This is a genomic window from Klebsiella ornithinolytica NBRC 105727 = ATCC 31898, from assembly GCF_001598295.1.
Taxonomy (GTDB): Bacteria; Pseudomonadota; Gammaproteobacteria; order Enterobacterales; family Enterobacteriaceae; genus Klebsiella; species Klebsiella ornithinolytica.
The window spans coordinates 57672-115342 of the sequence record NZ_BCYR01000006.1; the positions used below are offsets into that span (position 1 = coordinate 57672).

The 57671-nt window shown below is 56.0% G+C and carries 48 protein-coding genes (2 of these 48 cut by a window edge); 16 read left to right on the forward strand and 32 right to left on the reverse strand.

The window, feature by feature from the left end; genetic code table 11:
* Positions 1-2096, forward strand: the 3' portion of a protein-coding gene (locus ROR01S_RS13460; RefSeq protein ID WP_004857943.1) for a glucose/quinate/shikimate family membrane-bound PQQ-dependent dehydrogenase. 295 nt of this gene lie to the left of the window's left edge; only the last 2096 of its 2391 coding nucleotides appear in the window; the start codon falls outside the window, past its left edge; it ends in the stop codon at positions 2094-2096.
* Between the two features lie 90 nt (positions 2097-2186).
* Here ROR01S_RS13460 and cueO read toward each other — a convergent pair whose 3' ends face one another.
* Positions 2187-3812 (reverse strand): multicopper oxidase CueO, encoded by a 1626-nt coding sequence (gene cueO, locus ROR01S_RS13465; protein ID WP_064359576.1) that lies wholly within the window; start codon positions 3810-3812, stop codon positions 2187-2189.
* Between the two features lie 146 nt (positions 3813-3958).
* On the opposite strand from cueO, the gene ROR01S_RS13470 reads away from it, so the two are divergent.
* The 3 genes from ROR01S_RS13470 to speD all read left to right on the forward strand — a co-directional run bounded on the left by ROR01S_RS13470 (position 3959) and on the right by speD (position 6191).
* Positions 3959-4306, forward strand: coding sequence for a YacC family pilotin-like protein (locus ROR01S_RS13470; RefSeq protein WP_015585138.1), 348 nt, complete (start codon positions 3959-3961; stop codon positions 4304-4306).
* Between the two features lie 206 nt (positions 4307-4512).
* Positions 4513-5382 (forward strand): polyamine aminopropyltransferase, encoded by an 870-nt coding sequence (speE, locus tag ROR01S_RS13475; RefSeq protein ID WP_064359577.1) that lies wholly within the window; start codon positions 4513-4515, stop codon positions 5380-5382.
* A gap of 14 nt (positions 5383-5396) precedes the next feature.
* Positions 5397-6191 (forward strand): adenosylmethionine decarboxylase, encoded by a 795-nt coding sequence (gene speD, locus ROR01S_RS13480; protein ID WP_004857935.1) that lies wholly within the window; start codon positions 5397-5399, stop codon positions 6189-6191.
* 248 nt (positions 6192-6439) lie between these two features.
* Here the strand turns inward: speD and yacL are convergent, their stop codons facing one another.
* Positions 6440-6802 (reverse strand): protein YacL, encoded by a 363-nt coding sequence (gene yacL / locus ROR01S_RS13485; protein WP_004857933.1) that lies wholly within the window; start codon positions 6800-6802, stop codon positions 6440-6442.
* 301 nt (positions 6803-7103) lie between these two features.
* Positions 7104-9701 carry a bifunctional aconitate hydratase 2/2-methylisocitrate dehydratase gene (gene acnB / locus ROR01S_RS13490; RefSeq protein WP_004857931.1) on the reverse strand — a complete coding sequence of 866 codons (2598 nt, stop codon included), beginning with the start codon at positions 9699-9701 and terminating at the stop codon, positions 7104-7106.
* A gap of 355 nt (positions 9702-10056) precedes the next feature.
* Between acnB and ROR01S_RS13495 the strand changes: the two genes are divergently transcribed.
* Together ROR01S_RS13495 and ROR01S_RS13500 are read left to right on the forward strand one after the other, a co-directional pair.
* Positions 10057-11715 (forward strand): DUF3300 domain-containing protein, encoded by a 1659-nt coding sequence (locus ROR01S_RS13495; protein ID WP_064357514.1) that lies wholly within the window; start codon positions 10057-10059, stop codon positions 11713-11715.
* Positions 11716-11724: 9 nt separating this feature from the next.
* A complete protein-coding gene (locus tag ROR01S_RS13500) occupies positions 11725-12519 on the forward strand; it encodes a DUF2950 family protein (protein WP_064359578.1) in 795 nt (264 codons plus the stop codon).
* A 54-nt stretch (positions 12520-12573) separates the two neighbouring features.
* On the opposite strand, the gene ROR01S_RS13505 is transcribed toward ROR01S_RS13500, so the two are convergent.
* The 5 genes from ROR01S_RS13505 to pdhR form a co-directional block, all read right to left on the reverse strand.
* Positions 12574-12858, reverse strand: coding sequence for a hypothetical protein (locus ROR01S_RS13505; RefSeq protein ID WP_064359579.1), 285 nt, complete (start codon positions 12856-12858; stop codon positions 12574-12576).
* A 163-nt stretch (positions 12859-13021) separates the two neighbouring features.
* The gene (lpdA, locus tag ROR01S_RS13510; RefSeq protein WP_004857924.1) at positions 13022-14446 is read right to left on the reverse strand and encodes a dihydrolipoyl dehydrogenase; all 1425 of its coding nucleotides are present in this window, start codon (positions 14444-14446) and stop codon (positions 13022-13024) included.
* 332 nt (positions 14447-14778) lie between these two features.
* A complete protein-coding gene (gene aceF / locus ROR01S_RS13515; RefSeq protein WP_015585142.1) occupies positions 14779-16674 on the reverse strand; it encodes a pyruvate dehydrogenase complex dihydrolipoyllysine-residue acetyltransferase in 1896 nt (631 codons plus the stop codon).
* A gap of 14 nt (positions 16675-16688) precedes the next feature.
* Positions 16689-19352, reverse strand: a complete 2664-nt coding sequence (aceE, locus tag ROR01S_RS13520) for a pyruvate dehydrogenase (acetyl-transferring), homodimeric type (RefSeq protein ID WP_032689465.1) — start codon at positions 19350-19352, stop codon at positions 16689-16691.
* 241 nt (positions 19353-19593) lie between these two features.
* Positions 19594-20373, reverse strand: coding sequence for a pyruvate dehydrogenase complex transcriptional repressor PdhR (gene pdhR / locus ROR01S_RS13525; RefSeq protein WP_004857919.1), 780 nt, complete (start codon positions 20371-20373; stop codon positions 19594-19596).
* Positions 20374-21016: 643 nt separating this feature from the next.
* Here pdhR and aroP point away from each other — a divergent pair.
* The 3 genes from aroP to ROR01S_RS13540 all read left to right on the forward strand — a co-directional run bounded on the left by aroP (position 21017) and on the right by ROR01S_RS13540 (position 24919).
* Positions 21017-22390 carry an aromatic amino acid transporter AroP gene (gene aroP, locus ROR01S_RS13530; protein ID WP_162098158.1) on the forward strand — a complete coding sequence of 458 codons (1374 nt, stop codon included), beginning with the start codon at positions 21017-21019 and terminating at the stop codon, positions 22388-22390.
* 172 nt (positions 22391-22562) lie between these two features.
* Entirely contained in the window at positions 22563-23969 is a 1407-nt protein-coding gene (locus ROR01S_RS13535) for a glycoside-pentoside-hexuronide (GPH):cation symporter (RefSeq protein ID WP_004857915.1), read from the forward strand.
* Positions 23969-24919 carry a glycoside hydrolase family 43 protein gene (locus tag ROR01S_RS13540; RefSeq protein WP_064359580.1) on the forward strand — a complete coding sequence of 317 codons (951 nt, stop codon included), beginning with the start codon at positions 23969-23971 and terminating at the stop codon, positions 24917-24919. Before ROR01S_RS13535 ends, ROR01S_RS13540 begins: the two co-directional genes overlap by 1 nt.
* Positions 24920-24949: 30 nt before the next feature.
* Here ROR01S_RS13540 and ampE read toward each other — a convergent pair whose 3' ends face one another.
* The gene (gene ampE, locus ROR01S_RS13545; protein WP_015585144.1) at positions 24950-25804 is read right to left on the reverse strand and encodes a beta-lactamase regulator AmpE; all 855 of its coding nucleotides are present in this window, start codon (positions 25802-25804) and stop codon (positions 24950-24952) included.
* Entirely contained in the window at positions 25801-26364 is a 564-nt protein-coding gene (gene ampD, locus ROR01S_RS13550; protein WP_015585145.1) for a 1,6-anhydro-N-acetylmuramyl-L-alanine amidase AmpD, read from the reverse strand. Before ampD ends, ampE begins: the two co-directional genes overlap by 4 nt.
* A gap of 233 nt (positions 26365-26597) precedes the next feature.
* Here ampD and nadC point away from each other — a divergent pair, with 233 nt between their 5' ends.
* The 4 genes from nadC (at position 26598) to hofC (ending at position 30692) form a co-directional block, all read left to right on the forward strand.
* Complete coding sequence (gene nadC / locus ROR01S_RS13555; RefSeq protein ID WP_004857908.1) at positions 26598-27491, forward strand: carboxylating nicotinate-nucleotide diphosphorylase; 894 nt, start codon at positions 26598-26600, stop codon at positions 27489-27491.
* Positions 27492-27669: 178 nt separating this feature from the next.
* Positions 27670-28101, forward strand: a complete 432-nt coding sequence (ppdD, locus tag ROR01S_RS13560) for a prepilin peptidase-dependent pilin (RefSeq protein ID WP_032716568.1) — start codon at positions 27670-27672, stop codon at positions 28099-28101.
* A 10-nt stretch (positions 28102-28111) separates the two neighbouring features.
* Positions 28112-29497 (forward strand): type II secretion system protein GspE, encoded by a 1386-nt coding sequence (gene gspE / locus ROR01S_RS13565; RefSeq protein ID WP_004857904.1) that lies wholly within the window; start codon positions 28112-28114, stop codon positions 29495-29497.
* Positions 29487-30692, forward strand: a complete 1206-nt coding sequence (hofC, locus tag ROR01S_RS13570) for a protein transport protein HofC (protein ID WP_032716567.1) — start codon at positions 29487-29489, stop codon at positions 30690-30692. The genes gspE and hofC overlap by 11 nt, the downstream gene beginning before the upstream one ends.
* Before the next feature lie 31 nt (positions 30693-30723).
* Here the strand turns inward: hofC and ROR01S_RS13575 are convergent, their stop codons facing one another.
* Positions 30724-31767: a GMP reductase gene (locus tag ROR01S_RS13575; RefSeq protein ID WP_015585159.1), complete on the reverse strand. Its 1044-nt coding sequence runs from the start codon at positions 31765-31767 to the stop codon at positions 30724-30726.
* A 347-nt stretch (positions 31768-32114) separates the two neighbouring features.
* Here ROR01S_RS13575 and coaE point away from each other — a divergent pair, with 347 nt between their 5' ends.
* Genes coaE through yacG form a run of 3 tightly spaced genes read left to right on the forward strand, consistent with a single transcriptional unit; the run spans position 32115 to position 33685 of the window.
* Positions 32115-32735: a dephospho-CoA kinase gene (gene coaE / locus ROR01S_RS13580; RefSeq protein ID WP_064359581.1), complete on the forward strand. Its 621-nt coding sequence runs from the start codon at positions 32115-32117 to the stop codon at positions 32733-32735.
* Complete coding sequence (gene zapD / locus ROR01S_RS13585) at positions 32735-33478, forward strand: cell division protein ZapD (RefSeq protein WP_004857894.1); 744 nt, start codon at positions 32735-32737, stop codon at positions 33476-33478. The genes coaE and zapD overlap by 1 nt, the downstream gene beginning before the upstream one ends.
* A 9-nt stretch (positions 33479-33487) precedes the next feature.
* A complete protein-coding gene (gene yacG, locus ROR01S_RS13590; protein WP_004857893.1) occupies positions 33488-33685 on the forward strand; it encodes a DNA gyrase inhibitor YacG in 198 nt (65 codons plus the stop codon).
* A 48-nt stretch (positions 33686-33733) separates the two neighbouring features.
* Here yacG and mutT read toward each other — a convergent pair whose 3' ends face one another.
* The 21 genes from mutT to ilvN all read right to left on the reverse strand — a co-directional run.
* A complete protein-coding gene (gene mutT, locus ROR01S_RS13595; RefSeq protein ID WP_004857891.1) occupies positions 33734-34129 on the reverse strand; it encodes an 8-oxo-dGTP diphosphatase MutT in 396 nt (131 codons plus the stop codon).
* A gap of 59 nt (positions 34130-34188) precedes the next feature.
* Positions 34189-36894 (reverse strand): preprotein translocase subunit SecA, encoded by a 2706-nt coding sequence (gene secA / locus ROR01S_RS13600; protein ID WP_004857889.1) that lies wholly within the window; start codon positions 36892-36894, stop codon positions 34189-34191.
* 59 nt (positions 36895-36953) lie between these two features.
* The gene (gene secM / locus ROR01S_RS13605; RefSeq protein ID WP_015585160.1) at positions 36954-37448 is read right to left on the reverse strand and encodes a secA translation cis-regulator SecM; all 495 of its coding nucleotides are present in this window, start codon (positions 37446-37448) and stop codon (positions 36954-36956) included.
* 252 nt (positions 37449-37700) lie between these two features.
* The gene (gene lpxC / locus ROR01S_RS13610) at positions 37701-38618 is read right to left on the reverse strand and encodes a UDP-3-O-acyl-N-acetylglucosamine deacetylase (protein WP_004857886.1); all 918 of its coding nucleotides are present in this window, start codon (positions 38616-38618) and stop codon (positions 37701-37703) included.
* A gap of 100 nt (positions 38619-38718) precedes the next feature.
* Complete coding sequence (gene ftsZ, locus ROR01S_RS13615; RefSeq protein ID WP_004857884.1) at positions 38719-39870, reverse strand: cell division protein FtsZ; 1152 nt, start codon at positions 39868-39870, stop codon at positions 38719-38721.
* A 62-nt stretch (positions 39871-39932) separates the two neighbouring features.
* Entirely contained in the window at positions 39933-41195 is a 1263-nt protein-coding gene (ftsA, locus tag ROR01S_RS13620; protein ID WP_004857881.1) for a cell division protein FtsA, read from the reverse strand.
* Complete coding sequence (gene ftsQ, locus ROR01S_RS13625; protein ID WP_004857878.1) at positions 41192-42025, reverse strand: cell division protein FtsQ; 834 nt, start codon at positions 42023-42025, stop codon at positions 41192-41194. Before ftsQ ends, ftsA begins: the two co-directional genes overlap by 4 nt.
* A gap of 1 nt (position 42026) precedes the next feature.
* Positions 42027-42947 (reverse strand): D-alanine--D-alanine ligase, encoded by a 921-nt coding sequence (locus tag ROR01S_RS13630; protein WP_004857876.1) that lies wholly within the window; start codon positions 42945-42947, stop codon positions 42027-42029.
* Positions 42940-44415 carry a UDP-N-acetylmuramate--L-alanine ligase gene (gene murC / locus ROR01S_RS13635; protein WP_004857874.1) on the reverse strand — a complete coding sequence of 492 codons (1476 nt, stop codon included), beginning with the start codon at positions 44413-44415 and terminating at the stop codon, positions 42940-42942. The genes ROR01S_RS13630 and murC overlap by 8 nt, the downstream gene beginning before the upstream one ends.
* A 47-nt stretch (positions 44416-44462) precedes the next feature.
* Positions 44463-45533: an undecaprenyldiphospho-muramoylpentapeptide beta-N-acetylglucosaminyltransferase gene (murG, locus tag ROR01S_RS13640; protein ID WP_015585162.1), complete on the reverse strand. Its 1071-nt coding sequence runs from the start codon at positions 45531-45533 to the stop codon at positions 44463-44465.
* Complete coding sequence (ftsW, locus tag ROR01S_RS13645; RefSeq protein WP_004857870.1) at positions 45530-46789, reverse strand: cell division protein FtsW; 1260 nt, start codon at positions 46787-46789, stop codon at positions 45530-45532. The genes murG and ftsW overlap by 4 nt, the downstream gene beginning before the upstream one ends.
* Positions 46789-48105: a UDP-N-acetylmuramoyl-L-alanine--D-glutamate ligase gene (gene murD, locus ROR01S_RS13650; protein ID WP_004857868.1), complete on the reverse strand. Its 1317-nt coding sequence runs from the start codon at positions 48103-48105 to the stop codon at positions 46789-46791. Before murD ends, ftsW begins: the two co-directional genes overlap by 1 nt.
* A gap of 2 nt (positions 48106-48107) precedes the next feature.
* A complete protein-coding gene (mraY, locus tag ROR01S_RS13655; protein ID WP_004857865.1) occupies positions 48108-49190 on the reverse strand; it encodes a phospho-N-acetylmuramoyl-pentapeptide-transferase in 1083 nt (360 codons plus the stop codon).
* A complete protein-coding gene (gene murF, locus ROR01S_RS13660; RefSeq protein ID WP_064359582.1) occupies positions 49184-50542 on the reverse strand; it encodes a UDP-N-acetylmuramoyl-tripeptide--D-alanyl-D-alanine ligase in 1359 nt (452 codons plus the stop codon). The genes mraY and murF overlap by 7 nt, the downstream gene beginning before the upstream one ends.
* Positions 50539-52026, reverse strand: a complete 1488-nt coding sequence (murE, locus tag ROR01S_RS13665; RefSeq protein WP_073972304.1) for a UDP-N-acetylmuramoyl-L-alanyl-D-glutamate--2,6-diaminopimelate ligase — start codon at positions 52024-52026, stop codon at positions 50539-50541. The genes murF and murE overlap by 4 nt, the downstream gene beginning before the upstream one ends.
* Positions 52013-53779 carry a peptidoglycan glycosyltransferase FtsI gene (locus tag ROR01S_RS13670; protein WP_004857856.1) on the reverse strand — a complete coding sequence of 589 codons (1767 nt, stop codon included), beginning with the start codon at positions 53777-53779 and terminating at the stop codon, positions 52013-52015. The genes murE and ROR01S_RS13670 overlap by 14 nt, the downstream gene beginning before the upstream one ends.
* 15 nt (positions 53780-53794) lie before the next feature.
* Complete coding sequence (ftsL, locus tag ROR01S_RS13675; RefSeq protein ID WP_004857854.1) at positions 53795-54160, reverse strand: cell division protein FtsL; 366 nt, start codon at positions 54158-54160, stop codon at positions 53795-53797.
* Complete coding sequence (gene rsmH, locus ROR01S_RS13680) at positions 54157-55098, reverse strand: 16S rRNA (cytosine(1402)-N(4))-methyltransferase RsmH (protein ID WP_004857852.1); 942 nt, start codon at positions 55096-55098, stop codon at positions 54157-54159. Before rsmH ends, ftsL begins: the two co-directional genes overlap by 4 nt.
* Position 55099: 1 nt before the next feature.
* The gene (mraZ, locus tag ROR01S_RS13685; RefSeq protein ID WP_004857850.1) at positions 55100-55558 is read right to left on the reverse strand and encodes a division/cell wall cluster transcriptional repressor MraZ; all 459 of its coding nucleotides are present in this window, start codon (positions 55556-55558) and stop codon (positions 55100-55102) included.
* A gap of 662 nt (positions 55559-56220) precedes the next feature.
* Positions 56221-57225: a catabolite repressor/activator gene (gene cra / locus ROR01S_RS13690; protein ID WP_004857845.1), complete on the reverse strand. Its 1005-nt coding sequence runs from the start codon at positions 57223-57225 to the stop codon at positions 56221-56223.
* A gap of 180 nt (positions 57226-57405) precedes the next feature.
* Positions 57406-57671, reverse strand: partial view of an acetolactate synthase small subunit gene (gene ilvN, locus ROR01S_RS13695; RefSeq protein WP_004857843.1) — the 3' portion only. It continues 226 nt past the right edge of the window; 266 of the gene's 492 nt are visible here — the last part of the coding sequence; its start codon lies beyond the right edge, outside the window; it ends in the stop codon at positions 57406-57408.

Genomic DNA, 57671 nt, shown 5'->3' on the forward strand with positions numbered 1-57671 from the left:
TCTTCGGCATCTGGCTCATTTTACCTTTTGTCTGGCGTCGTCTGCCGATCCCATCGGCCGGCGCGGTCGCCGGTCTGGTTGTGGCCCTGCTGATCAGCGGCGGTATCCTGACCTGGGCCGGTTTTAACGATCCGCAGGAAGTGAACGGTACCCTGAATGCCGATGCGACGCCTGCGGCGCCGATCTCCGCGGTTGCCGATGGCGACTGGCCGGCGTACGGCCGTAACCAGGAAGGCCAACGTTATTCACCGCTGAAGCAAATCAACGCCGATAACGTGAAAAACCTGAAGGAAGCCTGGGTATTCCGCACCGGCGACCTGAAGCAGCCCAACGATCCGGGTGAAATCACCAACGAAGTGACGCCGATTAAAGTGGGGAACATGCTGTACCTGTGTACCGCCCATCAGCGTCTGTTTGCCCTTGATGCGGCTACCGGGAAAGAAAAATGGCACTTTGACCCGCAGCTGAACGCGGATCCGTCCTTCCAGCACGTCACCTGCCGCGGCGTCTCTTATCACGAAGCGAAAGCAGACAACGCGCCGGCAGATGTCGTCGCCAACTGTCCGCGCCGGATTATCCTGCCGGTCAACGATGGTCGCCTGTTCGCCATTAACGCCGACAACGGCCAGCTGTGCGAATCCTTTGCCAACAAAGGGATTCTCAACCTGCAGACCAACATGCCGGTCACCACGCCGGGGATGTACGAACCGACGTCGCCACCGATCGTGACCGATACCACCATTATCATTGCCGGTGCCGTGACCGATAACTTCTCGACGCGCGAACCATCGGGCGTCATTCGCGGCTTTGATGTCAACACCGGTAAACTGCTGTGGGTCTTCGATCCGGGCGCGAAAGATCCGAACGCCATTCCGGATGATGAACATCACTTCACGCTGAACTCCCCTAACTCCTGGGCGCCTGCGGCCTATGATGCGAAGCTGGACCTCGTGTACCTGCCGATGGGCGTGACCACTCCGGATATCTGGGGCGGTAACCGTACGCCGGAGCAGGAACGCTACGCCAGCTCTATCGTGGCGCTGAACGCGACCACCGGTAAACTGGTATGGAGCTATCAGACCGTTCACCACGATCTGTGGGACATGGATATGCCGTCTCAGCCTACGCTGGCGGATATCGACGTTAACGGTAAAACCGTTCCGGTCATCTACGCACCGGCCAAAACCGGTAATATCTTCGTCCTTGACCGTCGTAACGGCGAACTGGTCGTCCCGGCACCGGAAAAACCGGTTCCTCAGGGGGCAGCGAAAGGCGATTATGTCTCTAAAACTCAGCCATTCTCCGACCTGAGCTTCCGTCCGAAGAAAGATTTGACCGGCGCGGATATGTGGGGCGCCACCATGTTCGATCAGCTGGTGTGCCGCGTGATCTTCCACCAGCTGCGTTATGAAGGCATCTTCACCCCGCCGTCAGAACAAGGCACGCTGGTCTTCCCGGGTAACCTGGGGATGTTTGAATGGGGCGGGATTTCCGTTGACCCGAACCGCCAGGTGGCCATCGCCAACCCAATGGCGCTGCCGTTTGTATCGAAACTGATCCCACGCGGCCCGGGCAATCCGATGGAGCCGCCGAAAGACGCGAAAGGTTCCGGTACCGAATCCGGTATCCAGCCGCAGTATGGCGTACCGTTCGGCGTGACCCTCAACGCCTTCCTGTCGCCGTTTGGCCTGCCGTGCAAACAGCCGGCCTGGGGTTACATCTCCGCGTTGGATCTGAAGACCAACGAAGTGGTATGGAAAAAACGTATCGGTACGCCGCAGGATAGCCTGCCGTTCCCGATGCCGGTCCAGCTGCCGTTTAACCTTGGTATGCCGATGCTTGGCGGCCCGATCTCCACCGCCGGCAACGTGCTGTTTATTGGCGCTACCGCCGATAACTACCTGCGCGCATACAACATGAGCAACGGTGAAAAACTGTGGCAGGCCCGTCTGCCGGCAGGCGGCCAGGCGACGCCAATGACCTATGAAGTGAATGGCAAACAGTATGTGGTCATCGCCGCAGGCGGCCACGGCTCGTTTGGCACGAAGATGGGGGACTATATCGTCGCCTATGCACTGCCTGATGAGGCGAAATAAGCCCCAGGCAAAAACGCAGTAACAAAACAGAAGGCCCGGTGAACACCGGGCCTTTTTTTACGCGTGCATAATATCCCCTGCGAAGGGGAACTAGACCGTAAAGCCGAGCATCATGCCGGTATCTTCATGTTCCAGCAGATGGCAGTGCGCCATATAGGCATGCTCTTTCGACGCCTCGTGATCGAACTTCACCAGCACTTCACTGACGCCCCCCTCAACCCGTACGGTATCTTTCCAGCCTGAACGATGCGCGGCAGGCGCAGCGCCATTCTCCGACAGAATACGGAACTGGGTACCGTGAATATGGAACGGGTGCAGCATCATGTCGCCTTTGCCGGAAATCACCCAACGCTCATATTGCCCTTTTGCCGCGGCAAACATCGGGAGATTCATATCAAAGGCTTTGCCATTGATCCGGTTAGCATTATGGAAATCGAAACCGTCGGCACCGTGGTTCATCTGTCCCATGCCGCCGTGGTTCATGTTCCCCATATCGCCATGATTCATCTGCCCCTTGTCGCTCATATTGCCCATCATGCCGTGCCCCATATTGCCGTGATCCATCATGCTACCGTGGTTCATGCCGGACATCGCCTGATCGCCATATTTTTGCATCAGCGCCTGCATTCCCATCATGTCCAGCATCGGATCCATCGACAGCTGGAGCGTGCGCTGTGTCAGCCCCTCCAGCGACGGCAGCGCCGGCATGCTGACCAAAGAATCCGGCAGTGTGCCGGATGCCTGGATCGTCAGCGGCTGGATGCACAAGACCGGCTGCGGCTTGTCGAACGGCGCGATCGCCATCCCCATCTGGCTCACCGGCAAGGTGATCAGGTCGAAGGCTTTACCATCGCGGGTATCCACCAGAACTTCAAAGCGCTCACCCATTAATACCGGCAGCCCGGTGACCTTCACCGGCTCGGCAAGCAGTCCACCGTCGCTGGCGATAACGTACATCGGCCGGTTATCGCTGGTGGAGAAATTCAGCGAGCGGGCGTTACAACCGTTCAGTAAACGCAAGCGAAGCCAGCCGCGCGGCGCGGCGTGTTCAGGATAGAGTGCCCCGTTCGCCAGTAAGGTATCGCCAAACCAGCCGACCGCCGCGCTCATCATGTCGAGCTGATAATCAATCTCCCCGGCAGCGGTAAAACGCTTATCCTGCACAATCACCGGTACGTCATCGATCCCCCACTGCTTCGGCAGCAGCAGCTGCTCGCTTTCTTCATCAGAAATCAGTACCAGCCCCGCCAGCCCCATCGCCACCTGGCGACCGGTTTTTCCATGCTGGTGCGGGTGGAACCAGCAGGTGGCGGCCCGCTGGCTGGGAGTAAAATTCACGCTGCGGGAGGCGCCTGGCGCAATGATCCCCTGTGGACCGCCGTCGACCTCACCCGGCACCTCCAGCCCATGCCAGTGAACGGTCGTCTCTTCGGCCAGGCGGTTGTGAATATCCACGGTCACCGCCTCCCCTTTTTTGAGCTTCAGCGCCGGCCCCAGCAGATTGCCGTTATAACCCCAGGTGGTCGCCTGATGCGGACCAAACTGCGTTTTTCCGGCCTGGATCGTTAATGTGATGCGATTACGTGCGTCGGCGGTCAGCAGATTAGGCACCGGCAGAGCCGGGCGGCTGGCGGCGAAAACCGAACGGCTCCAGAGCGGCAGCGCGCTGAATACGCCGGCCGCTGCGGTTAATTTGATAAATTCACGACGTTGCATTTTCACATCCTTTTTATTCTGCTGGTGAACTTTTGAGCTTAAACCTTCCACCAACAGGAAGGTCAAGCAGAAGAGTAAGAATAAAGCTCTACGTAGTGTAAAGAAGTATGCTAACTTTGAGCGTCCGTGATTCAATGGTAGAGAAAATGAAGACGCTTTTCAGAACAATAGTGCTCGGCAGCCTGCTTGCTCTATCCGCCAATAGCTATGCGTTAAGCGAGTCCGAAGCGGAAGATATGGCTGATTTAACGGCGGTATTTGTCTTCCTGAAAAACGACTGCGGTTACCAGAATCTGCCGAATACCCAAATTCGTCGCGCGCTGGTCTTTTTTGCTCAACAGAACCAATGGGATCTGAGCAACTATGACAGCTTCAATATGAAGGCGCTCGGTGAAGACAGCTACCGCGATCTCAGCGGTATCAAAATCCCCACCACGAAAAAATGCAAGGCGCTGGCCCGCGATTCGCTGAGCCTGCTCGCTTACGTTAAATAGGCCACCCGTCGGGCCCAGTCGCAATCCCGCCGCCTGTACAAGGTGGCCTGCTCCCCCCATCCCGCAGCCCGGCAATATTCCTGCTATTCAGCCCTGCGCCATGCGAACGGCTGAAATATCCGCCGTGCATCATCATCTATAGTTGGCTATGATGTTGCGCTCGTTTTTTCGAGTGTACCGGATGTTCACAATGGAGGAATCCGCCCGTGGCTGATAACAATCTGTGGCATGAAACACTGCACGACCATTTCGGTCAGTATTTTGCGGTTGATAATGTGCTGTATCACGAAAAGACCGATCACCAGGATTTGATCATTTTTGAGAACGCAGCCTTTGGCCGCGTGATGGCGCTGGACGGCGTGGTACAAACCACCGAACGCGATGAGTTTATCTATCATGAGATGATGACCCATGTCCCGCTGATGGCCCACGGCCAGGCAAAACACGTGCTGATCATCGGCGGCGGTGACGGCGCAATGCTGCGAGAAGTCTCTCGTCACAGCACCATCGAAACCATCACCATGGTCGAAATCGACGCTGGCGTGGTCTCGTTCTGCCGCCAGTATCTGCCAAATCACAATGCGGGCGCCTATGACGATCCGCGCTTTACGCTGGTGATTGACGATGGCGTCAATTTTGTTAACCAGACGACGCAAACGTTTGATGTGATCATCTCCGACTGCACCGACCCTATCGGTCCCGGCGAGAGCCTGTTCACCTCGGCCTTTTACGAAGGCTGCAAACGCTGCCTGAATCCCGGCGGTATTTTTGTTGCCCAAAACGGCGTCTGCTTCCTGCAGCAGGATGAAGCGATCGACAGCCACCGCAAGCTCGGCCACTATTTCAGCGATGTCAGCTTCTATCAGGCCGCGATTCCGACCTACTATGGCGGCATTATGACCTTCGCATGGGCGACCGATAATGATGCCCTGCGCGACCTGTCCAATGAAATTATCCAGGCGCGTTTTCACAAAGCGAACCTGAAGTGCCGTTACTATAATCCGGCTATTCACAAGGCGGCATTTGCCCTACCGCAATATTTACAGGATGCGCTGTCCGCCAGCGATTCTCAGTAAGGGGGTGAACTAAATTGAAAAAACTGAAGCTGCATGGCTTTAACAACCTGACCAAGAGCCTGAGTTTTTGTATTTACGATATCTGCTATGTCAAAACGGCAGAGGAGCGCGATGGCTACATCGCCTATATCGATGAACTCTATAACGCCAACCGTCTGACCGAGATTTTGTCAGAGACCTGCTCGATCATCGGCGCCAATATTCTGAACATTGCTCGCCAGGATTATGAACCTCAGGGCGCCAGCGTGACGATCCTGGTCAGTGAAGAACCCGTTGACCCACAGCTTATCGACCAGAGCGAACACCCGGGCCCGCTCCCGGAAGCCGTAGTCGCCCACCTCGACAAAAGCCATATCTGCGTGCATACCTACCCGGAAAGCCATCCGGAGGGCGGACTGTGCACCTTCCGTGCCGACATCGAAGTCTCCACCTGCGGGGTTATCTCACCGCTTAACGCGCTGAATTATCTTATCCACCAGCTGGAATCTGACATTGTCACTATTGATTATCGCGTCCGCGGTTTTACCCGTGATATCAATGGTATGAAGCACTTCATTGACCATGAAATCAATTCCATTCAGAACTTTATGTCCGAGGACATGAAAGCGCTGTATGACATGGTGGACGTCAATGTCTACCAGGAAAATATCTTCCACACCAAGATGCTGCTGAAAGAGTTCGATCTGAAGCACTACATGTTCCACACCAGACCCGAAGATCTCAGCGCAGAAGAGCGCAAGTCCATCACCGATCTCCTGTGGAAAGAGATGCGGGAAATTTACTACGCCAGAAATATCCCTGCCATCTGAACATCCGACGGCGCCTGCGGGCGCCGTGACTCGGGCTGAACCCGTCTGAGGGTAACGTTCTGCTCTTTGAGCGCGTTCTGTACCGCCTGCGAGCGATCGACGTCGGTTGCCACTACACTAACACCGGCAAGCGGCGCCCGGTCAATAGCGGCCGCATAGCGCGCGATCGCAGTGGCAAAATGATTATAATCAGTCAGGGCAAAAAAAAAGCCGGGAGTTCGGCTCCCGGCGTGAATGCATGAAGGGGGTCAGGCTTTGCTGACAAACTCGCGGTACGCGGCCACCACCTGTAAAAAATCCTCAACGCCGCACAGAGAGAGGCTTTCTTCGTCGTAGTAGCTCATTCCCTCTTCGATTTCATCACCTGAAATCTCCAGCTGATTGGCGCGAATCATCACCTCTTCGCCATCCAGCCATAGCGTGTATTCATGTCCGGCACGCTGCCAGGAACGCTCGCTGCCTTTTACAGTGCGCGCGGCCTGTTCCACTTCATCCAGCAGGGCGAGGTTATCTTTCACCTCTTCGTTAAACCAGTGCCCCACCACCTCGTGGCCCATCGACATTCGCACCTTTACCACTCCGGTAATATCGCGCAGAAATTCGTAATCCATAGTGTCTTCCTCTGCAAGGGCAATGCGTCACCGCTACATTGTACCCATAGGGTAATTATCGCAGCACCCGGGCAGAAAAAAAGTGGACCAGATAGAGCAACAGCAAATAAAAGCGCCTCGGTCAGTTAACCGGTCATCTTACCGCCAACCGGCGGGCATTATTCCCCCCTTTCTTTACCCGATGCAGCTCTGCCGGCGTCAAATCCCTGCGCCTTTGCCCGATGCCGACGGCAATCGGCGTACCTTTAGCGCAGCAATAAAAAAGCCACTCCGAAGAGTGGCTTTGAGCAGCAAGATTCGCTTATACCGCGGTCTGGAAAATCACACCATCCGCTTTATCAGTGTACTGTTCCAGTTGGTTGAAGTTCAGATAGCGATAGGTATCCGCCGCGGTCTTATCGACCTGAGCGACGAAGGTCTGGTACTCTTCCGGCGTCGGCAGTTTGCCGAGCAGGGAAGCGACCGCAGCCAGCTCCGCAGAGGCCAGATAGACGTTAGCGCCGGTGCCTAAACGGTTCGGGAAGTTACGGGTTGAAGTGGAAACCACCGTCGCACCGTCCGCCACGCGCGCCTGGTTACCCATACACAGGGAACAGCCAGGGATTTCGATACGCGCACCGCTCTTACCAAACACGCTGTAGTAGCCTTCTTCAGTCAGCTGTGCCGCATCCATACGGGTTGGCGGAGCCACCCACAGGCGAGTTGGCAGCTGGCCTTTGTGACTGTCCAGCAGCTTACCGGCGGCACGGAAGTGGCCGATGTTGGTCATGCAGGAACCGATGAAGACTTCGTCAATCTTCTCACCCTGCACGTCGGACAGCAGACGCGCATCGTCCGGATCGTTCGGCGCACACAGGATAGGCTCTTTGATATCCGCCAGATCGATATCGATCACCGCGGCATACTCGGCATCGGCATCCGCTTCCAGCAGCTGCGGATCCGCCAGCCATTTTTCCATCCCCTGGATGCGACGCTCCAGCGTACGGCGATCGCCGTAGCCTTCTGCGATCATCCACTTCAGCAGGACGATGTTGGAGTTCAGATACTCAACGATCGGTTCCTGATTCAGCTTAATGGTACAGCCGGCAGCAGAACGTTCTGCGGAAGCATCGGTCAGCTCAAACGCCTGCTCAACTTTCAGATCCGGCAGACCTTCAATTTCCAGAATGCGTCCGGAGAAGATGTTTTTCTTCCCTTTCTTCTCAACGGTCAGCAGCCCCTGCTTAATCGCGTACAGCGGGATCGCATGGACCAGATCGCGCAGGGTGATCCCCGGCTGCATCTTGCCTTTGAAGCGAACCAGCACCGATTCCGGCATATCCAGCGGCATGACGCCGGTCGCGGCGGCAAAGGCCACCAGACCAGAGCCCGCCGGGAAGGAGATACCAATCGGGAAACGGGTATGAGAGTCACCACCGGTACCGACGGTATCCGGCAGCAGCATACGGTTCAGCCAGGAGTGGATAACGCCATCGCCCGGGCGCAGAGAAACACCGCCACGGTTCATAATGAAGTCTGGCAGCGTATGGTGCGTGGTGACGTCAACCGGCTTCGGATAGGCCGCCGTGTGGCAGAAGGACTGCATCACCAGGTCGGCAGAGAAACCAAGGCACGCCAGGTCTTTCAGTTCATCACGGGTCATCGGACCGGTGGTATCCTGGGAACCAACGGAGGTCATCTTCGGTTCACAGTAAGCGCCCGGACGAATACCGGCAACGCCGCAGGCGCGGCCAACCATTTTCTGCGCCAGCGAGTAGCCGCGGCTGCTTTCCGCCACGTCTTTTGCCTGACGGAATACGTCGCTGTGCGGCAGACCCAGCGCTTCACGCGCTTTCGTGGTCAGGCCGCGACCGATGATCAGCGGAATACGGCCGCCGGCGCGGACTTCATCAACCAGCACATCGGTTTTCAGCTCGAAGCTTGCCAGCAGTTCGTTGGTTTCGTGGTTACGCACTTCGCCTTTGAACGGGTAAACGTCAATCACGTCGCCCATATTCAGGTTGTTCACGTCCACTTCAATTGGCAGCGCGCCCGCATCTTCCATGGTATTGAAGAAGATAGGTGCAATTTTGCCGCCGAGGCAGAGACCGCCGCCGCGCTTGTTCGGCACGTTCGGGATATCGTCGCCCATAAACCACAGCACCGAGTTGGTGGCGGATTTACGCGAAGAGCCTGTACCCACCACGTCACCGACGTAGGCCAGCGGGAAGCCTTTTTGCTGAAGCGCTTCAATTTGCTTAATCGGGCCAACGGAACCCGGCTGGTCCGGCTCGATACCTTCACGGGCGTTTTTCAGCATCGCCAGCGCGTGCAGCGGGATATCCGGGCGGGACCAGGCATCTGGTGCCGGAGACAGGTCATCGGTGTTGGTTTCGCCGGTAACCTTGAATACGGTAACGGTGATTTTCTCAGCCAGCTGCGGACGGTTCAGGAACCACTCGGCGTCAGCCCAGGATTTCATAACCTGTTTAGCGTACTCGTTACCCGCTTTGGCTTTCTCTTCTACGTCGTAGAAGTTATCGAACATCAGCAGGGTATGGGACAGCGCTTTGGCGGCGATCGGCGCCAGTTTAGCATCGTCCAGTGCATCAATCAGCGGGTGAATATTGTAACCGCCCTGCATGGTGCCCAGCAGTTCAACGGCTTTTTCAGGGGTAACCAGTGGGGAGGTCGCTTCGCCTTTGGCGATAGCGGCAAGGAATCCGGCTTTAACATAGGCGGCTTCGTCGACGCCCGGCGGTACACGGTTGATTAACAGGTCTAACAGGAATTCTTCTTCACCCGCAGGCGGGCTCTTCAGCAGTTCTACCAGCGCGGCCATTTGGGTTGCATCTAAGGGTTTGGCAACAATCCCAACGGCTGCACGCTCAGCTACGTGCTTACGGTATTCTTCTAGCACGACGGTTCTCCTCGCTCTCATTGTAAAATGCGGTAGGCGATTCTCTTCACGCTCCTGTGAGACAGCAGTTTGTAGGGTAAATGCCCGATACCGCGTCGGCAGCATAGCAGGATTTTGGCGAGGTGTTAATCTGTTTACAAAAAAGCAACATTAAAATTTAGCTGAATCGTTAAGGGCAGGATTTTACAGGCTTTACGTACATTTCCCGGGATATAAATTTAATTCTGTTACAGAAAACTGAGCAAAATCCCAACAATCATCAAAAATCAAAAATAGACCTGCTTATACTCCGTCGCGAGCGCTATTTTCGGCGATACTCAGTGGAAACGGGCCCACTATAGCGCCGGGAGCTAACATGATACGACCTTTGAAACCCCACGTGATTGCCCTGGTGTGCAGTGCAGGGCTATTAGCCGCCTCTGGCGCTCTGTACGTCACAAGCCGCGCCGCAGAAACGCCGCCCGCGCCCGCTCCTGCCGCCCAACCCGCCCAACCCGCCGCTCCCGCTGCCGTTGAGCCCGCCGCTCCGACGGCGCAACCGGTCGCTGCCACCTACACGGCGGCGCAAATCGATCGGTGGGTCGCCCCCGTCGCCCTTTACCCGGATAACCTGCTGTCGCAGGTGTTAATGGCGTCGACCTATCCGAGCAACGTCCTGCAGGCCGTCCAGTGGTCGCAGGATAACCCAACGATGCAGGGGGACGCCGCCGTGCAGGCCGTGGCGAACCAGCCGTGGGATCCCAGCGTGAAATCGCTGGTCGCCTTCCCGGCGCTGCTGTCGCTGATGGGTGAAAATCCGCAGTGGGTGCAGGACCTGGGTAACGCGTTTCTCGCGCAGCCACAGGACGTAATGAATTCGGTGCAGAAACTGCGTGCCATCGCCCAGCAAACCGGGACGCTGAAATCGTCGCCGCAGCAGAAGGTGACCACGAGCAAAGTGACGCCGCCACCGACGACTTCCGCCGCCACGACAACGGTGAAAACCACCACGGTAGTCGAGCCTGCGCCCACCACCGAAATCATCAAGATTGAATCTACCGATCCGAACGTGGTGTATGTGCCAACCTACAACCCCAATACGGTTTATGGCACCTGGCCGAACACGACTTACCCGCCGGTCTATCTGCCGCCAACACCGGGCGAACAGTTTACCGATAGCTTCGTCAACGGTCTTGGTTTCAGCCTGGGGGTAGCCACCACCTATGCGCTGTTCAGCAGCATCGACTGGGATGATGACTATCATCACGACGATGACTGGGATCACGGCGGCTACCATGGCGGCGGGAACAACAATATCAATATCGACGTCGATAACTACAACCATTTCAACAAGCAGCGCTTTGACGGCAACAACGCCGGCTGGCAGCACAACCCGGCGTTCCGCAACAACGTGCCGTACCCGAACAATAACGTGGCGCAGCGTTTCCACCAGACCAACGTTCCCGGCGGCCTGAGCGCCACGCAACGCACTCCGGCGAACCTGACCAACCAACGTCAGGCGGCGCTCGACCAGTTCCAGCACAGCACTCACAACGGCGCGGCCAAAGGTCTGACCGCGGGTGGAGTGGCGACGGCAGGCAACAGGGATTCCCAGCGCCAGGCGGCCTCACAGCAGCTCAACAAAATTACCCAGCGCAGCAACTACCGGGGCTACGACACCCCGGAAAACCGCGCAGCGGCGAAGCAGAAGCAACAAAATTCGGCGGCCCAACAGCAGCGGCGGGAAAAGGCAAAATCGCACGTCCAGAACCCGACGGCGCAGCAGCAACAGCATCGCGATACGGCAAAGTCGCAGGTTCAACAGCGCCGCACCAACGCAACGCCGCCGCAGCGCCAGCAGAGAGTGCAGAATGTTCGTTCGAATGCGTTCAGCGGCAACGACAGCCGGTCGCCATCGTGGGAGGCCCAGCGCCAGCGGGGCACCCAGAGCCGGAATACGGCGCACCTCAACACTAACCAGCGTGCGGCGGCGCAACAGCGCACCGGTCAACATCGCGAACTGCGTCATCGCTAAGGAGCGGTCATGAAAAAAGTCCTGATTTCTGGCTGGCTGGCGCTTTTTGCCCTGCCCGTTTTTGGCCAACAGTATTTTGCCACCCCGGAGAAGGCCGCCACCGCGCTGGCGGACGCCGTTTCGACACAAAACGAGACGGCGCTCAACGACCTGCTGGGGGAGGACTGGCGTCAGTACCTGCCGCAGCGAGAGGCAGACCCGGAAGCCGTCGCCCGTTTTCTTCGCGACTGGAAAGTCGGCCATAAGATTGTCGAGCAGGGGGACATGGCTCACCTCAACGTAGGCCGGGAAGCGTGGCAGCTGCCGATACCGATGCTGAAAACAGCCGAGGGTTGGCACTTCGATATGGCGCAGGCGGCGGATGAGATCCAGACGCGGGAAATCGGCCGTAACGAGCTGTCGGCAATTCAGGCGATGCACGCCTACGTTGACGCGCAAAATGAGTATTACCAGCACTTCCAGCGCTACGCCAAAAAGCTGTTCAGTACTCCGGGGAAAAAAGACGGTCTGTACTGGCCAACTGAACCCGGCGAAGAGCCGAGCCCGTTGGGGCCAGCCTTTAGCCCCGTCGAACCGGGCGAAGGCTATCACGGCTACCGTTTCCGCCTTATCCACGACGGTGACAAGCAGACGGTCGCCCTGTTGGCGTGGCCCGTTGCATGGGGTGAAACCGGCGTGATGAGCTTTATGATCGATCGACGCGATCGCGTTTATCAGGCAAATCTGGGTCAGGATACGGCGACGTTAGTGCAGGCGATTACCCGCTTTACGCCAGACGAAAAGTGGCAGGCTATTGAGCAATAACCCCCTGCCCGGCGCATCCGTATGCCGCCGGGCGGGTTCCTCATCTGACGACGTTTAGCCCTGATGCGGCATCAGCTGTGGATAGCCGCTGAAGGCTGGTTTACTGCTGCTTAAGGCCGCCTCATCACTGTGAATACTGCCCGAGTTCGCCGCCCATACGCCTTCCGTGGTTTTGCTGATCGCCTGATGCTGTGCATTCAGGTTCTGACCCATGGCTGCGATATGGGTGTTTTCCGTACCACCGCTATTGTCGGCCCAGGGAATGGCAGGATCTGCGGCGCAAGCCGCAGCAGAAGCCAGGGTGGCGGCAAACAGGGCTGTTGTTAAAACGAGTTTCATAATACACCTCACCAGATAGTTAACTACCTATAAGTTTATGGCGTAATTATTTTCAATGTATCTATAAGATGTGCCGATTTATTAACGCAGACACAGTTCTAAACATCGGGCATAAAAAAAGCGGCTCTCAGAGCCGCTTTTGCATTTTGCCGGAAAGAAAAACTTACTTTTTCTTCGCTTTCGCGTTCGGCAGGTCGGTGATGCTACCTTCGAACACTTCTGCCGCCAGGCCAACGGACTCGTGCAGAGTCGGGTGCGCGTGGATGGTCAGCGCGATGTCTTCTGCGTCACAACCCATTTCGATAGCCAGACCGATTTCACCCAGCAGCTCGCCGCCGTTGGTGCCGACAATCGCGCCGCCGATAACACGGTGGGTCTCTTTGTCGAAGATCAGTTTGGTCATACCGTCTGCGCAATCAGAAGCGATCGCACGGCCAGACGCTGCCCACGGGAAGGTGGCAGTTTCGTAGCTGATGCCTTTCTCTTTCGCTTCTTTCTCGGTCAGGCCAACCCAGGCAACTTCTGGCTCGGTGTAGGCGATTGACGGGATCACTTTCGGGTCGAAGTAGTGCTTCAGACCGGAGATAACTTCGGCGGCAACGTGACCTTCGTGAACGCCTTTGTGCGCCAGCATCGGCTGACCGACGATATCGCCGATAGCGAAGATGTGCGGCACGTTGGTACGCAGCTGCTTGTCAACGCGGATAAAGCCGCGTTCGTCAACTTCAACGCCCGCTTTGCCTGCGTCAAGGTTTTTACCGTTCGGTACGCGACCGATAGCGACCAGCACCGCGTCATAACGCTGTGCTTCAGCCGGGGCTTTTTTGCCTTCCATGGAAACATAGATACCGTCTTCTTTTGCTTCAACGGCAGTCACTTTGGTTTCCAGCATCAGGTTGAATTTCTTGCTGATGCGTTTGGTGAAGACTTTAACCACGTCTTTGTCGGCAGCCGGGATCACCTGGTCGAACATTTCAACCACGTCGATCTCTGAACCCAGCGCATGGTACACGGTACCCATTTCCAGACCGATGATACCGCCACCCATAACCAGCATACGCTTCGGTACGGATTTCAGCTCCAGCGCATCGGTGGAGTCCCATACGCGCGGATCTTCGTGCGGAATGAACGGCAGCTGAATCGGACGGGAGCCCGCTGCGATGATCGCATTGTCGAAGTTAATCACGGTTTTACCGTTTTCACCTTCCACTTCCAGGGTGTTAGCGCCGGTGAATTTACCCAGACCGTTAACCACCTTCACTTTACGACCTTTGGCCATGCCAGCCAGACCACCGGTCAGCTGAGTGATGACTTTTTCTTTCCAGGTGCGGATCTTGTCAATGTCGGTTTTCGGTTCGCCGAAAACGATGCCGTGCTCGGCCAGCGCTTTCGCTTCTTCGATAACTTTAGCAACGTGCAGCAGTGCTTTAGAAGGGATACAGCCGACGTTCAGGCAAACACCGCCGAGGGTGCTGTAACGTTCTACGATGACGGTCTCCAGACCTAAATCAGCGCAACGGAAGGCAGCAGAATAGCCTGCAGGACCTGCCCCAAGTACCACGACCTGAGTTTTAATTTCAGTACTCATCATGACCTCTGTAGTTTGTATCCGGCGGGTCTGACGCTATTGTTATACACTTCATCCTTCAAGCCGCCTCTGCGTTGGCTGCGCTCGCTCACCCCGGTCACGTACCGCTTGTACGCTCCAGGGATTCACTCCCTTGCCGCCTTGACGCAACTCGAATTTTTTTGTGTAAATTACGCCCATGTCCACCGGGACGTTCTATCCGCCTGCATTTTACAAAATTGTTAACAATTTTGAAACAACAAACGGCAAACGATTTTGTCCTTTGTTGCTGATAACCCCGAAACGAAGACAAGATTACCAGAAAAAAGCCGGCCGTCAGGCCGGCTTTTCGCTTACATCACCAGGCGGCGAATATCGCTCAGCATGTTGTTGATGATGGTGATAAAGCGCGCACCATCAGCACCATCGATCACGCGGTGGTCGAAGGACAGAGAGATAGGCATCATCAGACGCGGTACAAACTCTTTACCATTCCACACCGGTTCCATCGCGGATTTGGACACCCCGAGGATAGCCACTTCCGGCGCGTTAACAATCGGCGCGAAGTGGGTTGTCCCCAGGCCACCGATGCTGGAGATGGTGAAGCAACCGCCCTGCATTTCGCCAGCCGTCAGCTTACCATCACGCGCTTTCTTAGAGATAACCGTCAGTTCACGAGACAGCTCGGTAATGCTCTTCTTGTTCACATCTTTAAAGACCGGAACAACCAGACCATTCGGCGTATCAACCGCCACCCCGATGTTGATGTATTTCTTCAGCGTCAGACGCTGTGCATCTTCGGACAGCGAGCTGTTGAAGCGTGGCATCTGCTCAAGCGCAGCGGCAACCGCTTTCATGATGAAGACAACCGGGGTGAATTTCACGTCCAGTTTGCGCTTCTCAGCTTCAGCATTCTGCTGCTTACGGAAGGCTTCCAGATCGGTGATATCGGTTTTGTCGAAGTGCGTAACGTGCGGGATCATGACCCAGTTACGGCTCAGGTTAGCACCAGAGATTTTCTGGATACGGCCCAGCTCAACTTCTTCCACTTCACCAAACTTGCTGAAGTCCACTTTCGGCCACGGCAGCATGCCCGGCAGACCACCACCGGCGGCAGCGGCAGGCGCAGCTTCAGCGCGTTTCACCGCGTCTTTCACGTAAGCCTGAACGTCTTCGCGCAGGATACGGCCTTTACGACCGGAGCCTTTCACTTTCGCCAGGTTGACGCCGAATTCGCGCGCCAGGCGACGAATCAGCGGTGTCGCATGAACGTAAGCGTCGTTTTCAGCAAACTCAGATTTGCCTTCCGCTTTCGCCGCAGGAGCAGCAGCCGGTTTAGCCGCCGGAGCCGGGGCAGCAGCTGCCGGAGCAGCAGCCTGAGCCGGAGCTGCGGCAGGCGCAGCGCCCTCCACTTCGAAGACCATAATCAGCGAACCGGTAGAGACTTTGTCGCCGGTGCTGATTTTGATTTCTTTGACGGTGCCGGCAAACGGTGCCGGCACTTCCATAGAAGCCTTGTCGCCTTCTACGGTGATCAGAGACTGTTCAGCGGCAACTTTGTCGCCCACTTTCACCATCACTTCGGTGACTTCGACTTCATCACCGCCGATGTCCGGTACGTGAACGTCTTTCGCGCCAGCAGCGGCTGCTGGTGCCGCGGCAGCGGCCGGAGCGGCTGCCTGTGCCGGAGCTGCAGCAGGTGCCGCGCCAGCAACTTCGAAGACCATGATCAGCGAGCCGGTAGACACTTTGTCGCCGGTGTTGATTTTGATCTCTTTCACGGTACCCGCGAACGGCGCCGGAACTTCCATAGAGGCTTTATCGCCTTCTACGGTGATCAGGGACTGCTCAGCCGCAACGGTATCGCCCACTTTAACCATGATCTCGGTGACTTCAACTTCGTCGCCGCCGATGTCCGGCACGTGAACGTCTTTTGCCGCTGCTGCAGCAGGTGCTGCTGCCGGGGCCGCTTCTTTCTTCTCTTCTGCCTTGGCAGGTGCAGCATCAGCTGCACCGTCGGCGGAATCGAAAATCATGATCAGTTTACCGGTCTCAGTTTTGTCGCCGACAGAGACTTTGATCTCTTTTACGACGCCAGCCTGCGGAGACGGGACTTCCATAGAGGCTTTATCGCCTTCTACAGTGATCAGCGACTGTTCAGCTTCAACTTTGTCGCCTACTTTGACCAGGATCTCGGTGATTTCAACTTCATCAGCCCCGATGTCCGGTACATTGATTTCGATAGCCATTATTCTTTTACCTCTTACGCCAGACGCGGGTTAACTTTTTCTGCATCGATGTTGAATTTGATGATGGCATCCGCCACCACTTTCTTATCGATTTCGCCACGTTTAGCCAGTTCGCCCAGTGCTGCTACAACCACATAAGAAGCATCTACTTCGAAGTGGTGACGCAGGTTCTCACGGCTGTCGGAACGTCCGAAGCCATCAGTACCCAGCACGCGGTAGTCGTCAGCCGGTACATAAGTACGGACCTGCTCGGCGAACAGTTTCATATAGTCGGTTGATGCTACAGCCGGAGCGTCGTTCATCACCTGAGCGATGTACGGAACGCGCGGAGTTTCCAGCGGGTGCAGCATGTTCCAGCGCTCACAGTCCTGACCGTCACGGGCCAGTTCGGTGAAGGAGGTGACGGAGTACACGTCAGAGCCCACGCCGTAGTCTTTCGCCAGGATCTGCGCTGCTTCACGAACGTGACGCAGGATAGAACCGGAGCCCAACAGCTGAACTTTACCTTTGCTACCTTCAACGGTTTCGAGTTTATAGATACCTTTACGGATACCTTCCTCGGCACCTGCTGGCATGGCCGGCATGTGGTAGTTTTCGTTCAGCGTGGTGATGTAGTAGTAAACGTTCTCTTGTTTCTCACCGTACATACGCTCCAGACCATCGTGCATGATGACCGCAACTTCGTACGCGTAAGACGGATCGTAAGAGATACAGTTCGGGATAGTCAGAGACTGAATATGGCTGTGACCATCTTCGTGCTGCAGACCTTCGCCGTTCAGCGTGGTACGACCGGAAGTCCCGCCGACCAGGAAGCCGCGAGCCTGCTGGTCGCCTGCTTGCCAGCACAGGTCGCCGATACGCTGGAACCCGAACATGGAGTAGTAGATGTAGAACGGGATCATCGGCAGGTTGTTGGTGCTGTAAGACGTTGCCGCCGCCAGCCAGGATGCGCCTGCGCCCAGTTCGTTGATCCCTTCCTGCAGGATCTGACCTTTTTCGTCTTCTTTGTAGTAAGCAACCTGCTCACGGTCCTGCGGGGTGTACTGCTGGCCGTTCGGGCTGTAGATACCAATCTGACGGAACAGGCCTTCCATACCAAAGGTACGCGCTTCATCGGCGATGATCGGCACGAGGCGGTCTTTGATGGACTTGTTCTTCAGCATCACGTTCAGGGCACGAACGAACGCGATAGTGGTAGAAATTTCTTTGTTCTGCTCTTCCAGCAGCGGCGCGAAATCTTCCAGGGTCGGCAGCTCCAGCTTCTCATCGAAGTTCGGCTGACGGCTCGGCAGATAGCCGTGCAGTTTCTGACGCTGAGCGTGCAGATAGGTATGCTCTTCGGAGCCTTCCGGGAAGGTCACGTACGGCAGTTTTTCGATATCCGCATCGGCAACCGGCACATTGAAACGATCGCGGACATAGCGAACGCCGTCCATGTTCATTTTCTTCACCTGGTGAGCGATGTTTTTACCTTCAGCGGTATCGCCCATGCCATACCCTTTAATGGTATGAGCCAGGATAACGGTCGCTTTGCCTTTGGTCTCCTGCGCTTTTTTCAGGGCAGCAAAGACTTTCTTCGGATCGTGACCACCGCGGTTCAGAGCCCAGATCTGCTCGTCAGTCCAGTCGGCAACCAGCGCTGCGGTTTCCGGATATTTACCGAAGAAGTGCTCACGAACGTACGCGCCATCTTTGGATTTGAAGGTCTGGTAGTCACCGTCAACGGTTTCGTTCATCAGCTGAATCAGCTTACCGCTGGTGTCTTTACGCAGCAGCTCATCCCAACGACCGCCCCAGATAACCTTGATAACGTTCCAGCCGGCACCGGCGAAGATACCTTCCAGCTCGTTAATGATTTTACCGTTACCGGTGACCGGGCCGTCCAGACGCTGCAGGTTGCAGTTAATGACGAAGACCAGGTTATCCAGTTTTTCACGGGTGGCGATGGTGATAGCGCCTTTAGATTCCGGCTCGTCCATCTCGCCGTCGCCCAGGAAGGCATAAACGGTTTGTTTGGAGGTATCTTTCAGACCACGGTGTTCCAGATACTTGAGGAATTTCGCCTGATAGATAGCACCGATTGGGCCCAGACCCATGGAGACGGTCGGGAACTGCCAGAATTCCGGCATCAGTTTCGGGTGCGGATAAGAAGACAGACCGTTACCGTGAACTTCCTGACGGAAGTTATTCATCTGCTCTTCGGTCAGACGGCCTTCGAGGAACGCACGTGCGTATACGCCCGGAGAAATGTGGCCCTGGAAGTAAACCAGGTCGCCGCCATCCTGCTCGTTGCGCGCACGGAAGAAGTGGTTAAAGCACACTTCATAGAACGTTGCGGAGGACTGGAAGGAAGCCATGTGGCCACCCAGTTCCAGATCTTTTTTCGATGCGCGCAGAACGGTCATGATGGCGTTCCAACGAATCGCAGAACGAATTCGGCGTTCCAGATCCAGATTCCCCGGATATTCCGGTTCATCTTCAACGGCAATAGTGTTGACGTAACTGCCTGTAGATGTGCCAGCAGCAACCTTCACCCCGCCTTTGCGGGCTTCAGAAAGGAGTTGGTCAATCAGATACTGAGCACGCTCAACACCTTCTTCACGGATGACCGATTCGATCGCCTGTAGCCAGTCGCGAGTTTCGATCGGATCCACGTCATTTGGTAAACGTTCTGACATGGGGGGTATTCCTTATCTATCTAATCGTTGATTAATCTGGAACCTGTCCCATTGCACTCTTTGCTCTTCATATTTCAGGTTATCTCTTTGTTGGCTGCGCTTCCTCACCCTGGCCACATAGTTAGCTATGCTCCCGGGGATTCACGCGCTTGCCGCCGCGATATAACCCGAACTATTTGAACAACCAAAAGCACAATAAGACAGGTTCTGCGTTTAGTTGCCGCGCTCTAAAAAATGGCGCTTAAGAACCGGAGTTCTCATCTTTCCGTTGCTGTAAACGACGCAGTGAGCGTTCTCGACGACTCTCCTCACGGCTACGATCCAGCAAAATTTCTTCAATGAACGCCAGGTGTCGATGCGACGCTTCACGCGCCTGCTCCGGCTCTCCGGCGATTATCGCCTCGAAAATACGAGTGCGATGGTTGCTGACCTGCGGAAGCATCTCCCGACGGGCATACAGCAATTCAAAGTTCTGACGAACGTTTTGCGCGAGCATCGGCTCCATGCAGCGTAGCAGATGGAGAAGCACGACATTGTGCGCCGCTTCGGTGACGGCAATTTGATACTGGACGACGGCGTCAGATTCGGCGTCAAGATCGCCGGACTGCTGAGCCCGTTCGATAGCCTGATGCAGCTCGCGAATACGTTCGCGGTCAGCATCATTGCTGCGCAGCGCCGCGTAATAAGCCGCGATGCCTTCCAGCGCGTGGCGGGTTTCCAGCAGATCAAATTGGGATTCAGGGTGATCGGACAGTAGCTCGACCAGCGGGTCGCTGAAGCTCTGCCACAGGCTGCTCTGTACAAAAGTTCCACCGCCCTGGCGACGAAGCAACAAGCCCTTGGCTTCGAGGCGTTGAATCGCCTCACGCAGCGAGGGGCGGGAAACGTCGAACTGTTTGGCCAGTTCGCGTTCAGGCGGGAGTTTTTCACCGGGGCGTAAGGTCCCCTCAAGGATTAAAAACTCAAGCTGCTGCTCTATCACATCAGATAGTTTTGGTTGGCGGATTTTGCTGTAGGCCATATTCCCTGTCTCTGCCATTAGCCCGTAGTCAATTGGTCTTACCAATTCGCAGTTCGTAGCGGTAAAGTAACAAAGTATTCACCTTCTGTCCATACAGGTTTTGATTGAAATCAGGAAACCACGCACATTTTAACAACCTTACAGAAATAACATTTCAGAATTGTAACTTCACACAAATGATGTGTTTACCCCATAAGAGGTAGCGTTAACGTTTATGAAACGAAAAATTAGGCTATCTGAACCGATTCAACTCCGTAAAACTCAATTATTTATTCATAAGGAGTGAATATTCAGCCACCTCAAGCGGATCGCGTTCACCGGCCTGCTATTTACAAATGGTTTCTTTTTGCTCGCTTCGTCATCATCCCTTCATAAAGCAGGTGCATTCACTCGCGCTTATCACTATTCTCGGTGAGACGAAAGGCCTTTTGGTGTTTTTATGTTTCGCCTTCCGTAAAGAAATCAATACGAAAACGGAATTTCGGAATTACACCACACAACAATATGTAAGCTGAATCAATCAGGACCGAGCTGACTAAAACGCCCTTGAATTTAGATAGCTATGCTATCTGGCAGGGACAGACAACGAAGCAGTAGCCTGAAGGACGACGCGTATAAACATAATAACCACACACGAGGTTTCATGATGGAAGGTCAACAGCATGGCGATCGGCTCAAGCGCGGCCTGAAAAACCGCCATATTCAGCTTATTGCTCTGGGCGGCGCTATCGGCACCGGCCTGTTTCTGGGCAGTGCATCCGTTATTCAGTCCGCCGGCCCCGGGATTATTCTGGGCTATGCGATCGCCGGTTTTATCGCCTTCCTGATCATGCGTCAGCTGGGTGAGATGGTCGTAGAAGAGCCGGTAGCAGGTTCATTCAGTCATTTTGCGTATAAATACTGGGGCGGTTTTGCCGGCTTTGCTTCCGGTTGGAACTACTGGGTACTGTACGTTCTGGTGGCCATGGCCGAGCTGACTGCGGTCGGGAAATATATTCAGTTCTGGTGGCCCGAGATCCCAACCTGGGTGTCCGCTGCGGTGTTCTTTATCGCCATCAATGCCATTAACCTGACCAACGTGAAAGTGTTTGGTGAAATGGAATTCTGGTTCGCCATTATTAAAGTAGTGGCCGTTGTGGCGATGATTCTGTTTGGCGGCTGGCTGCTGTTCAGCGGCAACGGCGGCCCACAGGCAACCGTACGCAACCTGTGGGACCAGGGCGGGTTCCTGCCGCATGGCTTTACCGGACTGGTGATGATGATGGCGATTATCATGTTCTCGTTTGGTGGTCTGGAGCTGGTCGGGATCACGGCAGCTGAAGCGGACAATCCGGAACAGAGCATCCCGAAAGCCACCAACCAGGTTATCTACCGTATCCTGATTTTCTATGTGGGCTCGCTGGCCGTTCTGCTTTCACTGCTGCCGTGGACGCGCGTCACCGCAGATACCAGCCCGTTCGTGCTGATCTTCCACGAGCTGGGCGATACCTTTGTGGCCAACGCCCTCAACGTCGTGGTGCTGACCGCTGCGCTGTCCGTGTATAACAGCTGCGTATACTGCAACAGCCGCATGTTGTTCGGTCTGGCCCAGCAAGGGAACGCCCCGAAAGCGCTGATGAGCGTCGATAAGCGCGGCGTGCCGGTCAATACCATTCTGGTCTCTGCCGTGGTCACCGCGCTGTGCGTCCTGATTAACTACTTCGCACCGGAGTCGGCCTTTGGCCTGCTGATGGCGCTGGTGGTCTCCGCGCTGGTCATTAACTGGGCGATGATTAGCCTGGCGCATATGAAGTTCCGTCGCGCCAAGCAGCAGCAGGGCGTAGTTTCGCGTTTCCCGGCGCTGTTCTACCCGGTCGGCAACTGGGTCTGCCTGCTGTTCATGGTGGCGGTACTGGTGATTATGCTGATGACACCGGGCATGGCGATTTCCGTTTACCTGATCCCGGTATGGATTGCGATTCTGGGCGTCGGCTATCTGTTTAAACAGAAAAGCGCCAGCGCACTAAAAGCACAATAATACATCTCTGGATTCTGTGCCCGTCCCGTCATGGCGGGCACAGAGCATTGTTATCTGCTTCACACTTTCCCTCCAACAGTCGTTTTATCCATATCGTTGACCTGATACTGCAACGCATTTATCGGCAATTCCGCAAATAATTCTCTCCATACCGCAACGGGGAGATCTCCAGATGGCAGGCAATAAACTTTCAGTGAGAGAAAAGATTGGCTATGGGATGGGCGATGCCGGATGCAACATCATATTTGGCGCCATCATGCTGTTTGTTAACTACTTTTACACCGATATTTTTGGCCTCGCGCCCGCGTTAGTGGGCGTTTTGTTGCTCTCCGTACGCGTCATCGATGCCGTGACAGACCCGATCATGGGCGCCATGGCCGACCGTACTCGCAGTCAATATGGCCGCTTCCGTCCGTGGCTGCTGTGGATGGCCTTCCCCTACGCGCTGTTCAGCGTCCTGATGTTCACCACGCCGGAATGGACCTATCACAGCAAAGTTATCTATGCCTTCGTCACCTACTTCCTGCTCTCGCTGACCTATACCGCGATTAACATACCCTACTGCTCATTAGGCAGCGTGATTACTAACGATCCGCAGGAGCGCGTAGCCTGCCAGTCGTATCGTTTTGTGCTGGTCGGTATTGCCACGCTGCTGCTGTCGCTGACGCTGCTGCCGATGGCCGACTGGTTCGGTGGCGCCGATAAAGCCAAAGGTTATCAGATGGCGATGACCGTGCTGGCAGCAATTGGTATGTGTATGTTTTTATTCTGCTTCGCCACCGTTCGTGAACGCGTGCGTCCGGCGGTACAGACCCACGATGAACTGAAGCAAGACTTTAAGGACGTCTGGAAAAACGATCAGTGGGTTCGCATCCTGCTGTTAACGCTGTGCAACGTCTGTCCCGGGTTTATCCGCATGGCCGCCACCATGTACTACGTGACCTGGGTCATGCAGCAAAGCACCCACTTTGCGACGCTGTTTATCAGCCTCGGCGTGGTCGGGATGATGATCGGCAGTATGCTGGCAAAAGTGCTGACCGATCGCTGGTGCAAGCTGCAGGTTTTCTTCTGGACCAATATCGCCCTGGCGATTTTCTCCTGCGCGTTCTACTTCTTCGACCCACATGCCACCATGATGATTATGGTGCTCTACTTCCTGCTCAACATCCTGCATCAGATCCCGTCGCCGCTGCACTGGTCCCTGATGGCTGACGTCGATGATTACGGCGAGTGGAAAACCGGCAAACGCATCACCGGGATCAGCTTCTCCGGTAATCTTTTCTTCCTGAAAGTCGGGCTGGCGGTAGCCGGCGCGATGGTCGGTTTCCTGCTCTCATGGTACGGATACGATGCCGGCGCCAAAGAGCAGAGCGCCTCGGCGGTAAACGGTATCGTGCTGCTGTTCAGCGTCATTCCGGGTGTTGGCTACCTGATTACCGCAGGCGTCGTGCGGATGCTGAAGGTCAACCGCGAGTTTATGTGCCAAATCCAGTCGGACCTGGAAAAGCGTCGCGCTAACTACGAGGAACTCAATACCTGGCAGGATCTCAAAACCAGTGAACACATAAGGAAAGCTTGATGAGCAACTGGCCTAATCCGTTTATTGAACAACGCGCGGACCCCTATATTCTGCGCCATCAGGATCACTACTATTTTATCGCCTCGGTTCCGGAATATGACCGGCTGGAGATTCGTCGCGCGGCGACGCTGGAAGGTCTACGCGAAGCGCCGCCGGTGGTGGTCTGGCGTAAAGCGGAGAGCGGCCCAATGAGCCAGCTCATCTGGGCACCGGAACTGCATGAAATTGACGGGAAATGGTATATCTATTTTGCCGCTGCTCACACGCAAGACCTGGACCAACTCGGGATGTTCCAGCACCGGATGTTTGTCCTCGAATGTGCCGACAGCGACCCGCTCAGCGGTCAGTGGGTTGAAAAAGGCCAGGTAAAAACGCCCTTCGATACCTTTGCGCTGGATGCCACCACCTTTCAACATCAGGGCAGGCAGTGGTATCTGTGGGCGCAGAAAGCCCCACATATTGCAGGCAACTCCAACCTCTACCTGGCGGAGCTGGCAAACCCGTGGACGCTAAAAGGTGATCCCGTGATGTTGAGTAAACCGGAGTTTGACTGGGAATGTCGCGGTTTTCGGGTCAATGAAGGCCCGGCGGTTCTGATCCACGGCGAGCGGCTGTTTGTCAGCTATTCCGCCAGCGCAACCGATGAAAACTACTGCATGGGACTCTTGTGGATAGACCTGCTGGCCGACCCGCTGCGCCCGGAGAACTGGCATAAATCACCGGAGCCCGTATTTCGCACCAGCGATGAGAACCGTCAGTATGGCCCCGGTCACAACGGTTTTACGCAAACGCCGGAAGGGGAAGATGTGCTGGTCTACCATGCGCGGAACTATACCGAAATTGAAGGCGATCCGCTGTACGATCCGAATCGCCATACGCGGCTCAAGCGGGTTCGCTGGCAAGAAAACGGGATGCCTGACTTCGGCATCCCGCCCGCCGATACGTATTGATCGCCTCCCCTGCCCGGCAGCGGGCGGGGCTTAAATCAAGGTACCGTAAATGGTGAGTAGCGCCATGATAACGACCACCACCAGCGACGTTTTTTTGGCCATTGAGACCGCCGCTTTAGGTGTCTCGACCTTATCCACATGCGGTTCGCGCGCCAGCGAAAACTGAGCCAGTCGGGTCAGAACCTGGTACTGCGACGAGTGACGGTCGCCCAAAGAAGCAAACCAGGCCGGCAAGGCTCTTTCCCCGTGTCCCACCAACGCATAGACCACGCCGACCAGACGTACCGGCAGCCAGTCCACCACGTGCAGAATGGCATCAATCCCCGACTGTAAGCGATGGCGCGGCGTCTGATAACGCGCCAGCCACGTCTGCCAGGCGCGCAGCACGCAGTAGCCAATCAGCGTAATAGGTCCCCATGGCCCGCCAACCACAAACCAGAACAGCGGAGCCAGGTAGTAGCGGTAGTTAATCCACAGCAGCGCATTTTGCAGTTCGCTCAGAAACTCGCGATCGTCACAGCCTGGCGGCACGCCGTGAATCAGCGTCAGCTCGCTGGCCATCGCGTCACAAGCATGACGATCGTTGCGTGATGCGGCTTTCAGATACGCATGATAGTGCAGCCGTACCCTGCCCGCGCCAATACACAGCAGGCCGAGCAAGATCCAGAAGACCAGAAGAGGGACGTTAAACAGCACCCCGTGCAGCAGGCGCTGAATAAGATAAACCACCGCCATGGCCAGCGCCGTCATCAGCAGAGTCGCAGGGAGTGAAAAGTGTTTTACCCGGCGAAACAGCACTTCCAGGCGGTGATCGAGCTGCCAGTGCTCACCCAGCTTAAACAGCCGCTCAGCGATGAGAACCAGCAGCGTAGTAAACAACGTCATGGCATCTCCTTTTCTGACGAAGCGGCCAGCAGGCCGCGAAATTTTGCCCAGTCAAAAGCCGGACCGGGATCCGTTTTTCGGACTGGCGCAATATCGCTGTGGCCAGTCATATGGCGTGCGATGGCCGGGTACAACGCGATCAGCTGTCGCGTCACCGCCACCAGCTGCTGGTACTGCGCATCGGTATAAGCCAGCGTGTCGGTTCCTTCCAGCTCAATGCCGATAGAAAAGTCATTGCAGCGTTCACGCCCGTGATAGCTGGATACGCCCGCGTGCCACGCTCGCTTATCAAAAGGAACATACTGCACAATTTCACCATCGCGACGAATAAGACAATGCGCTGAAACGCGCAGGTGCGCGATTTCCGCAAAGAAAGGATGAGCGCTGGGATCGAGCGTTCCGGTGAATAAAGCATCGATCCACGGGCCGCCAAACTCCCCCGGCGGCAGACTAATATTATGCACCACCAGTAAGGAAGGGGCTTCATCATCCGGGCGGCAATCATGGTGCGGCGAAGGAACCCGACGCGCATCCACCAGCCATCCCCCATTCAACTGCATGCGGAATCTCCTTTCGCTAACTCATGCTCCCGGGCCGCCCGTGGCCCAAAGGATGCTGATTATCATACACAAAATCGTTCAGCCTGCGGTCCAGCAACCCACAAATCATCGCTGAAAAGCAGAGACATAGCCGATACAGAGGCGCCCCGAAGCGCGAAGTCTGTATGGTGTAGAAACGCTGTTCAGGTTAGCATGTTTCCCACTGCTGAATCTTATCTATCTGGAGCTTTATCATGTCGCCTCGTCGCTACAATCCCGACCGCCGCCGTGACGCGCTGCTGGAACGCATTAACCTGGATATCACCGATGCCGTCGCCCAATCCCTGCGGGAAGATCTGGGTGGCGAGGTCAATGCCAACAACGATATTAGCGCCCAATTATTGCCGGAAGACGCACGCTCACATGCGGTCATTATTACGCGCGAAGACGGCGTATTTTGCGGTAAGCGCTGGGTGGAAGAGGTCTTCATTCAACTGGCTGGCGACGATGTCAGCATCACCTGGCATGTCGAAGATGGCGATCTCATCAAAGCGGACCAGCCGCTGTTCGAGCTGGAGGGGCCTTCCCGGCTGCTGCTGACAGGTGAACGCACCGCGCTGAATTTCGTGCAGACCCTGTCCGGCGTCTCCAGCGAAGTACATCGTTACGTGGAGCTGCTGGCCGGAACCAAAACCCAGCTGCTCGACACGCGTAAAACGCTGCCAGGCCTGCGCACCGCACTGAAGTATGCCGTGCTGTGCGGCGGCGGCGCCAACCACCGTCTGGGTTTATTCGACGCCTTCCTGATTAAAGAAAACCACATTATTGCCTCAGGCTCAGTGCGTCAGGCGGTGGAAAAAGCTTTCTGGCTGCATCCGGACGTTCCGGTTGAAGTGGAAGTGGAATCGCTTGATGAACTGGATGAAGCGCTTAAAGCCGGCGCGGATATCATTATGCTCGATAATTTCACCACCGACCTGATGCGTGAAGCGGTGAAGCGGACCAACGGCAAGGCGGCGCTGGAAGTATCCGGCAACGTGACGTTTAAAACCATCCGCGAATTTGCCGAAACCGGCGTTGATTACATCTCCGTGGGCGCCCTGACCAAGCACGTACACGCCCTGGACCTCTCCATGCGTTTTCGCTAATCGCCCGCCCCGGAGCGACAACGCGCCGGGGCTTTTTTTGCGAGACAGCGAGCATCTCTGACTCCCCCACCTGCAAGAACACCAGAAAACCTGGAAAGTCGTTTCCCACCCCATCATTTGTCATTCGCCGCGGCGCCGCCAGCGCGTCACAGTGCTTCCTTCACCACAAGGAGCATATATGGACAGACAACGCGGATTTACCCTGATCGAACTGATGGTGGTCATCGGCATTATCGCCATTCTGAGCGCTATCGGCATTCCGGCTTATCAGAACTACCTGCGCAAGGCGGCCCTGACCGACATGCTGCAAACCTTTGTCCCCTACCGCACGGCCGTTGAACTATGCGCGCTCGAACACGGCGGACTGACAAGCTGTGACGCCGGCGCCAACGGCATCCCTTCTCCAGCGACCACGCGCTACGTCGCCACCATGAGCGTCGCGAAAGGTATTGTCACGCTGAACGGACAAGAAAGCCTGAACGGACTGAGCGTCACCCTGACGCCGTCCTGGGACAATGCAAGCGGTATCACCGGCTGGGGGCGCGTCTGCAACATAGCCAGCAACAGCGCACTCCAGCAGGCCTGCGAAGATGTGTTCCGCATAAACTGAGGCCGCCACGATGAAAACCGATCGGTTAATCTCCCTTTGTCAGCGCCATCAGGCGCTGCTGTTGAACAGCGATGAGCAAACCATCGCTATCGCGGTTGTCGATGCTCCGACGCCTGAACTGATGGAGGCGCTGCGTTTCGCTACTCAGAAGCGAATCGATATCGAATGCTGGAGCCAGGCGCAGATGGATAAGCGTCAGCAGACGGCAACCCACCCCTCGCCCCCTGCCCACAGCGATACCGCGGCCGATGTAATCGGCCAGGTCCAGCAGATCCTCGAGCAAGCGCTACGCCAGCGGGCTTCCGACATTCATTTTGAGCCCGAAGAAAATCACCTGCGCATTCGCCTGCGTGTCGATGGCGTGCTCCATGCACTTTCGCCCCTTCCCCCCGAACGCGCAGCCCCGGTCGCCGCGCGGCTTAAAGTGCTCGGCAACCTGGACATCGCCGAGCATCGCCTGCCGCAGGATGGCCAGTTTACCCTGCCCCTTGCCGGTCGCCCGGTCTCTTTCCGTATAGCCACACTGCCCTGTCGCCACGGGGAGAAAATCGTGCTGCGTTTACTGCATCAGGTCGAGCAGGCACTCGAGCTGGGGGCGCTGGGACTTTCGTCAGACCAGCTTAATGCGTTTCGCTCGGCCCTCGAACAGCCGCAGGGACTGCTGCTGGTTACCGGCCCAACCGGTAGCGGTAAAACCGTTACCCTTTATAGCGCGCTGCAAACCAGAAACCACGATGCGGTCAATATTTGTAGCGTGGAAGATCCGCTGGAGATGCCGATAGCCGGAATGAACCAGACACAAATTAACCCCCGCGCCGGACTGACTTTTCAAAACGTTCTGCGCGCGCTGTTACGCCAGGATCCTGACATTGTGATGGTCGGGGAAATTCGCGATGCGGAGACCGCAGAGATTGCGATTAAAGCGGCGCAAACCGGGCATCTGGTCCTTTCGACGCTGCACACCAACTCCACCAGTGAAACCCTCACTCGCCTACAGCAAATGGGCGTTGCCGGCTGGATGCTCTCTTCTGCACTGTCGCTGGTTATCGCTCAACGCCTGGTGCGTAAACTGTGCGTACACTGCCGCCGTGAAACCGGGAAGACGATGGATATACCGCGCCGCCTGTGGCCCCGACCTCTCCCGCGCTGGCAGGCCGTAGGCTGTCAGCACTGCTATCACGGCTACTATGGTCGCCAGGCATTATTTGAGCTATTGCCGGTGAATGCCCCGCTACGTCAAGCGATCGCCCGTGGCCCGAGCGCGCTGGAAATCGAATCTCTGGCACGGGAAGCGGGAATGATGACGCTGTTTGAAAGCGGCTGTCTGGCGGTCGAGCAAGGGCTGACCAACCTTGAAGAAATCGTCCGCGTACTGGGGATCCCTCATGACCGCTAACCGTCTCTGGCGCTGGCAAGGCGTGGATATGCAGGGCCAATTTTGTCAGGGAACACAGTGGAACCCTGGCCGACTGGAAGTATTCCAGGCGCTTCAGCATGAACGCATTATTCCACTGGCCATTCGCCGCTGTGCGGTCAAAAACACGCTCTGGCATCCGCGCTATGGCAGTCAGGTTGTTCGCCAACTGGCGGTGCTCCTTCAGGCCGGACTTTCTTTAGCTGAAGGACTCGAGCTGCTGGCGCAACAGCAACCGAGCGCGCAGTGGCAGGCGCTGCTGCGCACACTGGCTCAGGATCTGGCGCAAGGCATCTCGCTTTCTGCCGCGCTGGAAAAGTGGCCTCAGGCCTTTGCACCGCTTAGCCTGGCGATGATCCGTACCGGCGAGCTCACCGGTAAACTGGATTTTTGTTGTCTTCAGCTGGCGCGTCAACAGCAGGAACAGCAGCAGCTGGCAGAAAAAGTGAAGAAAGCGGTGCGCTACCCGGCCGTTATTCTGGGTCTGGCCCTGATGGTGGTGGTGGCGATGCTGTGCTTCGTTCTGCCGGAGTTTGCGGCGATCTACCAAACCTTCAACACACCGCTACCGCTGCTGACGCGCCTGGTTATTCACGCCAGCGAGAGCCTTAGCTATGGCTGGCCACTGCTGATTGTGCCGATTGTGCTGCCCGCCGTCCTTAATCTGATAGCCAGTCGCCGCCCGCACTGGCTGCTGCAGCGACAAAAAATGCTCCACGCGCTCCCGGTTGTGGGAAAACTCAAACGCGGGCAGCGGCTTAGCCAGATCTTTACCGTACTCGCACTGACCCAAAGTGCAGGTATTAGCTTTCTACAAGGTCTGGAAAGCGTCGAGGATACGCTGAACTGCCCGCTATGGCGCCAGCGGATCCAGCAGGTGCATCTGCACATTAGCCACGGAGCTCCCATCTGGCAGGCTCTTGAGCGAAGCGGCGGTTTTACCACGCTATGCCTGCAGCTGATCCGTACCGGTGAAGCATCCGGATCGCTGGATACAATGCTGGAAAACCTCGCCCGTCATCATAGTGAGCAGACGCATTATCAGGCAGAAAATCTGGCAACGTTACTGGAGCCGGCCCTGCTGTTGATAACCGGAACGATTGTCGGTGTGCTGGTGGTGGCGATGTATTTACCCATCTTTCATCTGGGTGACGCCATTAGCGGAATGGGCGGATAAGTGCTGGCGCAAAACGCGCCAGCATCAGGCATTACAGGCTGTTGAACACGCGGTTCTCTTGTTCCTGCACGCGAATGAAGGTCGTACGCTTGGTCAGCTCTTTCAGGCGAGAGGCGCCCACATAGGTACAGGCAGAACGCAGGCCACCGAGGATATCGCGAGCCGTGTTCTCTACCGGTCCACGCAGAGGCAGCTTAACGGTTTTGCCTTCCGCGGCGCGATACTGCGCAACGCCGCCAACGTGGCGCGTCATGGCGGATTCGGAGCTCATGCCGTAGAACAGCATGAATTTCTCGCCGTTTTCTTCAACGACGGTACCGCCGCTCTCTTCATGGCCGGCCAGCATTCCCCCCAGCATGACAAAATCTGCACCGCCGCCGAAGGCTTTCGCCACGTCACCTGGCATCGTGCAACCGCCATCGCTGACGATCTGGCCGCCCAGGCCATGCGCCGCATCGGCACACTCGATAACGGCAGACAGCTGCGGATAACCGACGCCGGTCTTCACGCGAGTGGTACATACGGAGCCCGGGCCGATGCCCACTTTCACAATATCAGCACCGGACAGAATCAGCTCTTCGCACATTTCGCCCGTCACAACGTTACCCGCAATAATGGTTTTTTGCGGCCAGGCTGCACGCGCTTTGGCGACGAACTGAACAAAATGTTCAGAATAACCATTCGCCACATCGATGCAGACGAAGCTAAGCTGCGGGTTCTGAGAAAGGATCTGCTGGGTTTTTTCGAAATCGACATCCGAGGTGCCGGTGGACACCATGACGTACTTCAGCACATCTGCGGACACCGACTGGACAAACTCCTGCCATTGTTCAACGGTATAGTGCTTGTGAACCGCGGTCAGAATACCGAAAGAGGCCAGCGCTTTCGCCATGCCAAACGTCCCGACGGTATCCATGTTAGCGGCAATGATCGGCACGCCAGACCAGGACAGACCAGAATGTTTAAAAGTGAATTCACGTTCCAGCTGAACATCAGAACGGCTTTTGAGGGTAGAGCGTTTTGGGCGGATAAGAACGTCTTTAAAACCAAGCTTCAGATCTTCTTCGATACGCATGTACGAATTCCTGGGGTTAATTGCATTATTGTGAGAGCACAACTCCAGTGACGTTATCATACGCACGAATCATGGCTGCGCAAGACTGCGATTTTCACTTTTTTTACGCTACAATCGTATAAATTTACCTGGTGAACAGTGAATGGCGCGAACGCAATAATCGACGCCCGGCGTATCATTTTTAACCACTTGATTTATATATACAAAACAATCCAGTATATACTGTGATGGCCTTTTATTGGCCTGCAGCCACCTTGATGGGGATAGCGTTCACCGGGGCGTGGTGCGCAGCAAAACGAGCGCCTCTGAAGAGTAATGTGTATATGGTCAGTTCAGGATCGGAGCGTATGAGGTATACGGTAGCGTTAACAGGCGGCATTGGCAGTGGCAAAAGTACCGTGGCCGATGCATTTTCCCGGCTTGGGATTGACGTTATTGACGCTGACATTATCGCCCGTCAGGTAGTAGAACCCGGAACCACCGCGCTTCAGGCCATCGCCGCTCATTTTGGTTCACCGATGCTCAATGATGACGGCACGCTGAACCGCCGCGCTCTGCGTGAAAAAATCTTTGCTCACCCTGAAGATAAAACCTGGCTTAACGGGCTATTGCATCCGCTCATCCAGCAGGAAACTCGCCGGCAGATGCAGGCCGCGAGCTCTCCTTATATTCTTTGGGTCGTCCCCTTACTGGTAGAAAACCGGCTGGCTACGCAGGCCGATCGCGTGCTGGTCGTTGATGTTCCAAAAGAGACGCAGATCGCGCGTACGATGCTTCGCGATCGGGTCAGTCGTGAACATGCAGAACATATTCTTGCCGCCCAGGCTACGCGCGAACAGCGCCTTGCCGTTGCGGATGATGTCATTGAAAACATGGGCTCTCCGGATGCCGTCGCATCGGATGTTGCCCGCCTGCACGAAAAGTATCTAATGCTGGCATCGCAGGCCGCCTCACAGGAAAAACCGTAATGCACACCCCCGTTCTGTTTGAACATCCACTCAACGAGAAAATGCGCACCTGGCTGCGTATTGAATTTTTGACTCAGCAATTGTCCGTTCATCCGACAATCGCCAGCTACGCCGATGCACTCCATTTTTTCCGCAACGCGGGCGATCTTTTAGATGTACTGGAACGTGGAGAGGTCAGGACGGACCTGCTAAAAGAGCTGGAGCGCCAGCAGCGGAAATTACAGTCATGGGTAGACATTCCCGGCGTCGATGGCGAACGCATTGACGCCTTGCGTCAGCAGTTGAAGCAGTGCGGCGCCACGCTGATGTCCGCGCCGCGCATCGGCCAGTTCCTGCGTGAAGATCGTTTGATTGCGCTGGTACGCCAGCGTCTGAGCATTCCCGGCGGCTGCTGCAGCTTTGATTTGCCCACGCTGCATATCTGGCTGCACATGCCGCAGGCATACCGTGACGAACAGATCGGCGTCTGGATAGCCAGCCTTGATCCGCTGACTCAATCTCTGGTGCTGATCCTCGATCTGATTCGTAATGCCGCCCCTTTCCGTAAGCAGACCAGCCTCAACGGCTTTTATCAGGATAATGGAGAAGATGCCGACCTGCTACGTCTGCGGCTGGATATTGCCAGCCAGCTCTATCCTCAAATCTCCGGGCATAAGAGCCGTTTCGCTATCCGCTTCCTGCCGCTGGATAGCGAGTTCGGGGTCGTACCTGAGCGTTTTGATTTTGAACTGGCCTGTTGTTAAGGAGAAATAATGTCAGAAGAGACGATCGTCAATTGCCCCACCTGCGGTAAACCCGTGGTCTGGAACGCACAGAGCCTGTACCGCCCCTTTTGCTCTAAACGCTGCCAGCTGATTGATCTAGGCGAATGGGCTGCGGAAGAAAAACGTATTCCCAGCGCGAGCGATCTGTCCGATAGCGATGGCTGGAGCGAGGAACAGCAACCGTGACCGGTTCCCGGGCAAGGCAACATCGCGCCTTGTCCGGGAAACGCGGGTTCAGGAAGCCGCCTGCACTAATTTGGTAATAATGGGTTCATTCGCCGGCGGAAACGCCTCAGAGTCTAATGCCCGTTGCGCAATCCACTGCCCGGGCTGCCCCTCTTTCCCCCACGGCTCGCCGGACCACTCTTCCACCAGCCAGAACCACAGGGTAATGTGGCGGTCCGGGAACTGATACTCCAGCTTATCAAACAGGCGGGATGAGCTTACCGTAATCCCCACTTCTTCCTGCAGTTCACGCACCAGCGCCTGTTCCGCAGATTCTCCGGCTTCAATTTTACCGCCGGGAAACTCGAGTTTGTTGGCCATATGGGCATCGGCGGCGCGCTGGGTGATAAAGATCTCCCCCTGCGGATTGCGGATAATACCCACGGAAATTTGCAGTTGTTTCATCGTGATCATTCCATAAAAAAGGCGCAGATATCTGCGCCTTTATTTTTCATGCTCTGAGCTTAGCTCAGACGGCCATGGCACTGCTTATATTTTTTACCGGAACCACATGGGCACGGATCGTTGCGCCCCACTTTACGCTCGCCGGTCTCCTCAGCCAGCGCAGCCGCGGCGGCAGTATCGTCGTCCTGATGGCTAAGCTGTTGCATCTGCGCCAGACGTTCGGCTTCCTCGCGGCGCTGCTGCTCCATTGCTTCAACTTCTTCCGGCATGCGGACCTGAACCTTGCTCAGGGTGCTGATCACTTCATACTTCAGCGATTCCAGCATCGCGGCAAACATAGAGAAGGACTCACGCTTGTACTCCTGCTTAGGATCTTTCTGCGCATAGCCGCGCAGGTGAATACCCTGACGCAGGTAATCCATCGCCGCGAGGTGCTCTTTCCACAGCGAGTCCAGAGTCTGCAGCATGACGCCTTTCTCGAAATGACGCATCATTTCGGCGCCCACAACTTCTTCTTTACGCTGATAGGTCTCAATCGCGCTCTGCAGAATACGCTCGCGCAGCGTCTCTTCATGCAGCTCCGGCTCTTTATCCAGCCACTCTTTCAGCGGCAGCTCGAGGTCGAAGTCATTTTTCAGACGTTCCTGCAGACCTTCAACATCCCACATTTCTTCCAGAGACTGCGGCGGGATATGGGCATCGATGGTCGCTTTGAACACATCTTCGCGGATGCTGTTAATGGTTTCGCTAACATCAGAAACGTCCAGCAATTCGTTACGCTGACTGTAGATTGCCCGGCGCTGATCGTTAGCAACATCATCATATTCCAGCAGCTGCTTACGAATATCAAAGTTGCGGCTTTCGACTTTACGCTGTGCGTTAGCGATAGCCTTGGTGACCCACGGGTGCTCAATCGCTTCGCCTGGTTTCATCCCCAGCTTGCGCATCATGCCGGAGACACGGTCGGAGGCAAAGATACGCATCAGAGCATCTTCCATCGACAGGTAGAAGCGGGAAGAACCGGCATCCCCCTGACGACCAGAACGGCCGCGCAGCTGGTTATCGATACGACGGGATTCATGACGCTCGGTACCGATAATATGCAGGCCGCCTGCTGCCAGAACGGCATCGTGACGAACCTGCCAGTCGGCTTTAATCTGCGCGATTTGCTCCGGTGTCGGATCTTCCAGCGCAGCGACTTCGGCTTGCCAGCTCCCGCCGAGCATAATATCCGTACCACGACCCGCCATGTTGGTTGCGATGGTTACCGCTGACGGGTAACCCGCCTGGGCAACGATATCCGCTTCGCTGGCGTGGAACTTCGCGTTCAGAACATTGTGCTTGATACCGGCTTTGGTCAGTTCATGGGAAACCACTTCTGATTTTTCAATCGAAATGGTACCAACCAGAACCGGCTGGCCAGCGGCGGTGCGCTCTTTGATATCTTCGATGATCGCCTGAATTTTTTCCGCTTCGGTCATATAGACCAGATCCGCCATATCTTTACGGATCATCGGGCGGTTAGTCGGCACCACTACGGTATCCAGCTTGTAGATAGAGCTGAATTCAAAGGCTTCAGTATCTGCCGTACCGGTCATCCCCGCCAGTTTCTCATACAGACGGAAATAGTTCTGGAAGGTGATGGAGGCCAGCGTCTGGTTTTCATTCTGGATATCCACGCCTTCTTTCGCTTCAACGGCCTGGTGGAGACCATCAGACCAGCGACGTCCTTGCATCGTACGACCGGTATGCTCATCGACGATAATCACTTCGCCATCTTTGACGATATAGTCAACGTCGCGGGTGAACAGCACGTGCGCGCGCAGCGCTGCCGTCACGTGATGCATCAGCATAATATTGGACGGTGAATACAGCGATTCGCCTTCGTCCATGATCCCTTCCTGCACCAGCAGCTCTTCGATCAGCACCAGACCGCGTTCGGTCAGGTTAACCTGGCGCGCCTTTTCATCAACGGAGAAGTGGCCTTCACCGGTGAAGGTGTCGGAATCCTCTTTATCCTGACGAACCAGGTGCGGGATGATCTTATTCACGCGCTTGTACATTTCCGAGCTGTCTTCCGCCGGACCGGAAATGATCAGCGGAGTACGCGCTTCATCGATCAGAATGGAGTCCACCTCATCCACCAGCGCATAGTGCAGTTTACGCTGAACGCGCTCTTCCGGGCTGAACGCCATATTGTCGCGCAGGTAGTCAAAGCCGTATTCGTTGTTGGTACCGTAGGTAATATCCGCACCGTACGCTTCACGTTTGGCTGGCGCCGGTAAACCGGACATGTTGATCCCGACGGTCATACCGAGGAACTCAAACAGCGGGCGGTTGTTTTCAGCATCACGCTGTGCCAGATAGTCGTTGACGGTAACCACGTGAACGCCTTTACCGGACAATGCATTCAGGTACGCAGGCAGCGTTGCGGTCAACGTTTTACCTTCACCGGTACGCATTTCCGCGATGCAACGTTGGTTAAGCACCATACCGCCCAGCAGCTGGACGTCGAAGTGGCGCATACCGAATACACGTTTACTGGCTTCACGAACCACGGCAAAGGCTTCCGGGATCAGGCTCTCCAGGCTTTCGCCCTTTTCCAGGCGAGCACGGAACTCGGCGGTTTTGCCTTTCAGCTCGTCATCGGAGAGCTTTTCCATCTCCGGTTCCATGGCATTGATGAGGCCAACGGTTTTGCGCATACGGCGCAGGGTACGATCGTTACGACTACCGAAAACTTTAGTTAATAATTTGATTAGCATAATAAAATCTCAAACGCCCCGCGATGCGGAGTCACAAAAAAGAATCATCCGTTTTTAGTTCAGCTGAGACGTTGAGGTCCTGCGCGAATCCCTGCCACCTGGCTAATCCAGGCCGAGACAGAAAATGCAGAATGGGACGGGGTATAAGCCGCCTGGCGAACGATTACCGGCGGTTTACTCTCCTGCGTCAGCAGTGCGCTGAGCGTGTCAAGTAAAGCCAGATGCTGCGCCTGGAAGGGCGAAGACTCTTCGGCAACCGGCAGCGCTTGCGGCGCCATCGCAAATGAGAGATGACGAATAACCGTGCGGATAGCATGCTGATGCCAGTAATCGACGGTAAAATTCGGTCGACGGCTGGCGTCAAGCAGCGCCAGCTGGGAGAAATTAACTTTATTCGGGCTGTGGTTGCTGGCCGTGGTTTTCGTCGGCGAAGCCGTTTCGTGGCTGTTGCTAAGCGCAGGCAGGCCAAAGCTAGCCGCGACCATCCCCAACAGGAGATGCGGCCAGAAATACCGTCTGCCAAACTGTCGCCAGCGCGTCAGCAATCCACTCACGTACGTTACCTTTAGTTGAAGCAACCCCAGGAAATATTTTTTGCGCCCAAATACTACCATTAATACTGCACGACAGCAGCAGGAATGACGGTTGCGACAAGGCAAAAACGTTCAATAAATCAGCGAACGAACAATGAACAGCGCCGCAGAATCAGGGCAGAACCAGCAGAGGAAGGCAAAAAAAGAAAAAAGACTGGCTCCCTGGCCGGAGAGAGTACCAGGTTACCAGTCTGTTTTACTGAATGGTCAGGCTTATGCCATAACCATTGACGGTGCGCGGAATGCCAGCGGCAGTTCTGCTTCGTCTTCGAAAGTCACATACTCCCAGGCTTCCTGTTTTGCCAGAACAGCCTGCAGCAGTTTGTTATTCAACGCGTGACCTGATTTGAACGCCGTGAATGCACCGATGATATTGTGACCACACATAAACAGGTCACCGATCGCATCCAGCATTTTGTGGCGGACAAACTCATCTTCAAAGCGAAGACCGTCTTCGTTCAATACGCGATAATCGTCAACAACGATGGCACAATCGAAGCTGCCGCCCAGGCACAGGCCGCGGGACTGCAGATATTCGATATCACGCATAAAACCAAAAGTACGAGCGCGACTAATCTGGCGCATAAATGCATCAGCAGAGAAGTTCATCGCATAGCGCTGGCTGCTTGCATCAATCGCCGGGTGGTTAAAATCGATGGTAAAATCCAACGAAAAACCATTGTACGGTTTGAATTCAGCCCATTTGTCGCCATCTTCGACCCGAACGGTCTCTTTGATGCGTACAAATTTCTTGGCACAGTTCAGCTCATCGATGCCGGCATCCAGCAGCAGATAAACGAACGGCGCAGCGCTACCATCCATAATTGGAATTTCCGGCGCATCGACTTCAACAACGATGTTGTCAATGCCGAGACCTGCCAGTGCGGCATTCAGGTGCTCGACAGTCGAAATCCGCACGTCATGCTCGTTCACCAGGCAAGTACAGAGCATGGTATCACGCACAGATTTGGCATCAGCCGGAAAATCAACCGGTGGATTCAAGTCGGTGCGACGATAGATGACCCCGGTATTTGCCGGCGCAGGGCGTAACGTCAGGGTGACTTTTTTGCCGGTATGCAAACCGACGCCAGTCGCCTGAACGATACGTTTAAGAGTCCTTTGTTTGATCATCGTATAATCTCGCCAAGTTACCTATCCAACCGAAGTGTACAATACATTCGGATGGGCAGTTTAGCACAAAGAGCGCTGATGCCCAACTTCCAGCCAATTCTTAATCAGCTTGCTTACGCAGGAACGCTGGGATATCCAGATAATCCGGCTCTTTCGCAGTTTGCGGTGTATTGTCGTTCACCACCTTCGCAACCGGTTTCTGCTCTTGAGTTAACGGAGCCATACCGTGCTGCTGGTAGCGATCCATGACCGGCTGCTGAACCTGCTTGTTGGTCACCAGGGTAATTTCCGGACGCTTGTCCATACCGATACCGGTGGCCACAACGGTCACACGCAGTTCGTCGTTCATATCCGGGTCAAGGGAAGTACCGATAACCACGGTCGCATTATCCGAAGCGAAAGCACGGATAGTGTTACCCACGGTTTCGAACTCATCCAGACGCAGGTCGAAGCCGGCCGTAATGTTGACCAGAACGCCGCGCGCGCCGGACAGATCGATATCTTCCAGCAGCGGAGAAGAGATAGCCATTTCAGCCGCTTCTTCCGCACGGTCTTCACCGCTCGCCACGCCGGAGCCCATCATCGCATAGCCCATTTCGGACATTACGGTACGCACATCCGCAAAGTCGACGTTCATCAGACCCGGACGGGTAATCAGTTCGGCGATACCCTGTACTGCGCCTTTCAGCACGTCGTTTGCTGCGCCGAAAGCGTCCAGCAGAGAGATACCGCGGCCGAGAACTTTCAGCAGCTTGTCGTTCGGAATGGTGATCAGCGAGTCCACATGCTTGGACAGCTCGGTGATCCCCTGCTCGGCGAACGCCATGCGCTTTTTGCCTTCAAAATTAAACGGTTTAGTGACCACCGCAACGGTCAGGATGCCCAGATCCTTCGCCACTTCAGCGACGACTGGCGCTGCACCGGTACCGGTGCCGCCACCCATACCTGCCGCGATAAACACCATGTCTGCACCATCAAGAGCAGCACGCAGCGCTTCACGGTCTTCATCAGCCGCATTGCGACCGACTTCCGGGTTTGCACCGGCACCCAGACCTTTGGTAATACCGCTACCGATCTGAATGGTCTGGCCAACAGCCGTTTTACGCAGCGCCTGCGCGTCGGTGTTCACCGCAAAGAATTCAACACCTTCGATACGCTCGCGCACCATGTGCTCGACGGCATTGCCACCGCCGCCACCGACGCCGATGACTTTAATCACCGCGTCGTTGGTCAGTTCCATAGGTTCAAACATAGTTTCTCTCCGTTTTGTGCCTGTCGCCTGAGAACGCTAATTTTCTGCGTTCTCTTAAAAAATTAAAACTCTTTTCGCAGCCAGCTATTAAGTCGCTTAATCCACGAGCCAACTGATGCAGTTACGCGTTTTTCCACTTCTGCTTCACCACTGAGATGCGATTCCTTCCCGTAGTGCAGCAACCCAACCGCCGTCGAATAATACGGCTCCTGGGCATAATCCGTTAAACCGGTAATATTCAGCGGCGCGCCAATACGAACCTGCGTATGGAACACGCGCTGAGCACAGGCGGCAAGGCCTTCAATTTGCGCGGCGCCGCCCGTTAAAACAATCCCTGCCGCCAGATGGTGCTTCACCCCTTGCTGGCGCAGCTGCTCTTGCAGTTGCAGAATCTCTTCATTCACCAGGTTGAGCAGCTCGGTATAACGCGGCTCAATCACCTCTGCCAGCGTCTGGCGCTGCAGACTACGCGGCGGACGCCCGCCCACGCTCGGTACTTCGACGTTTTCGTCTTTACCGACAATGGAACCCAGCGCACAACCGTGGCGAACTTTAATCGCTTCGGCATCGCTCGGCGGCGTTCCGAAAGCGTAGGCGATGTCGCTGGTGACCACGTTGCCCGCGTACGGGATCACTTTGGTATGGCGCAGCGCGCCGCCGGTATACACGGCGATATCCATTGTACCACCGCCGATGTCCACGACGCAGACACCCAGCTCACGTTCATCTTCCGTCAACACGGAATAACTGGCCGCTAAACCGGCGAAAATGAGTTGGTCCACTTTCAGACCGCAACGTTCCACCGCTTTAACAATATTTTTCGCCATATCGTTATGGCAGGTAATCAGATGGACTTTTGCCTGCATACGTACGCCGGACAGACCGACCGGGTTTTTAATCCCTTCCTGGTAGTCGATAGCGTATTCCTGCGGGATAACGTGCAGAACACGATGCTCATCGCGTACGCGGACCGATTTCGCGGTATGCACCACGTTCTCAACGTCGTCCAACGTGACTTCTTCTTCTGAAATCGGCACCATGCCAATTTCATTTTGACAGCTAATATGTTTACCTGAAAGCGCCAGATACACTGACGAAATCTGGCAATCCGCCATCAGCTCGGCCTGATCAATGGCGCGCTGAACGCATTTCACCACGGATTCCAGGTCGTTAACCCCGCCTTTATCCATACCACGCGATGGGCAGCTGCCCACGCCAATGATATTGACCACGCCGTCGGGCAGAACTTCCCCTACTAAAGCGGCAACCTTCGCGGTGCCAATCTCCAGTCCAACTACCAGTTTTCTGTCCGTCGCCTTGATCATTGTTGTTCTGCCTGTGCCTGATTCTGTTGTTGATTAGTTTCCTCTGCGGGAGCAGGTACCCAACCTACCGCCGCGCCCGAGTCATAACGCAAATCAACGTAGCTTATCCGTTTGCCGTCGGTCTGCGCTTGCTGCTGTAGAACCGGGTAGAGTTCCATAAAGCGCTGAAGCCGTTTCATGGTATCGCCTCGGCCAAGGTTGAGCTTAATATCGTTATTCAGCGTCAACTGCCAGGAACGACGAGCGGTCATCGCCGCCACTTTCAACGTGAACTTATCCTTTGCCAGCACCTGCCCCATGTCGCGATACCCCTGCAACACTTCGTTCTCACTGCCTTCCGGGCCATACAACATCGGTAAATTCTGCTTATTGGTCCGATCCGCCGGGACGCTGAAGGAATTCCCTTCTACGTCGACCATATGTTGATCATTCCAACGCGCAATCGGCACATATTCAACCAGATGAATCTTCAATTCGTCCGGCCACTGCTTTCTGACGCTCGCCTGCTTAATCCACGGCAGGCGCTCAATCTGACTCTGGATGATGTTGACATCCTGCGTCATGAAGGTCCCCGGGGAACCCAGCGCCAGAATTGCCTGGCGGATATCATCGTTACGCGTGTAGTGACGCTCACCGGTAACAACCATCCTGGACAGAGGCAAACGCTGTGCATCCTCCATCCAGCCCAGAACCATCCACCCGCTGACCAACACGGTACATAGCACCGTCAGCAGGAAGACAATCCCGGCCAGACGAGTTCCATTACTCCGACGCGAAGAAGAGGCTTCCTCTTCTTCGTGGTTCCGCGTATTCAGCGCAGCCTGCGACATATCACCCCGCCAGGTCCAGAATTCGAACAACAAGCTGCGAGAAGCTCATCCCGGCCTGACGCGCCGCCATCGGCACCAGGCTGTGGCTGGTCATGCCAGGGGAAGTATTTGCTTCCAGCAAATAAAACTGGCCATCGCTGTCCAGCATCACATCAATACGCCCCCAACCTTTACAACCGAGAACATTCCAGGCTTTAACTACCAGGGCCTGAATTTCTGACTCGCGGGCAGGATCTTCACAACCTGGACAGAAATATTGCGTCTCATCAGAGAGATACTTCGCCTCATAATCATAGAAGGTTCCAGCCACCTGGATACGAATTGACGGTAAAATTTCTTCACCGACGATAGCGACGGTGAATTCAGGCCCACTAAGCCATTTCTCAATCAGAACATCTTCATCATGCTGAAAAGCCAGCGCCAATGCATTATGTAATGCACAACTTTCGCTGACTTTCGACATGCCGACGCTCGAGCCTTCGCAAGCCGGTTTAACAATCAGCGGCAGACCCAGTGCGGCAATCTGCTGTTCAACTTCAGCAGACAGGCCAGCATTGAACTGCGCACGCGTCAGCGCGACCCATGGAGCGACCGGTAATCCCGCGCCCTGCCACAACAATTTGCTGCGAACTTTGTCCATAGAAATCGCCGACGCCATCACGCCGCTGCCGGTGTAAGGCAGCTGAATCAGCTCCAGCAGCCCCTGCAACGTCCCATCTTCGCCACCGCGACCATGCAACGCAATAAACGCTTTCTTAAAGCCCAGCGCTTTCAACCGGGTAACATCCACGTCGCGCGGATCGACAGGGTGCGCATCCACGCCAGCTTCACGCAGGCCCGCCAGTACCGCAGTCCCTGAATTGAGCGACACTTCGCGCTCAGCAGAGGTACCGCCGAAAAGAACCGCGATTTTATCAGCCATGGCGCTCCTCCTCCGCTTTTTGCGGCACGAGTTTGATTTCAGCCAGGTGGCGTGCGATTTTTCCTATGTTTCCCGCGCCCTGCACCAGGATCAGGTCATTCCCGGTCAGCACCGATGCCAGCATCTGTGCCGCCTGGGCCGGATCGGAAAGCAGAATCGGATCCACCTTGCCGCGACCGCGAATCGTACGGCACAGCGAACGGCTGTCGGCGCCAGGAATCGGCGCTTCACCGGCGGAATAAACGTCCAGCATCAGCAGGGCATCAACCTGAGTCAGCACGTTAGCGAAATCGTCATACAGATCGCGCGTACGCGTAAAACGGTGCGGCTGGAATAACATCACCAGATTTTTATCCGGCCAGCCGGCGCGCGCCGCTTTGATCGTGGCATCCACTTCAGTCGGGTGATGACCATAGTCATCGATCAGCATCGCGCTGCCGCTTTTGCCATTGACCTCAGCCAACGGATATTCACCGAGAAAATCAAAGCGACGGCCGGTTCCCTGGAAACTTTCCAGCGCCCGCAGGATCGCGCTGTCATCAATTCCCTCTTCCGTCGCGACCGCAACCGCCGCCGCCGCGTTCAGCGCGTTATGGCGACCGGGCGCATTCAGCGTCACCTGAAGCACTTCTTTATCCTGACGAACCAGGCGGAAGTGGCCCTGGGCGCCGACCTGACGATAATCTTCTACGCGCACGTCGGCATCTTCGCTAAAACCGTAGGTGGTGATCTGACGGCCAACGCGCGGCAGCAGTTCACGAATCACCGGATCATCGACACACATCACCGCGCGACCATAGAACGGCAGGTTGTGCAGAAAGTTAATAAAGGTCTGCTTCAGATTTTCAAAGTCGCCATGATAGGTATCCATGTGATCGGCTTCGATATTGGTCACAATCGCGACCATCGGCTGCAGATGCAGGAACGACGCATCGCTCTCATCCGCTTCCGCAATCAGATAGCGGCTATGGCCGAGGCGGGCGTGAACGCCTGCTGCTTTAACCAGTCCACCGTTGACAAAAGTGGGGTCAAGACCTGCTTCCGCGTAAATACTGGAAACCATTGCCGTGGTCGTGGTTTTACCGTGAGTGCCGGCAATCGCAATGCCATGACGAAAACGCATCAGCTCTGCCAGCATTTCCGCGCGGCGAATGACCGGAATACGCGCTTCATGCGCGGCAACAATCTCCGGGTTTTCCGCAGAGATTGCGCTGGAAACGACAACCACGCTCGCATCGCGAACGTTTTCCGGGCGATGGTTGAAATAGATCGTGGCGCCAAGTTGCGACAGCTGTTGCGTAACCGGATTCGGCGCCAGGTCGGAACCGCTAATCTGGTAGCCTTCGTTAGCCAGAACTTCGGCAATACCGCCCATACCGGCACCACCGATGCCAACAAAGTGAATATGCCGGACGCGACGCATCTCGGGCACTATGGAACGCAGTTTCGCCAGATCTTGTGTATTCATTCTTTACGCCATCAACTTCTTTATACGGGCGGTGAGATTCACCGCGATTAGCGCGCCAGTGCTGCAGCGCTCACTTCTTCTGCTACCCGTTCGGTAGCATCCGGAATCGAGGCTCTGCGCGCTCGTTCCGCCATATCCAGCAGCGTTTCCCGATCCCAGCCAGCCAGCGTCTGCACGACGGCATCAACGGTGAACTGAGGTTGTTCGAGAATTTTCGCTGCGCCCGCTTTCTCCAGCGGCAGTGCATTCCAGTACTGCTGACGATCCTTGTGCTGAAACGGCACAAATAGCGCCGGTAAACCTGCTGCGGCAATTTCACTCACCGTCAGCGCACCGGAACGACACACAACAACATCGGCCCAGGCATACGCCGCCGCCATGTCATCAATAAATTCAGTCACTTTATGCTGCGGCTGCCCGGCATCCGCATAGGCCTGCTGGACCGTCTGCTGGCCGCCTTTCCCGCTTTGATGCCAGATAGTGACCGCCGGGCCCAGTTTCCCCGCCACCTGCGGCATCGTCTGGTTCAGCACGCGAGCGCCCTGCGAGCCCCCCACCACTAGCACGCGAATCGCTCCCTGGCGCCCGACCAGACGCTGTTCCGGTAACGGCAGCGCCAGCACATCAGTACGCACCGGGTTGCCCACCACGTCAGCATGCGGAAACGCACCTGGGAACGCCTGCAGCACCTTCTTCGCGATCTTTGCCAGCCATTTGTTTGTCAGGCCAGCAATGCCGTTTTGCTCATGCAGCACCACCGGGATACCCAGCGACCAGGCCGCCAGGCCGCCAGGGCCGGAAACGTAACCGCCCATCCCCAGCACGACGTCCGGCTGGAAACGCTTCATGATCTCCCGCGCCTGACGCCAGGCGTTGAAGATACGTACCGGCGCTAACAGCAGCGCTTTCAGCCCTTTACCGCGCAGGCCGGATATACGGATAAAATCAATCTCAATGCCGTGTTTCGGCACTAAATCCGCTTCCATACGATCGGCGGTGCCGAGCCAGCGAACCTGCCAGCCCTGGTCCATTAAATGGTGCGCGACCGCCAGCCCAGGGAACACATGCCCACCGGTACCGCCCGCCATCACCATTAACCGCTTTTCCTGACCGCTCATCGAACACCCCGTGTAAACGCCTGGGCTTTTTCCAGACGCGTTTCATAATCAATTCGCAACAGCAACATGATGGCCGTCGACATAATCAGCAAACTGGAACCGCCGTAACTGATAAGCGGCAGCGTCAGGCCTTTAGTGGGCAGCATGCCTGCCGCCGCCCCGACGTTAACCAGCGCCTGGAAGCTAAACCAGATTCCAATAGCGCAGGCCAGGAAGCCGGAAAAGCGATGATCAATCTCCAGCGCCTTACGCCCAATCGACATGGCGCGAAAGGCGACGAAGAATACCATTAATAGGGCCAGTACCACACCGATATAACCGAGTTCTTCGCCGATAATGGCGAAGATGAAATCGGTATGCGCTTCCGGTAAATACTCCAGTTTCTGTACCGAGTTGCCTAAGCCCTGCCCCCACATTTCACCGCGGCCGAAAGCCATCAGCGACTGAGTCAGCTGGTAACCACTGCCAAACGGGTCTTCCCACGGGTTCCAGAAAGAGGTTACGCGGCGAATACGATACGGTTCGGCAAGGATCAGCAGCACCACCGCCGAAATCCCCATGCCGATAATGGCGATGAACTGCCACAGCTTGGCGCCGCCGAGAAACAGCATCGCCAGGGTGGTGACGAACAACACCACTACCGTACCGAGGTCCGGCTGCGCCAGCAGCAGAATCGCCAGCACGAAAATGACGCCCATCGGCTTTAAGAAGCCGCGCAGGTTATTCCGCACCTCATCGCCTTTACGCACCAGGTAGTTGGCGATGTAGCAGAACAGCGACAGCTTGGTAAACTCCGCAGGCTGAATACGCAGCGGACCCAATGCAATCCAGCGCGATGCCCCGTTTACCGAGCTACCGACGACCAGGACGATCAGCAACATAACGATCGAAGCAATCAACATCGCCGTACTGTGCCGCTGCCAGAACTCCATCGGCAGACGCAGCGTCACGAGAGCCAGGCCCAGCGCCAGAAGAATGTATAACCCGTCGCGCTTGGCGAACAAGAAAGGATCGTTAGCCAGGCGCTGCCCTACCGGCATAGAAGCCGAGGTCACCATAATGAAACCCACGGCGGCCAGGCCAAGCGTCAACCACAACAGCATCCGGTCATACATCACCAGGCTATCGTTATCTTTCTGCCGCGAGCCCATCACCCAGCCTTTCAGCGCCGCAAACAGCCAGGCGAAGATAAACATCCCCGGCAGGCGCGGCAGTCTCCACTGAGGCATTTTCAGGCGCGGGAGGGATAAACGCATCAACCTAACTCCTTCGCCAGGCGGGCAAAGACATCGCCCCGTTGTTCGAAACTCTTAAACTGATCGAGGCTGGCACAAGCTGGCGATAACAGCACCATATCGCCCGACTTCAGCAGCGGGGCAATCTGGCGCATCGCCTCTTCCATCGTCCCGGTTTGCGTCGCCACTTCCGGACGCAGTGCCGCCAGCTGCTCGCCATCGCGACCAAAGCAGTACAGGCGAATATTGTCGCCCGCCAGATAACGCTTCAGCGGCGTGAAATCAGCGGATTTCCCATCGCCACCCAGCAGCAGATACAGAGTACCGTCCAGATGCAGCCCGTTCAGCGCCGCTTCGGTACTACCGACGTTGGTGGCTTTGGAATCGTTGATCCAACGCACGCCGTTATGATCCAGCACCAGCTGAAAACGATGTGCCAGGCCGGTAAAGGTGGTCAGCGCCTTGAGACTGCTGGCCCGCGGCAGACCGGCGGCATCAGCCAGCGCCAATGCCGCCAGCGCGTTGCTGTAGTTGTGCTGCCCGGTAATGTGCATCTCTTTGACGTTCAGGATCTTCTCACCTTTCACCCGCAGCCAGGTTTCTCCCTGCTGGCGGTTAAGGTGATAGTCGCCGACATCAACGCCGAAGCTGATGCAGCGCTCATCGGCGCCGCGTACCGGCATCGTCAGCCCATCATCGGCATTCACGATGCAGGTTTTCGCATTTTCATACACCCGCAGTTTGGCCGCACGATACTGCTGCAGGCCCAGCGGATAGCGGTCCATATGATCCTCGGTCACATTGAGGATCGTCGCGGCCACCGCCCGCAGACTGGAGGTAGTTTCCAGCTGGAAGCTGGAGAGCTCCAGAACGTACAGTTCGCGGTCCGCATCGAGTAACATCAGGGCCGGCAGGCCGATATTGCCGCCGACGCCAACATTCATGCCGGCCGCTTTTGCCATCTCGCCTACCAGCGTCGTCACGGTGCTTTTCCCGTTAGAACCGGTAATAGCGATAACCGGCGCCTGCGCTTCGCGGCAGAACAGCTCAATGTCACCGACGATTTCCACGCCGGCATCCGCTGCCGCGCTCAGCGCAGGGTGTGCCAGCGCGATACCAGGGCTTGCCACAATCAGATCCGCTGCCAGCAGCCAGTCTTCATTCAGGCCCCCCACGTAGCGTTCCACTTCTTCCGGCAGCTTCTCCAGCCCGGAAGGCGCGACGCGGGTATCCATCACGCGCGGCGTCACGCCGCGCGCCATGAAAAAGTCCACGCAAGACAGCCCGGTCATTCCCAGGCCAATAATGACGACTTTTTTACCCTGATAATCTGCCATGATTAACGTACCTTCAGCGTCGCCAGGCCAATCAGCACCAGCATCAGCGAAATAATCCAGAAGCGCACGATAACGCGCGGCTCCGGCCAGCCCTTCAGTTCATAGTGGTGGTGAATCGGCGCCATACGGAAGATGCGCTGACCGCGCAGCTTGAAGGAACCGACCTGCAAAATAACCGACAGAGTCTCCACCACGAATACGCCACCCATAATCACCAGCAGGAACTCCTGACGCAGCAGCACAGCAATGATGCCCAGCGCGCCGCCGAGAGCCAGGGAACCGACATCGCCCATAAAGACCTGCGCCGGATAGGTGTTGAACCACAGAAAACCGAGACCCGCGCCCACGATCGCCGTACAGACGATGACCAGTTCCCCGGCGTGGCGCAGATAAGGGATATGCAGATAGTTGGCAAAGTTCATGTTGCCCGTTGCCCATGCCACCAGCGCGAAGCCCGCCGCCACAAATACGGTCGGCATAATCGCCAGGCCATCAAGACCATCGGTCAGGTTGACCGCATTGCCGGTACCGACAATCACGAAGTAGGCCAGCAGAATGTACAAGAGCCCCAGCTGAGGCATGATGTCTTTAAAGAACGGTACAACCAGCTGAGTCGCTGGCGTATCTTTACCGGCCATATACAGCGCAAACGCAACGCCCAGCGCAATCACCGACATCCAGAAGTACTTCCAGCGGGCGATCAACCCTTTGGTGTCTTTACGCACGACCTTACGGTAGTCATCGACGAAACCGATGATGCCGTAGCCTATCAGCACGGTCAGCACACACCATACGTACGGGTTGGACGGATAGGCCCACAGCAGGACAGAGACCACAATGGCGGTCAGGATCATAATCCCGCCCATGGTTGGGGTGCCTTTCTTGCTGAAATGCGATTCCGGGCCGTCGCTACGTACGACCTGACCGAAGGAGAGTTTTTGCAGACGGGCGATCATGCGCGGGCCCATCCACAAAGAGATGAACAGCGCGGTCAGCAGGCTGACGATGGCGCGAAACGTCAGATAGGAAAAGACGTTAAAGCCGGAATAATATTTGACCAGATGTTCGGCCAGCCATACTAACATGTTCCATTCTCCTGTAATGCGCGTGCTACCTCTTCCATGGCGGCACTACGTGAACCCTTCACTAAAATGGTGATGATCTTGTGTTCCGCCGTCAGCTCGCGTAGTCGGGCCACCAGCGATGCTTTATCGCTGAGATGCTCGCCCACGCCGCTGGCGCGGCTAATTTCTGCGCTCAGCACGCCGGTGCTGAGTACCCGATCAAGCCCTGCCGCTTTTGCCGCTTCGCCAACCTGACGATGGCATGCCTCGCTTTCCGTACCCAGCTCGGCCATATCACCCACGACCAGCACCCGGTAGCCCGGCATCTCGGACAGCACCTGCACTGCGGCAGTCATTGAACCGACGTTGGCATTGTAGGAATCATCAAGCAGCAGCTGGTTTTCGGCGAGCGTAATGGGAAACAGCCGTCCCGGCACCGCTTTCAGCTGCGCCAGACCGGCTTTCACCGCATTTAAGTCGGCGCCCACCGCCATCGCCAGCGAGGCAGCAGCCAGCGCGTTGGCGATATTGTGGCGACCCGGCAGCGGCAGCAGAACATCCACGCTTCCCATCGGGGTTTGCAGCGTAAATTCTGTCCCGTGGCTGGTAATATGAATCTGGCTAGCCGCAAAATCGCTGTTGGCCGCATTCGGCGAGAAACGCCATACCTTGCGTGCGCCAATCACGCTTTGCCAGTTCAGCCAGTCGTTATTGTCAGCATTCAGGATGGCAATGCCGTTTTCCGGCAGACCGGTAAATATTTCGCCCTTCGCTTTCGCCACGCCCGCCAGGGAGCCGAAGCCTTCAAGGTGAGCGGCGGCCAGATTGTTGACCAGGGCAGCTTCCGGGCGCGTCAGACTGACGGTCCAGGCAATTTCGCCCTGATGGTTAGCGCCTAATTCGATTACCGCATAGCGATGCTCTGGAGTCAGGCGCAGCAGCGTCATCGGGACGCCAATGTCATTATTCAGGTTGCCGGCGGTATAGAGCGTATTGCCGCACTGACCGAGAATCGCCGCCGTCATCTCTTTCACCGACGTTTTCCCGGAAGAGCCGGTCAGCGCCACAACGCGGGCCGGCACCTGCTGACGAACCCACGCCGCCAGCTCGCCAAAGGCCAGGCGGGTATCTTTCACCACCACCTGAGGTAAATCACACTCCAGCTGACGGCTGACCAACAGCGCGCCAGCGCCGGCTTGTTTCGCCTGCTCCGCGAAATCGTGAGCATCAAAACGCTCGCCCTTTAAGGCAACGAACAGGCAGCCTGCCGTAATCTTACGGGTATCCGACGTGACCTCATCGACGGCCAGATCGCAACCATGCAGTTCACCGCGCGTCACGTCGGCGAGCTGGCTTAACATCAAGCGAATCATGCTACCGCTCCCAGCAGACGGGCTACGGTGACGCGATCGGAGTAGTCAAGACGACGGTTGCCAACAATCTGGTAATCCTCATGACCTTTGCCAGCGACCAGTACGACATCCCCCTCGGCAGCCTGCATCACGGCGTTTGTCACCGCTTCAGCCCGGCCTTCTTTCACCTTCGCGTGTCCGGCGTCAACCATACCAGCGAGGATATCGTTGATGATGGCGCGAGGCTCTTCGGTGCGCGGGTTGTCATCGGTCACCACAACAATATCGGCAAACTCTTCGGCGATGGCGCCCATCAGCGGACGTTTGCCCTTATCGCGATCGCCGCCGCAGCCGAAGACGCACCACAGCTTGCCGTTACAATGCAGACGCGCCGCCTGGAGCGCTTTTTCCAGCGCATCCGGGGTATGGGCATAATCCACCACCACGGTCGGTTTACCCGGCGCGCTGAACACTTCCATACGGCCACAGACCGGCTGCAGACGAGCCGCGGTTTTCAGCAGCTCAGCCAGCGGATAGCCCAGGGCCAGCAGCGTGGCCAGCGCCAGCAGTAGGTTGCTGACGTTAAAGGCGCCCATCAGGCGGCTTTCAACTTCGCCCTTGCCCCAGCTGGAATCAAACTGGATGGTGGCCCCGCTATCGTGATAGTTCACCGCCGTAGCCTTCAGCCAGCGGCCGTGACAGTCCGGGTTAATACGATCTTCCATCGATACGGCAACCGCGTCCGGTAGCTTCGCCAGCCAGCGGCGGCCCACTTCATCATCGGCGTTGACGATAGCCTGTCCGCAATGATGGGTGGAATAAAGCAGCCATTTTGCCGCTTCGTAATGTTCCATATCACCGTGATAATCCAGGTGATCGCGGCTCAGGTTTGTAAAGACCGATGCGGCAAACTGCAGCGCCGCCACGCGCTGCTGAACCAGACCGTGGGAAGAGACTTCCATGGCCGCGAAGGTAGCGCCCTGCCCTGCCAGGCCTGAAAGCACGTGCTGAACATCGACTGCTGAACCGGTGGTATTTTCCGTCGGAATTACCTTGTCCAGCAGACCGTTGCCAACTGTTCCCATCACCGCACTGGTTTCGCCAAGCAAGCTGGCCCACTGCGCCAGCAGCTGCGTGGTGGTGGTTTTACCGTTGGTACCGGTGACGCCAATCAGGCGCAGTTGCTCTGAAGGCTGATGGTAAAAACGCCCGGCCAGCGCGGATAAGCGCTCGTTGAGCTGGCTGAGATAAATGACCGGCACGCCGTGCATTTCACGGATTTCGCCGTCAGCAGCCTCATCTTTGGCCTCTGCAATAATGGCAGCAACACCTTGCGCTATCGCCTGCGGGATATAACGACGCCCGTCCGCCTGATGACCTAATACCGCGACAAAGAGATCGCCGGAAGCAGCCACCCGGCTGTCCAGCGTCATCTCTCGCAGAATTCGCTCCGGCGCATTTGGCACCCACGGAGCGAGAAGGTCGCGCAAATTACGATCTGCCACCTGTTCCCTCGCCTTGATTAATCACAAATTCACTTTTTTCGCCCGTTGCCAACGCATCCGGCTCGATGTTCATGGTGCGCAGTACGCCGCCCATGATGGCACCGAAGACCGGTGCGGAAACGGCGCCGCCGTAGTATTTACCCGCCTGCGGGTCGTTGATCACCACCACCAGCGCAAAACGCGGGTGGCTGGCGGGCGCAACGCCTGCGGTGTAAGCAATATATTTGTTGATGTAGCGGCCATCTGGCCCCACTTTCTTCGCCGTACCGGTTTTGATCGCAATGCGGTAGCCTTTAATTGCCGCCTTCACGCCGCCGCCACCGGGCAGCGCCACGCTTTCCATCATATGCACGACGGTACGAACGAGAGGTTCCGGGAACACGCGCTCACCGGGAACCGGTGGATCAACTTTGGTAATCGACAGCGGGCGATAGATGCCATAACTGCCGATCGTTGCATAGACTCGCGCTAACTGTAACGGCGTTACCATTAGCCCGTAGCCGAAAGAAAAGGTGGCCCTCTCTATGTCAGACCACCGTTGTTTTTGAGGATATAAGCCACTGCGTTCTCCGACCAACCCCAAATTGGTCGCTTTTCCGAGTCCAAAACGTGAGTAAGTATCTACTAACGCTGAGGACGGCATCGCTAACGCCAGCTTGGAGACACCGACGTTACTCGACTTCTGTAATACCCCGGTCAGGGTCAATTCGCTATAGCGCGCCACGTCTTTGATCTCGTGGCCGTTAATCCGGTAAGGAATGGTATTCAGCACGGTATTTTCGTTCACAATGCCGCGCTGTAGCGCCGTCATCACCACCATTGGCTTGACCGTCGAACCCGGTTCAAACACGTCGGTGATGGCGCGGTTACGCATGATGTCCTTCGCCGTACCGGAGAAATTATTCGGGTTATAAGAGGGGCTGTTCGCCATCGCCAGCACTTCGCCAGTGCTGACATCGACCAGAACCGCACTCCCCGATTCGGCTTTGTTAAACGCCACGGCATTATTCAGTTCGCGATAAACTAACGCCTGCAGACGCTCATCGATACTCAACGCCAGATTGTGCGCGGCCTGGCTGTCGGTAGAGGAGATATCTTCAATAACGCGGCCGTAGCGGTCTTTACGCACGATGCGTTCCCCGGGTTGACCGGTCAGCCATTTATCAAAGCTCTTCTCGACGCCTTCAATCCCCTGGCTATCCACGTTGGTGAAGCCAATGAGGTGAGCGGTAACTTCACCTGACGGGTAGTAACGGCGCGACTCTTCGCGCATGTGAATCCCTGGCAGCTTCAGCTTCTTGATGTAATCCGCCATATCAGGATTAACCTGACGCGCCAGATAGATAAAACGCATTCTTGGATTGGTGTTGATGCGCGATGCCAGCTGATCCAGCGGCATGTTTAACGCATCGGCCAACGCCTTCCAGCGGTTATCGAGAGTGACACCGCCGGCATCGTGCAGCTCTTTCGGATCCGCCCAGATAGCCTTCACCGGCACACTCACCGCCAGCGGGCGGCCGGAGCGGTCGGTAATCATTCCGCGGGCGGTGGAGACTTCCTGCACGCGTAAAGAACGCATATCACCCTGACGAACCAGCATGTCCGGGCTGATCACCTGTAGCCAGGCCACGCGACCCAGCAGGAAACCCAGCGCGATTAAAATACACCCGCACAGCAACGCAAAACGCCAGCTAATAAAGCTGGCCTGTTCTTCCTGACGTTTTGGTTTTAGCGTTTTCGGCGCTGCTTTCATGCGTCGCAATAATCCTTATTTTTGTACAACGATATTTTCTTGTGATGGATCAACGTGTTGCATCTGCAACTTCTCGGTCGCGATCCGCTCAACCCGACTATGATCGCCGAGCGCGTTCTCTTCGAGGATCAGGTTTCGCCATTCAATATCCAGCGCGTCACGTTCCAGAACCAGTTGTTCACGCTGCGCGGTTAGCAGACGGGTATGGTGAGCCGTCGTCACCACGGTAATCGCCGTAATGATGATGCAAATGAACAGGCAGAGTGGCAGCTTCCCAAACCGCAGAAGATCGTCCCCGATAACGCCAGGCAAGGCATGGCGCTCGTTGCTTCCTAACGATCCTTTAACTTTGCTTAAGGCTTCTGTCACTCTGCCGATCATGCGTTCGTCCTCTCTGCAATGCGCAGAACTGAACTACGGGCCCGTGGATTCTCTGCCACCTCTTCTTCGCCCGGCATCAACTTGCCTAGTGCTCGCAACTCACGGCCACCCAGTTTTTTGAGCTGCTCTTCGGTCATTGGTAACCCGGCCGGAACCTGCGGACCGCGGCTTTGCTCACGCATGAAGCGCTTCACAATACGGTCTTCCAGCGAGTGGAAACTGATGATCGAAAGCCGCCCGCCCGGGGCCAGCACGCTGAGCGAGCTTTTTAGCGCCTGCTCTATCTCCTCCAGTTCACTGTTCACCCAGATGCGCACCGCCTGGAAGGTACGGGTCGCGGGATGTTTGAATTTGTCCTTCACCGGCGTCGCCGCCGTCACCACTTCCGCCAGCTCTTTCGTACGGGTCATGGGCTCGATACGGTTACGCTCAACGATGGCGCGCGCGATGCGCTTACCGAAGCGCTCTTCGCCAAAGGTTTTAATCACCCAGGCGATATCCGCTTCGTCCGCCGTCTGCAACCACTCGGCGGCAGACTGGCCGCGAGTGGGGTCCATACGCATATCCAGCGGACCATCGCGCATAAACGAGAAGCCACGCTCGGCATCATCAAGCTGAGGTGAAGAGACACCAAGATCGAGAAGAATACCGTCGATCTTGCCAGTTAGTCCGCGCTCACTCACATAATCAGCCAGCGCAGAGAAAGGTCCATGTACGATGGAAAAGCGAGGGTCATCGATGGTCTTCGCCACGGCGATAGCCTGCGGATCGCGATCGATAGCCAGCAAGCGTCCTTCCGCTCCCAGTTGGGAAAGGATCAGGCGCGAGTGTCCACCGCGACCAAAGGTCCCATCAATGTAGATACCATCCGGACGAATATTCAGGCCGTTAACCGCTTCATCCAGAAGTACCGTAGTGTGTTTAAAATTTTCCATCATGTTATAGAGACAAATCCTGCAGACGCTCCGACAACGCGTCGGTCGACGACTGCTCAGCGTCGATATCTTCCTTGACCCGTTGATACCAGGTCGTTTCATCCCACAGTTCAAACTTATTGAACTGTCCGACCAGCATCACTTCTTTTGTCAGCCCGGCATGCTGCCGTAACACCGGCGCAATCAGGAGACGCCCGGCATTATCCATCTGACATTCGCTGGCATGACCCAAAAGCAGGCGCTGGACGCGCCGCTCAACGGGATTCATGCTCGATAAACGCGACAATTTTTGCTCGATGATTTCCCATTCAGGCAAGGGGTAAAGCAGCAGGCACGGGTGATGAATGTCAATGGTACAAACCAGTTGACCGGAAGCGTCTTCGATCAGCCCGTCGCGGTAACGCGTCGGTACGGCCAGACGGCCTTTGCTGTCGAGATTGACTAACGTTGCCCCACGGAACATGCCAGCCTCACCCCTTTTCGCCACTTTAACCCACAAATTCCCACCAGAAGGAGTTTACGGAGCGGAGGAAAAGCTTGTCAAGCCAGCACGAATACCAACGAAGCTCAAAAACCCATTATTTGCAGCCGATATTAGGCCTGATGAAATAATCATCAACAAACGAGGCAAATTAACGCTATGAATACGTGTAAGAAAACAACCAACAAATTCGTAACAGTTAAAAGCAACAAAATATCTTCGGTGGGAAAATATAAAGTGTCAGTTTGCGACGCGAGCGGCATTTTAGGCGATTATGATGTCCGTTAACAGTGCCTGTTACCGTCAGAGAAGCACTCTTGTCGCGGGTTGCGGGGAGATGAGCGGGTGATGAGCCGTAAAATGAGTGTTAATTCAGCGATTAACTTAATGAATGTAACAAAATAATACAAATAAAGACTGATTTAACTTTTTTTTATCGCTAACGGGGGCCGTAAAGCGGTAACTCCAGAATAAAACAAAATAATGCGTAAAGAAGTTTAGGGATTTGTCTGAAAGCGATTCAAATTTACTTTTTTATGGTAATTTGTACGGATTATCGCCAGACGACTTTCGTCTGGCGAGTCACGCCACTCTTTTCCGGGTTTTTGACACACGCAGAGGCCGGCGATCGAAAGCCTGGCGCATCAGCGACGGTTCAAACTTCCCCGGCGATACAAATTACGACGGATACGGCTTAATCCTGGTTTTGGCTTACGCGGCTCATCAAGGCTGGCGAGGACAATTTCCAGCACGCGTTCCGCTACATCGCGGTGGCGCTGGGCCACGGCCAGTACCGGACACTGCAGGAAGTCGAGCAGCTCATTGTCGCCGAAGGTCGCAATAGCCAGTTCGGACGGCAGCTTCCCTTCCCGACGCAGCGTCACATCCATCACCCCCTGCAACAGCGGAAATGAGGTGGTGAACAGCGCCTGCGGCATGGGATGCGTTTCCAGCCATTTCTCAAACAGCTGCCCTGCCGCTTCGCGTTCAAAGCTGTTGGCGTACAGATACTGCACTTCACGCGGATCGTCATTCCACGCGGTACGGAAGCCCTGTTCACGCAGAAAACTGACCGACAGCTCCGGTAGCGCACCAAGATACAGGACGTTTTCCCCCGGGAATTTGCGCAGTTCAGCGGCCAGCATTTCGGCGTCATCCTGATCGGCGCCAACAACGCTGGTGAAATGCTCGCGATCGAGCGCGCGATCCAGGGCGACAATCGGGAAAGGATCGTTGGCCCAGCGTTGATAGAACGGGTGCTCAGGCGGTAATGACGTCGAGACGATAATGGCATCCACCTGGCGCTGTAGCAGATGCTCAATGCAGCGCATCTCGTTGTCAGGCTGATCTTCCGAACAGGCGATCAGCAGCTGATAGCCGCGCTGGCGCGCCTGACGCTCAAGATAGTTAGCAATACGGGTATAGCTGGTATTTTCCAGATCGGGAATCACCAGACCAATAGAACGCGTGCGTCCTGCACGCAAGCCAGCAGCGACCGCATTCGGATGGTAGTTGTGCTCACGAACGACGGCCATAACCTTTTCGACCGTTTTGTCGCTGACGCGGTACTGTTTCGCTTTACCGTTAATCACATAGCTAGCGGTGGTACGCGAGACACCGGCCAGCCGGGCGATTTCATCCAGTTTCACAATTGCCCCTTGGGTAATGAGTACAGAACATAACCTTTCTTCAGCTATGGATTCATTTTCATAACATCTAAACGCAGAATAGTTAGCGCAGCAACCGGTTTTGTCTACAGTTCCCACCGATTTCGCAAAAAAATAACCCGACAGATTGTGTCGGGCTATTTTTACGTCAGTTTCAGGGACTCAGCGCATGATTTTGTCGCCGCGCGAGAGTCCTACCACACCGGAGCGTGCCACTTCAACAATCCGCGCAACGTCGCGTAACGAAGCAATAAAGGCATCCAGTTTATCGCTGGTCCCTACCAGCTGGACGGTATACAGTGACGGCGTGACATCGATGATTTGCCCGCGGAAAATCTCCGTGTTGCGCTTCACCTCTTCACGGCCAAAACCGCTCGCCTGGACTTTCACCAGCATAATTTCACGCTCAACGTGCGAATTCTGCCCCA

Coding starts and splice junctions, on each gene's coding strand:
- cueO (WP_064359576.1), bottom strand. CDS start 3,812: ATGCAACGTCGTGAATTTATCAAATTAACCGCAGCGGCCGGCGTATTC.
- ROR01S_RS13470 (WP_015585138.1), top strand. CDS start 3,959: ATGAAGACGCTTTTCAGAACAATAGTGCTCGGCAGCCTGCTTGCTCTA.
- yacL (WP_004857933.1), bottom strand. CDS start 6,802: ATGGATTACGAATTTCTGCGCGATATTACCGGAGTGGTAAAGGTGCGA.
- ROR01S_RS13495 (WP_064357514.1), top strand. CDS start 10,057: ATGATACGACCTTTGAAACCCCACGTGATTGCCCTGGTGTGCAGTGCA.
- ROR01S_RS13500 (WP_064359578.1), top strand. CDS start 11,725: ATGAAAAAAGTCCTGATTTCTGGCTGGCTGGCGCTTTTTGCCCTGCCC.
- ROR01S_RS13505 (WP_064359579.1), bottom strand. CDS start 12,858: ATGAAACTCGTTTTAACAACAGCCCTGTTTGCCGCCACCCTGGCTTCT.
- lpdA (WP_004857924.1), bottom strand. CDS start 14,446: ATGAGTACTGAAATTAAAACTCAGGTCGTGGTACTTGGGGCAGGTCCT.
- aceF (WP_015585142.1), bottom strand. CDS start 16,674: ATGGCTATCGAAATCAATGTACCGGACATCGGGGCTGATGAAGTTGAA.
- aceE (WP_032689465.1), bottom strand. CDS start 19,352: ATGTCAGAACGTTTACCAAATGACGTGGATCCGATCGAAACTCGCGAC.
- pdhR (WP_004857919.1), bottom strand. CDS start 20,373: ATGGCCTACAGCAAAATCCGCCAACCAAAACTATCTGATGTGATAGAG.
- aroP (WP_162098158.1), top strand. CDS start 21,017: ATGATGGAAGGTCAACAGCATGGCGATCGGCTCAAGCGCGGCCTGAAA.
- ROR01S_RS13535 (WP_004857915.1), top strand. CDS start 22,563: ATGGCAGGCAATAAACTTTCAGTGAGAGAAAAGATTGGCTATGGGATG.
- ROR01S_RS13540 (WP_064359580.1), top strand. CDS start 23,969: ATGAGCAACTGGCCTAATCCGTTTATTGAACAACGCGCGGACCCCTAT.
- ampE (WP_015585144.1), bottom strand. CDS start 25,804: ATGACGTTGTTTACTACGCTGCTGGTTCTCATCGCTGAGCGGCTGTTT.
- ampD (WP_015585145.1), bottom strand. CDS start 26,364: ATGCAGTTGAATGGGGGATGGCTGGTGGATGCGCGTCGGGTTCCTTCG.
- nadC (WP_004857908.1), top strand. CDS start 26,598: ATGTCGCCTCGTCGCTACAATCCCGACCGCCGCCGTGACGCGCTGCTG.
- ppdD (WP_032716568.1), top strand. CDS start 27,670: ATGGACAGACAACGCGGATTTACCCTGATCGAACTGATGGTGGTCATC.
- gspE (WP_004857904.1), top strand. CDS start 28,112: ATGAAAACCGATCGGTTAATCTCCCTTTGTCAGCGCCATCAGGCGCTG.
- hofC (WP_032716567.1), top strand. CDS start 29,487: ATGACCGCTAACCGTCTCTGGCGCTGGCAAGGCGTGGATATGCAGGGC.
- ROR01S_RS13575 (WP_015585159.1), bottom strand. CDS start 31,767: ATGCGTATCGAAGAAGATCTGAAGCTTGGTTTTAAAGACGTTCTTATC.
- coaE (WP_064359581.1), top strand. CDS start 32,115: ATGAGGTATACGGTAGCGTTAACAGGCGGCATTGGCAGTGGCAAAAGT.
- zapD (WP_004857894.1), top strand. CDS start 32,735: ATGCACACCCCCGTTCTGTTTGAACATCCACTCAACGAGAAAATGCGC.
- yacG (WP_004857893.1), top strand. CDS start 33,488: ATGTCAGAAGAGACGATCGTCAATTGCCCCACCTGCGGTAAACCCGTG.
- mutT (WP_004857891.1), bottom strand. CDS start 34,129: ATGAAACAACTGCAAATTTCCGTGGGTATTATCCGCAATCCGCAGGGG.
- secA (WP_004857889.1), bottom strand. CDS start 36,894: ATGCTAATCAAATTATTAACTAAAGTTTTCGGTAGTCGTAACGATCGT.
- lpxC (WP_004857886.1), bottom strand. CDS start 38,618: ATGATCAAACAAAGGACTCTTAAACGTATCGTTCAGGCGACTGGCGTC.
- ftsZ (WP_004857884.1), bottom strand. CDS start 39,870: ATGTTTGAACCTATGGAACTGACCAACGACGCGGTGATTAAAGTCATC.
- ftsA (WP_004857881.1), bottom strand. CDS start 41,195: ATGATCAAGGCGACGGACAGAAAACTGGTAGTTGGACTGGAGATTGGC.
- ftsQ (WP_004857878.1), bottom strand. CDS start 42,025: ATGTCGCAGGCTGCGCTGAATACGCGGAACCACGAAGAAGAGGAAGCC.
- ROR01S_RS13630 (WP_004857876.1), bottom strand. CDS start 42,947: ATGGCTGATAAAATCGCGGTTCTTTTCGGCGGTACCTCTGCTGAGCGC.
- murC (WP_004857874.1), bottom strand. CDS start 44,415: ATGAATACACAAGATCTGGCGAAACTGCGTTCCATAGTGCCCGAGATG.
- murG (WP_015585162.1), bottom strand. CDS start 45,533: ATGAGCGGTCAGGAAAAGCGGTTAATGGTGATGGCGGGCGGTACCGGT.
- ftsW (WP_004857870.1), bottom strand. CDS start 46,789: ATGCGTTTATCCCTCCCGCGCCTGAAAATGCCTCAGTGGAGACTGCCG.
- murD (WP_004857868.1), bottom strand. CDS start 48,105: ATGGCAGATTATCAGGGTAAAAAAGTCGTCATTATTGGCCTGGGAATG.
- mraY (WP_004857865.1), bottom strand. CDS start 49,190: ATGTTAGTATGGCTGGCCGAACATCTGGTCAAATATTATTCCGGCTTT.
- murF (WP_064359582.1), bottom strand. CDS start 50,542: ATGATTCGCTTGATGTTAAGCCAGCTCGCCGACGTGACGCGCGGTGAA.
- ROR01S_RS13670 (WP_004857856.1), bottom strand. CDS start 53,779: ATGAAAGCAGCGCCGAAAACGCTAAAACCAAAACGTCAGGAAGAACAG.
- ftsL (WP_004857854.1), bottom strand. CDS start 54,160: ATGATCGGCAGAGTGACAGAAGCCTTAAGCAAAGTTAAAGGATCGTTA.
- rsmH (WP_004857852.1), bottom strand. CDS start 55,098: ATGATGGAAAATTTTAAACACACTACGGTACTTCTGGATGAAGCGGTT.
- mraZ (WP_004857850.1), bottom strand. CDS start 55,558: ATGTTCCGTGGGGCAACGTTAGTCAATCTCGACAGCAAAGGCCGTCTG.